The 42,327-nt window shown below is 45.2% G+C and carries 33 protein-coding genes and 1 pseudogene; 13 read left to right on the top strand and 21 right to left on the bottom strand.

The window, feature by feature from the left end; genetic code table 11:
- Window positions 1-785 precede the first annotated feature (785 nt).
- The 4 genes from QUB06_RS25475 to QUB06_RS25460 all read left to right on the top strand — a co-directional run bounded on the left by QUB06_RS25475 (window position 786) and on the right by QUB06_RS25460 (window position 2,888).
- Window positions 786-1,280, top strand: coding sequence for a hypothetical protein (locus tag QUB06_RS25475; protein WP_333437652.1), 495 nt, complete (start codon window positions 786-788; stop codon window positions 1,278-1,280).
- Window positions 1,238-1,939 (top strand): hypothetical protein, encoded by a 702-nt coding sequence (locus QUB06_RS25470; protein ID WP_333437651.1) that lies wholly within the window; start codon window positions 1,238-1,240, stop codon window positions 1,937-1,939. Before QUB06_RS25475 ends, QUB06_RS25470 begins: the two co-directional genes overlap by 43 nt.
- A gap of 256 nt (window positions 1,940-2,195) precedes the next feature.
- Window positions 2,196-2,492, top strand: a complete 297-nt coding sequence (locus QUB06_RS25465) for a hypothetical protein (RefSeq protein WP_333437650.1) — start codon at window positions 2,196-2,198, stop codon at window positions 2,490-2,492.
- Window positions 2,493-2,600: 108 nt separating this feature from the next.
- The gene (locus tag QUB06_RS25460; protein WP_333437649.1) at window positions 2,601-2,888 is read left to right on the top strand and encodes a hypothetical protein; all 288 of its coding nucleotides are present in this window, start codon (window positions 2,601-2,603) and stop codon (window positions 2,886-2,888) included.
- Window positions 2,889-3,380: 492 nt separating this feature from the next.
- On the opposite strand, the gene QUB06_RS25455 is transcribed toward QUB06_RS25460, so the two are convergent.
- The gene (locus QUB06_RS25455) at window positions 3,381-8,882 is read right to left on the bottom strand and encodes an SdrD B-like domain-containing protein (RefSeq protein ID WP_333437648.1); all 5,502 of its coding nucleotides are present in this window, start codon (window positions 8,880-8,882) and stop codon (window positions 3,381-3,383) included.
- 532 nt (window positions 8,883-9,414) lie between these two features.
- Here QUB06_RS25455 and mtnA point away from each other — a divergent pair.
- Genes mtnA through QUB06_RS25440 form a run of 3 tightly spaced genes read left to right on the top strand, consistent with a single transcriptional unit; the run spans window position 9,415 to window position 11,863 of the window.
- Entirely contained in the window at window positions 9,415-10,476 is a 1,062-nt protein-coding gene (gene mtnA, locus QUB06_RS25450; RefSeq protein ID WP_333325672.1) for an S-methyl-5-thioribose-1-phosphate isomerase, read from the top strand.
- A gap of 49 nt (window positions 10,477-10,525) precedes the next feature.
- Window positions 10,526-11,002 carry a type IV pilin-like G/H family protein gene (locus QUB06_RS25445; protein WP_333437647.1) on the top strand — a complete coding sequence of 159 codons (477 nt, stop codon included), beginning with the start codon at window positions 10,526-10,528 and terminating at the stop codon, window positions 11,000-11,002.
- Between the two features lie 3 nt (window positions 11,003-11,005).
- Entirely contained in the window at window positions 11,006-11,863 is an 858-nt protein-coding gene (locus QUB06_RS25440) for a rhodanese-like domain-containing protein (protein ID WP_333437646.1), read from the top strand.
- A gap of 128 nt (window positions 11,864-11,991) precedes the next feature.
- On the opposite strand, the gene QUB06_RS25435 is transcribed toward QUB06_RS25440, so the two are convergent.
- On the bottom strand, window positions 11,992-12,339 hold the full coding sequence (locus QUB06_RS25435) for a hypothetical protein (RefSeq protein WP_015174783.1): 348 nt from the start codon (window positions 12,337-12,339) through the stop codon (window positions 11,992-11,994).
- Between the two features lie 241 nt (window positions 12,340-12,580).
- Between QUB06_RS25435 and QUB06_RS25430 the strand changes: the two genes are divergently transcribed.
- Window positions 12,581-13,501: a cation diffusion facilitator family transporter gene (locus QUB06_RS25430; protein ID WP_333437645.1), complete on the top strand. Its 921-nt coding sequence runs from the start codon at window positions 12,581-12,583 to the stop codon at window positions 13,499-13,501.
- Between the two features lie 542 nt (window positions 13,502-14,043).
- Here the strand turns inward: QUB06_RS25430 and QUB06_RS25425 are convergent.
- Window positions 14,044-17,664 (bottom strand): NACHT C-terminal alpha/beta 1 domain-containing protein, encoded by a 3,621-nt coding sequence (locus QUB06_RS25425; protein ID WP_333437644.1) that lies wholly within the window; start codon window positions 17,662-17,664, stop codon window positions 14,044-14,046.
- A gap of 361 nt (window positions 17,665-18,025) precedes the next feature.
- Here QUB06_RS25425 and QUB06_RS25420 point away from each other — a divergent pair, with 361 nt between their 5' ends.
- Together QUB06_RS25420 and QUB06_RS25415 are read left to right on the top strand one after the other, a co-directional pair.
- Complete coding sequence (locus QUB06_RS25420) at window positions 18,026-18,304, top strand: hypothetical protein (protein WP_333437643.1); 279 nt, start codon at window positions 18,026-18,028, stop codon at window positions 18,302-18,304.
- Between the two features lie 15 nt (window positions 18,305-18,319).
- Entirely contained in the window at window positions 18,320-18,853 is a 534-nt protein-coding gene (locus QUB06_RS25415) for a DUF2726 domain-containing protein (RefSeq protein ID WP_333437642.1), read from the top strand.
- Window positions 18,854-18,949: 96 nt separating this feature from the next.
- Here the strand turns inward: QUB06_RS25415 and QUB06_RS25410 are convergent.
- A pseudogene (locus QUB06_RS25410) lies at window positions 18,950-19,081 on the bottom strand (GMP synthase (glutamine-hydrolyzing)); the annotation flags it as partial.
- A gap of 423 nt (window positions 19,082-19,504) precedes the next feature.
- Between QUB06_RS25410 and QUB06_RS25405 the strand changes: the two are divergent.
- Complete coding sequence (locus QUB06_RS25405; protein ID WP_333437641.1) at window positions 19,505-20,968, top strand: ABC transporter substrate-binding protein/permease; 1,464 nt, start codon at window positions 19,505-19,507, stop codon at window positions 20,966-20,968.
- The gene (locus QUB06_RS25400; RefSeq protein WP_333437640.1) at window positions 20,934-21,683 is read left to right on the top strand and encodes an amino acid ABC transporter ATP-binding protein; all 750 of its coding nucleotides are present in this window, start codon (window positions 20,934-20,936) and stop codon (window positions 21,681-21,683) included. Before QUB06_RS25405 ends, QUB06_RS25400 begins: the two co-directional genes overlap by 35 nt.
- Window positions 21,684-21,842: 159 nt before the next feature.
- Here QUB06_RS25400 and QUB06_RS25395 read toward each other — a convergent pair whose 3' ends face one another.
- The 4 genes from QUB06_RS25395 to QUB06_RS25380 form a co-directional block, all read right to left on the bottom strand.
- A complete protein-coding gene (locus QUB06_RS25395) occupies window positions 21,843-22,568 on the bottom strand; it encodes a hypothetical protein (RefSeq protein WP_333437639.1) in 726 nt (241 codons plus the stop codon).
- Window positions 22,569-22,586: 18 nt separating this feature from the next.
- Window positions 22,587-23,894, bottom strand: a complete 1,308-nt coding sequence (locus QUB06_RS25390; protein ID WP_333437638.1) for a glutathionylspermidine synthase family protein — start codon at window positions 23,892-23,894, stop codon at window positions 22,587-22,589.
- Window positions 23,895-23,956: 62 nt separating this feature from the next.
- Window positions 23,957-24,610, bottom strand: coding sequence for a DUF1190 domain-containing protein (locus QUB06_RS25385; RefSeq protein WP_333437637.1), 654 nt, complete (start codon window positions 24,608-24,610; stop codon window positions 23,957-23,959).
- Between the two features lie 214 nt (window positions 24,611-24,824).
- Complete coding sequence (locus QUB06_RS25380; RefSeq protein WP_333437636.1) at window positions 24,825-25,886, bottom strand: UPF0104 family protein; 1,062 nt, start codon at window positions 25,884-25,886, stop codon at window positions 24,825-24,827.
- Between the two features lie 254 nt (window positions 25,887-26,140).
- Between QUB06_RS25380 and QUB06_RS25375 the strand changes: the two genes are divergently transcribed.
- Window positions 26,141-28,186 (top strand): S8 family serine peptidase, encoded by a 2,046-nt coding sequence (locus tag QUB06_RS25375; RefSeq protein ID WP_333437635.1) that lies wholly within the window; start codon window positions 26,141-26,143, stop codon window positions 28,184-28,186.
- 138 nt (window positions 28,187-28,324) lie between these two features.
- Here QUB06_RS25375 and QUB06_RS25370 read toward each other — a convergent pair whose 3' ends face one another.
- From QUB06_RS25370 to QUB06_RS25310, 13 genes are all read right to left on the bottom strand, one after another.
- Window positions 28,325-28,804, bottom strand: a complete 480-nt coding sequence (locus QUB06_RS25370; RefSeq protein WP_333101727.1) for a hypothetical protein — start codon at window positions 28,802-28,804, stop codon at window positions 28,325-28,327.
- Window positions 28,805-28,981: 177 nt separating this feature from the next.
- A complete protein-coding gene (locus QUB06_RS25365) occupies window positions 28,982-30,652 on the bottom strand; it encodes a glycosyltransferase family 39 protein (RefSeq protein ID WP_333437634.1) in 1,671 nt (556 codons plus the stop codon).
- A 36-nt stretch (window positions 30,653-30,688) separates the two neighbouring features.
- A complete protein-coding gene (locus tag QUB06_RS25360) occupies window positions 30,689-32,305 on the bottom strand; it encodes a glycosyltransferase family 39 protein (RefSeq protein ID WP_333437633.1) in 1,617 nt (538 codons plus the stop codon).
- A 120-nt stretch (window positions 32,306-32,425) separates the two neighbouring features.
- Window positions 32,426-35,401: an L-glutamate gamma-semialdehyde dehydrogenase gene (gene pruA, locus QUB06_RS25355; RefSeq protein ID WP_333437632.1), complete on the bottom strand. Its 2,976-nt coding sequence runs from the start codon at window positions 35,399-35,401 to the stop codon at window positions 32,426-32,428.
- Between the two features lie 83 nt (window positions 35,402-35,484).
- Window positions 35,485-36,396: a hypothetical protein gene (locus tag QUB06_RS25350; RefSeq protein ID WP_333437631.1), complete on the bottom strand. Its 912-nt coding sequence runs from the start codon at window positions 36,394-36,396 to the stop codon at window positions 35,485-35,487.
- A 169-nt stretch (window positions 36,397-36,565) separates the two neighbouring features.
- Window positions 36,566-36,910, bottom strand: a complete 345-nt coding sequence (locus tag QUB06_RS25345; RefSeq protein WP_333437630.1) for a DUF5615 family PIN-like protein — start codon at window positions 36,908-36,910, stop codon at window positions 36,566-36,568.
- A 4-nt stretch (window positions 36,911-36,914) separates the two neighbouring features.
- A complete protein-coding gene (locus QUB06_RS25340; protein ID WP_333437629.1) occupies window positions 36,915-37,241 on the bottom strand; it encodes a DUF433 domain-containing protein in 327 nt (108 codons plus the stop codon).
- Between the two features lie 148 nt (window positions 37,242-37,389).
- The gene (locus tag QUB06_RS25335; protein WP_333437628.1) at window positions 37,390-37,659 is read right to left on the bottom strand and encodes a FitA-like ribbon-helix-helix domain-containing protein; all 270 of its coding nucleotides are present in this window, start codon (window positions 37,657-37,659) and stop codon (window positions 37,390-37,392) included.
- 194 nt (window positions 37,660-37,853) lie between these two features.
- A complete protein-coding gene (locus tag QUB06_RS25330; RefSeq protein ID WP_333437627.1) occupies window positions 37,854-40,556 on the bottom strand; it encodes a protein-arginine deiminase family protein in 2,703 nt (900 codons plus the stop codon).
- 101 nt (window positions 40,557-40,657) lie between these two features.
- Window positions 40,658-40,999 carry a DUF5615 family PIN-like protein gene (locus QUB06_RS25325; RefSeq protein WP_333172513.1) on the bottom strand — a complete coding sequence of 114 codons (342 nt, stop codon included), beginning with the start codon at window positions 40,997-40,999 and terminating at the stop codon, window positions 40,658-40,660.
- Window positions 41,000-41,002: 3 nt separating this feature from the next.
- Entirely contained in the window at window positions 41,003-41,329 is a 327-nt protein-coding gene (locus QUB06_RS25320) for a DUF433 domain-containing protein (protein WP_333136494.1), read from the bottom strand.
- 11 nt (window positions 41,330-41,340) lie between these two features.
- Window positions 41,341-41,661: a DUF433 domain-containing protein gene (locus QUB06_RS25315; protein ID WP_333437626.1), complete on the bottom strand. Its 321-nt coding sequence runs from the start codon at window positions 41,659-41,661 to the stop codon at window positions 41,341-41,343.
- A 56-nt stretch (window positions 41,662-41,717) separates the two neighbouring features.
- Window positions 41,718-42,044 carry a DUF433 domain-containing protein gene (locus tag QUB06_RS25310; RefSeq protein ID WP_333437625.1) on the bottom strand — a complete coding sequence of 109 codons (327 nt, stop codon included), beginning with the start codon at window positions 42,042-42,044 and terminating at the stop codon, window positions 41,718-41,720.
- Window positions 42,045-42,327: the final 283 nt, after the last annotated feature.

Here is a 42,327-nt window from a genome sequence, read left to right as displayed (position 1 = left end):
GTTTGGGTGAAAATTGTAATAAGCGCACTTTTTTCAGTATAACCGATAATTCATCAACTTATTTATTTTTCATTCCTTAGATTTTAGATTGAAGAATTGGGAATTGCATTACATTTTAGATTTTAGATTTTAGATTTTAGATTCAAGAAGTGGGGATTGCATTAGATTGAAGAATTGAAGAATTGAAGAATTGAAGAATTGAAGAATTGGGGATGGGGAATTGCATTAGATTGAAGAATTGAAGAATTGAAGAATTGAAGAATTGAAGAATTGAGGATTGGGAATTGCATTTGATGTTAGATTGAATAATTGGGGATTTGGGATTTGTAATTTGGGGTTTTTAGCTTTATTCTTTAATAAGACTCAGTAATTAATTATCTGAATTTCTTCAATTAAATTCAGAAGGATACAGAAGCCTAAAATATTATATCTAAATATATAAGCACAAACAAAACCATAGTATTTTGTCGGGGCTAGTTCCTGTAAATATCTACGGTTAGGTGTGGATCTCAGAGATTGGGGCTAATACTTTAGATGCAGAAAGTATATCTACTTACCAGCAATCGTTATAAATTACACCAAGTCTCCCGAACAAGGCTACAAGGCGCAGACATATTCAGTACAAGTATATCTATATTGCCACTGCCTTTACAAATAAAAATGGCTATAGTTATACTTACTGATTTTGGCAATTTTCGGGGTATTGAATCCGGCTCAATTGCCGCTCAATACCCTGTTGCTGCTAAATGCAAAGCGCGTTATAGCGAGTGGAGATCGGAGGAATTATGATGAACCTAAATTTAGATACTCTTTTCTCATCGCTGATGAACCCGGCCCTGAATGAGTTTCAGGCTTGGGCTTTGCAAAACCCGGAAGAAAGTCTCAGCAAAACGATGCTACCGGCGATCGCCCTGATTGAAGGTTTGATTGCCAACGAACCCACCTATTTGCAAGTAAAACGGCAGGCTTTCGGAGCCAATTTTTGCTGCGCGGGGCAAGTCGTGATGTCCGAGTTTGCAACGCTGGAAAAAGCACTCACATCGCCCCAGGCGCGCGGATGGCGGCTGGGTACTATTGTACTCGATCCCGATCGCGCGCCCAACCAAGATGTCGGCGGTAGGAACCTTTTCCTGCTGTCTTTGTCCGATACCTGCACTACGTCATCTTTGGGATCAACCCAGACGACGAGGAGTCGATCGAACTCCTCACCGATTTACATTACACCCGCCAAAGCCCGGTGTACTACTTCGCCGTCATCGGCAGCCTTTTGCAAAGCCTGAACCTGTTTGGACATGGAGATTTATCGGATCTAATCGAGCGCGCTGCGACTATCTATGAGAATTCCCCAGCTTTAGCCGACTTCCAAGAGGAGAGCTCGGAAAACAACGGCATGACTAAGCGGGAATTGGCGAAGCTGATGACATCGATTATGGGGATAGCGGGACTGCAAGGCCCCCTGCACCTAGGCTACACGGCAATGGGATATCAGCCTCTCCCCGCCTATAAAGGACAGCAGACGGCCGAAATTAACCCGACTGATTTTTGGGCTCAGCTCGATTTGGACGATCGCCAGTCGATCGAGCTGTTCCTCCTGGAATGCGCCCGCCTCTGGGCCCCCGTCAGCGCCACGCACCGAGTCGCGACAGAGCCTTTCACCGCAACGGTAGCGGGCAAAGAGCGCACTTTCCCTGCCGGAACCAAGGTACTGATACCGCTCAGTTTGGGGCTGCTAGACGAGGGTTTCTGGGGCTCGACGGTATACGAATTCAACGCTAAGCGGGAGAATCTGTGCCCTTTTCATATGGGTTTTCATTCGGTGGGCGATCGGAGTGCGGGACGGATTTGCCCCGGTAAAGACATCGCACTCAAGATGCTCGTGGATGTCGTCAGTACGGTAGGCAAAGTGCGGCGTGCCTCTGAGCCTAACTTGGGGCGGTAATCAATCCAAAAGCTCGCATCAGACAGCGGTTGAAACTGAGATATTACACAATTCTCAAGAACAGGCAAGATGCCTGTTCCACAAAGAATTAATTGCTTGTGGGGTGGGCATCCTGCCCGCACATAAAAGCCTTATTGAGAATGGTGCAAGATGTGAGTTGAAACCGCACGCCACACAAACTATTGAGCGATCGACTAAGAAATCAAGGGGGTATCTAATAGGAAACCCAAACACAAATACCAGGATAAATAATACCATGTTAATCGAACAAAAGCAACTAAAAGACATCGCAAATTGGATGAAAGTAGAACATCCAGCGGAGTTACCTGAAGTCCTGCAAGGTATCTTTTTTATGGACGGGAATGTTTTACCAGACGATTGTCTGACGATGTACAGTTCAGACTGGAATGCTGACCAACTGACGTTATTGCTGCGCGTTTTTGACCAGGAATTTCAAAGGTGGTACCCGCCACGTGATTTATCCGTGGAATCAATCCAAAATCGAAAATCAAAAATCCTCAAGCCCCCGCATTTATCCGTGGGCTCAATCTAAAATCTAAAATCTAAAATCTAAAATCTAAAATCGATTGACCCTGTTATCTGGACATTTCATTCATCAATGGCGGGACGGATGTTACTTTATTTAGTCAAATTTTCTCGGATGACTTACTTGTTCCGATTCTCGGATGCAACTTTGCAGCACGGACACATTACGCCGATAGTGTTTGGATGGTGTGTGCCGCAGTGGCTGGTAGATTTTTTGATCGATCGAGATCCGAACACTCCGAATGGAGATATCTGGCATCGCACAAACTCGTTTTTCGGCAGACCTGCTGAGAGCGGATATATACTCCGCAGGATTGTAGACAAAGATGGCAACTACACATCAGCTTTTCCCGATATGCTGTCTAAAGTTGAGAGTGATTGTTTAATCATGGCCAAAGAGTGAAACTATTTAGGAAAACTACAAAACCCGCTTAATTAGGCGGGTTTTGTCGATCGAAGTGGCGGGGTTTGAACCGACGACCTCTACGATGCTAAGTTTGATGTGATATCGTTTCCGGTTGCATCGGAATCATAAAATGGAGTCAACAATTAACACTCAACCATTCAGTTTTTCGACCCCGAGTCATATCAACTGCGGTAGCATGGGAATTAATATTACCCACAGGTTGGACACGGCGCCGTGCAACCGAAAACGATATTACTTCTGGCTCATCAGAGTTTATTTGCCATGATTATACAGCTTATTCCAGGTTCATAAAGTAGTAGGGAAAAGGCAATGCCTTTTCCCTACGGGGATTCATGGATCAGGGGTGTACTTCACAAACAACGTGGAATCTGCTGTAAGATGTTTGGTTTCACCCTTTTTTGGTTCGCCAACCGTCTCTTCATTCATCGTCCCTACAATATTCTTACCTAATTAATTAGCTCGAGCGCACTAGAGTAGTGCAAAATCTGTGGTAGTAATCACGCTTGCAGGCACATTGTTGAGAGTTGCCAAAAGTTGCCCGGAACCAGTAACTCGGATGAGAGTTGAACTATTCTCGGCAACAATGCTCAGTTGGGAGAAATCCAGACCACCCATTAAGCCGATCGAATCGAGACCGTATTGAAAGTCTAAAATAGTCTCGCTGCCGAGGTCAATACCCAACATAAATCGATCGTTCCCGGTACCTCCAATCAGAGTATCATTCCCCTGATCTCCAAACAGCCAATCATCCCCAGCACTGCCAAGCAAACTGTCCTCATCCTTACCGCCGTAAAGAGTATCGTTCCCAGTATCCCCGTTGACAGTATCCTGACCTTCATTGCCAAACAACAAATCGTTGCCCAAACCGCCGCATATTTGGTCTTTTCCGCCAGTAGAACCAATGGGGAGGGGGCTACCAATATCCCCGTACACTGTATCTTCCCCCTCGCCGCCACAGATAGTATCACTGCCTTCATCGCCAAACAGCAGGTTGCTGCCCAATTCGCCGACAACTAAGTCATCGCCCTTGCCGGCACGCACTGTATCATTACCATCACCACCTGCGATCGTATCTTGATTGTTCTGCCCGCTGAGGAAGTCATCGCCCGCCAAACCGAACACCAAATCATTGCCAGTCAAATCCGGCTCCAAGGGGTTAATAGTTCCCCCGTAGATAGTATCGTTACCCTGGTCGCCAATTAAAGTATCGCTTTCTTGGTCGCCGAAAATAATGTCGTCATCTTTGCCGCCGTAAACCACATCGTCGTTCTTGCCCGCAAAGATTAAATCCTCTCCAGCAACCCCATTTAGGTAATCATTACCCTCATTGCCAAACACCAAGTCCCTGTCTATATCTGGGCCAACCGGGAAAGCACTGTTAAGTCCGCCGTAAATATTATCATTGCCTCGCAACCCTGCCAACAAATCATCGCCGTCAAAACCATTTATTTCGTCACCGTTATTAGTGGCGAGAATAGTGTCGTTACCGTTAGTACCGTTGCGGGTATTAGTGACAGAATTTGGACCGCGAATACTGCTAAGGCTGGGTAAAACAATTTGCGAACAAATGCAGTCAACATCTTGTCCTTCTTGCGGTGGTGGTGGTGTTGGTGTTGGTTGGACTTGGGCGAAGAAATTGCCAAAGTTAATATTGCTAACATTAGTGCCGCTGACAGCAATAATATCAGCAGGATTGGCAGTAGTTTGCGTCCATCCAGGTTGATTGACTTCCCGAAGTCGATAAGTTCCTGGGCCTAAATTAGCGAAACTGTAGCCGCCCAAACTATCAGTTGAAGTGTTAACTTCTCCAGCATCTAAAGAGTCATTGCTGTTAGCGTCAAGGAAGATTTGCCAGTTGGGTAATAGCGGTTCTTGAGCATCCAAAACCCCATTATTATTGAGGTCATTAAACTTGCTGCCGGAGATGCTAATATTTTGGAAATTGCCGAAATTAATTCCACTACGACTTTCGCCACTGCCCAGATTAACCGGCGCCGGATTAGCTGTAGTTTGCGTCCAGCCAGTCTGCTGCACCTCCCGCACATTGTAGGTGCCGGGATTGAGGTTATTGAAGCTGTAATTACCAGAATTGTCAGTGGTAACAGTAGTTTCGCCCGAATCTAAAGAGTTGTTCCCGTTAGCATCGAGGAAAATTTGCCATCCCGAAAGACCAGTTTCCTCCGCATCCTGAGTACCGTTGCCGTTGCCGTCGTTGAATTTAAGACCGCTGATGCTGCCTTGCTGGACCGGAGTCGGAGGCAGAGGCGGAGGCGGTGTCGGAGTTGGTGTCGGAGTCGGAGTCGGCGTTGGTGTTGGCGGGACTGGTTGGTTGCCGAAATTGGCAGTGGAAGTTTGACCTGGATCTAAGGGAACGGTTCGGGGGTTAGGGGTGGTTGCCGTAAAACCTGTCGGCACCACTTCCCGGACGTTGTAGGTGCCTGTTTGCAGGTTGGGGAAGCTGTAGCTGCCATCGGTACCGGTAGTAACTTGGGTTTCTCCGGTGTCTGAAGTGCCGTTGTTGTTAGTGTCAAGGAAAATCGTGACACCAGGGATGCCAATGTCTCCGGTATCTTGAGTGCCGTTACCGTTGGTGTCGTTGAATTTAATGCCAGTTATGGTGCCCGTCTGGAGGCTATTGCCGAAATTCACCGGAGCAGGAGTAGTTTGACCTGCTGTCAGAGTCACTGAAACCGGATTGGGAGTAGTCGGTTCGCTGTTTGGCGGCACGACTTCCCGGACGTTGTAAGTGCCTGCGGGCAGGTTGCCGAAAGTGAAACTGCCGTCAGCGGCGGTAGTTGCGGAAGTTTCGCCGGCACCGAGGATGCCGTCACCGTTTGTGTCGAGGAAAACTGTAACTCCGGGAACGCCAAGTTCTCCGGCAGCTTGAGTGCCGTTGCCGTCAATGTCGTTAAATTTGATGCCAGTGATGCTGCCTAGTACGGTGGGTATGGTTTGGTTGCCGAAATTCACCGTAGCAGGAGTAGTTTGACCTGCTGTCAGAATCACTGGGGGCGGGTTTTGAGTAGTTTGCCGACTGCCAACTGGCACAACTTCCCGAACGTTGTAAGTGCCCGCAGGCAAGTTGCCGAAAGTGAAACTGCCGTCAGCGGCGGTAGTTGCGGAAGTTTCACCGGCACTGAGGATGTTGTCACCGTTAGTGTCGAGAAAAACACTCACTCCGGCGACGCCTAGTTCTCCGGCGGTTTGAGTGCCGTTGCCGTCAATGTCGTTAAATTTGATGCCGGTGATGGTACTCAGCGGTACGGGTATGGTTTGGTTGCCGAAATTCACCGTAGCAGGAGTAGTTTGACCTGCTGTCAGAATCACTGGGGGCGGGTTTTGAGTAGTTTGCCGACTGCCAACTGGCACAACTTCCCGAACGTTGTAAGTGCCCGCAGGCAAGTTGGCGAAAGTGAAACTGCCGTCAGCCCCGGTAGTTGCGGAAGTTTCACCGGCACTGAGGATATTGTCACCGTTAGTGTCGAGAAAAACACTCACTCCGGCGACGCCTAGTTCTCCGGCGGTTTGAGTGCCGTTGCCGTCAATGTCGTTAAATTTGATGCCGGTGATGGTACTCAGCGGTACGACAACGGGAACAGGCTGTGCCGAAAATTCAGAAGTGTTGCCGGCGGCGTCTGTTGCTGTCGCGGTGATTAATTGGCCTGCGGTGACTGCTGCTGGGAAAGTTTGATTGAAGGCAGCGTTGCCGGCGGCGTCAGTAGTTACCGGGATAGAAGCGATGAAGGTTTGACCTTGGGTGCCGGGGGGAGTGTTGGCGAAAAATTGGAGGGTGAACGTGGTATTGGGGGTGCTGTTGTAAGTTCCCGCGACGGTGACGCTGCCAGCGCTGGCGGTAGCGGTGGTGAGTACGGGGGTGTTTTGGAGGTTGTTTGCACCGGTGTCTGCGTCGCCGGGATCGTTGGGGGTGGGGCCGTTGTTGCCGAGGTCGATGCCTAAGCCGGCGTTGGCGAAGATCGAGTTGTTTTGGATGCTATTGCCGGTGCCGGAATTAACTGTGACCCCAGCTATAGCGTTATTGGCTATTGTATTCTCCAGGCCAGGTGCTGTGCCACCGATCGCATTATTGGAAGAGTCAACCAATACGCCCGGAGCGTTATTCGCCACTGCGGTAGTGCCGTCGGTTCCGACGCCGATGAAGTTTCCCCGTACAAAGTTACCTGTAGCCCCGGCATTAATGATGACACCGCTATTGCTATTGCCAGAAATGACGTTGCGCTCGCCTGCCGTCGAGTCCCCGCCAATTGTATTGTTGGTGGCATTCGCAGTGATGGCAACGCCAAAACCGCCGTTGGCGATGGCTGCCGTACCTGCGGTATTGGTGCCGATGAAATTGCCCCGCACACTGTTCCCTGTGGCACCGACCGAGATGCTGATGCCACTGCCAACATTGCCAGAAATAATGTTCCGAACCGCTGCTGTATTGCCGCCGATCGTATTGTTGATCCCATTGTCTATGACGACGCCAGCACCGTTGCTCAAGGCTGTTCCAGCGGCATTGAGGCCGATGAAATTGGCTTGGACAGCGTTGCTGCTGCTATTGCCAACAATGCTGATGCCGCTGTTAGCATTGCCGGAAATGACGTTGCCAGCACCTGTTACACTACCGCCAATCGTATTATTGTTTGCGCTTCCCTGGAGAGCTACGCCCACACTATTTGCAACTGCATTGTTACCGCTGACATCTGTACCGATGTAGTTGCCTAGGAGTTGGTTGTTGATGGCTGCCGTGCCAGAAATGACGGCCCCAGTACCGTTACCGGAAATAATATTGCGGGTAGCCTCCGTGCTGCCTCCAACTATATTGTTAGCTGCCTCTTGGATAACTACTCCGGCACCGATGTTGGCTACTGCAGCCGTGCCCGCTGCATTAGTGCCTATAAAGTTGCCCAGTACAGAGTTGCTCCCGCCAGCAATGATGACACCGAAAGTAGTATTGCCGGAAATGACATTGCGATCGCCCGGGTTAGGCCCGCCAATTATGTTACCGGTCGCACCGGACTGAATGACGAGGCCAAATACGCCGTTGGGCCTGGCCAGAGTGCCGGTGGCATCAAGACCGATGTAATTGCCAGATACTGTGTTCCCATTGCTTTCAACGGAGATGCCGGCGGTGGTGAAGCCATTGATTATTAGTCCCCGCACCGTGCTGCCACCGCTACCAGCAGATAGGTTCAGACCGTTTGCAAGTGTATTGTTGCCAGATAGCTCGATCAGCGGGGTGCCTGCAAATCCAGTCTGAGAAGTGCCGTTAATTGTTACAGAACGGATAATAGGTGGCAAGGCAGTGGCAAGCGCGATCGTCTGCACGCCTGTACCGGGAATGGCAAAGTTAATATTGTGCGGTGGTGTGGCAGTGGCGTTGGCTTGAGTAATTGCATCTCGGAGCGAACCCGGCCCAGCATCGTTGGTATTAAAAACAGTAAACGTCGCCAAGGTATGTCCATAGTTTGCCATTACCTCCGGCTCGATCGCCAATCCTGTTTTAATCGCTCCAGTAGCGTATTCAAGTACCCAATTCCCGCCTTTTTGGGCGCTCCCCGTAATATCTGAAGAAGCAGCAATATTAGCTTTTGTTAACTTGCTTAGCTTTTGTACAAAAGCCTCTCCTTTTTCACCTGCTGCTACGTTACATCCGTATAGCAGAATTTCAAATCGATTTTTAATTGAGTTTACAGATGACGAAAACCACTGTTTCAAACAGTCGCTATATGTTTCTAAATAGTCGGAATTCAGGATAGTTGGCCCTAGCTGCAAACTTCCAGATTCCCCGTGAGAAATAATGTGAACGCTTTCTATACCTTGGCGACTCTGCAGTGCTTCGGCAATTTGTTCGATGCCGTCCCGCGTGCGATCGACTAAAATTACCTCCATCCCCGCTTTAACACCGACCGCCAGACTTAGCCAATCTTCAACGGCTGAATCTACGAAGACTATGTGTAGGTTTTTCATAATTACCTTTCCCCCATGTACCTAAGTAGGTTTTCAAAATGTTGTTTCCGTGCGATGATAATCGCTACTTCAATCCACCACAAATACGGCTACCACAAAACCAGCCTTCAACTCAGTAAAAGTTGTACAGACAAAGCTTTACAATTATCTATTTTTGTGCTTCTTGTAAATCTGTTGAACCTGGAAAGTTGCTCGATCGCACTTTTTCATTCTCAACTTAAAAAAACCAGACCCCTGGTACAGCTAGCTTGTTCCCGATTACGGAAATTTTTCAGAAAACGTAAGTATAATTTACACAACTTAATGTTCGGTTTTTTACTAAGTACAGTTTTGTGAAAAAGAATCCAAATCTGTATAAGTTCCAAACCCAGAGAGTGGTAGGTATACAGCAATTATTCAATCTCAAATCTCCTGTCTCGAATCTCAAACCGCAGGACTGGGATTTTGGCAAATTCAGCGTATCGCTCATAACATAGAGGAATAGTCGCCTTCATGGCATCATAGAAACTTGTCCCTCACATAATTGAAATAGATGACCGCTCAAAACTCCCCTGTTTCCCCCGTCACTTGGATAGAAGACCGAGTTCTGCTAATTGACCAAAACCGACTGCCGAAAGAATACGCTGTAGTCGAAATTAGCCGCTGCGAAGATATGGCTGAGGCGATTAAAACTATGATAGTCCGAGGTGCTCCGGCGATCGGGGTTGCCGCAGCTTACGGGATGTATTTGGGGGCGCGAGAAATCGAAACGGGCGATCGTACCGAATTTCTCGCTAAACTAGAACAAGTTGGCGAGTTATTGCGATCGACTCGTCCCACTGCGGTTAATTTGTTTTGGGCAATATCGCGAATGCTCAAAACTGCCGAGAGAACTAGCGGTTCTGTCGAACAAGTGCAAAAAACATTGTTAGAAATGGCTAAAACCATTCAAGCAGAAGACTTGCAAACTTGTAAAGATATCGGCGACAAAGGTTTAGAAGTTCTGCCAGCTACACCGGAAAAATTGAACTTACTAACTCACTGCAATGCAGGTGCATTAGCAACAGCAGGCTACGGAACTGCTTTAGGTGTATTTCGTTCTGCTTGGCGAGAAGGAAGACTCGGAAGAGTTTTTGCAGACGAAACTCGGCCCCGTCTCCAAGGTGCAAAACTGACCACTTGGGAATGCGTGCAAGAAGGAATTCCTGTCACATTAATAGCCGACAATATGGCTGCTCACTGCATGAAACTCGGCATGATTCACGCAGTAGTTGTCGGTGCAGACAGAATTGCTGCTAACGGCGACGCCGCCAATAAAATTGGCACTTACAGTTTAGCAATTGTTGCCAAAGCTCACAACGTCCCGTTTTTTGTTGCCGCGCCTCTGTCAACAATTGATTTTGAACTTTCCGACGGCAGCAAAATCCCCATTGAAGAACGCGATCCCGTTGAAATGTATCAAGTTGGAACTACGCGAATTTGTCCTGTGGGAGTCGAATTTTACAATCCCGCTTTTGACGTAACTCCGGCGGAATTAATATCGGGAATAATCACTGAACACGGCACCGTTGCTCCTGGGGCGTTGAAACAGTTTCAGGCTAAACAATTAGTTTGATTGTATGTTGCTCAACCGCTCCTTCCACCTGTTATCTGTGAAATTAAGCATGATTCCTAGCAGCCGCAACTGGCAGATCAAAGTTGCGATCGCAGTTCTAACTCTGCCAGTTGTTTTCAGTCCAGTCTCGGAAGCTCAAGTCTCACCAACGCTTAAACCTAAAGAATCCCAAGCGAAAAATTTTGTGGGTTCGATGAATAAAGCCCAGCAAGTTTACTATGCTGAAAAAGCAGGCTTTACAAGTTCTGTTTCCAATCTATTGGTTTATCTCGGTCTCCAAGTTAAACCTAACTCAGCCAATTACAGCTACTCGATCGGCATGGTGAAAAAAGGTGCTGTATTTAACTACGGAGTATCGAAGCAAGCTAATCTCAAAAGTTTTGTGGGGGGAGTCTTTTTGGTGGCAAACAAGACCCAAACAATCTTGTGTATAAATGCTGCTCCTGGAAAGACTAAACCTGCTAATCCAACTAATACCAAAGGCGTTTTAGCCTGCGGTGCTAATACAGCAAAAGTTGCTCAATAAATTATGTCTAATTTAGTGGGTAATTTAGCAAATAACTGGATAGTAAATGCAGATTTAGCTAAGCAATGGCTGGAACAAGAAGCTACTCTTCTAGATGCTCGCGCACCCATTTTAAAGTGGTTTGGCCGTCTCCCACCAGCTATTCCCGTAACTTGGCAGGAATTTTCGCGTTCCGACTTTCCCCACAAGGGAAAAATTATCGAAAATAACACAATTTTAACTCAAAAACTGCAAGCAATTGGTATTTGTCAAGACAAACCTGTGATAGTGGTTGCCGATTCTGTGAAAGGGTGGGGCGAAGACGGGCGAATGGTTTGGATGTTGCGGACTTTGGGACATGAAAAAGCTGTTTTTGTGGGTGGAGGATATCGAGCTTTAATCAAAGCTGGAATTAATCGATTTAAATCTGCAAACAATCCACCGCAAACAGGAGATTTTGTAATATCTCGCCGCTCGCATTGGGAAATCCAGCGGGATGAGTTGAAAGCTATTTTAGGCAATGATAATGTAGTAGTTATTGATGCCAGAGAACCCCGAGAATATGCAGGTCAAACGCCTTACGGAGAAAAGCGGGGCGGCCACATTCCCGGTGCGGTTCACCTCTATTACAAACAGTTAATGGACAAACAGGGACAACTGCTGGCTCGCGGGGAAATTGTCGCTATTTTGCAGCAAAAAGGAGTTTCGCAGTCAACTCAAATTGTGAGTTATTGCTCCGGGGGAATTCGCTCTGCATGGTTGACTTGTGTCTTGACAAATTTGGGATTTAATGCTAAGAATTATGCAGGTTCAATGTGGGAATGGTCGGCGTCGCCTGCAGATAGTTATCCTCTTTCAATAAGCCTTTCAGGGGCGGGCTAGAAGCCCAACCCCTACTCCCCACAAGAAAATTTAATGTTTGTGGAACAGGCCGGAAAGCCGGTGCGAGCGAGAATGGTATCTGAACTCAGATTCAACCTATTAACTACACACGATCGAGGTTGAGATTCTCAACCGACTTGTTCGATATACTGAGCGAGATCGTCGCGCAGGCGGCTGAGTTCGGCTTCGGTGGTCACGCGCACGCGATCGTCCCTAACCGTAATCAGCACTTTGGCAGCAAAAGGAGTTGGCCAGATATTCGGGTTGCAGAAAACTTCCAAAAATACATCCCCTGCATACCGATATTCCATCGGTTTTTGGGGAGAAGCTTTAGCGCCAGCGGTTTTGGCTGCTACAGCTTTCAAGCTTTCCATCAAAGCTGCAATCTCGCTTTGCAAATCCCGCGCGGCTTGCGGGGAAAAGCTAAAGGAGACAGAACCTTCGACTAAATTCAGTGTCAGCGGAGAAAGAGACATGGGCAATGAAATTTAACATACTATTGTTAATGATAAAAAATATAGTAACCCAAAAGAAGTACATTCCAGCTCAATTGGACTGCGAAACTGCTATTAATTAAAAATTGTCTCAAGAAGCTAGGCTAAATTAATGAATATAAATCTAGTTAGAAGCTAGATTCAGCAATACTTTTAACCTGTTATGACTTGATAAGCTTTAAACTAGGAGCCAGAAAACTTGACGGCTGATCGAGGAGATTTTATGGTTGCCGATAACCGTTCCGAAGTCCGCAAGGTTTTAATAATTACTTTATTGCTAAATTTGCTGGTGATGGCAATTAAAGCAGCGGTGGGATGGCTGACGGGTTCCCTCAGTTTGCTGGCAGATGCTTTGCACAGCGTCACGGACAGCGCTAATAATATTTTAGGATTGGTAACTAATCATTATGCCAATCCGCAGCCCGATCGCGATCATCCCTACGGACACCAAAAATTTGATGCTCTCGGAGCTCTGGGAATTGCAGCTTTTCTGGGAATTGCCTGTTTTGAAATTCTCAGCGGTGCTGTCGAAAGGGTGATTAACGGCGGTAAAGTTGTCAAAATATCCCCAAATGAACTGTGGATTTTGCTGATTGTACTGGGGATTAATATTTTTGTCACCTTTTACGAGCGCAGAGTTGGCCAACGTCTCGGTAGTGCGATTTTAGTGGCTGACGCTCAGCACACGATGAGCGATGTTTGGGTGACAATTATGGTCATCGGCGGGTTGATTGGTGTTTGGCAAGGGCAGGTTTGGAATATACCTCAATTGCAATCCCTGGATGTGTTTTTGTCTTTTCCTGTGGCTGTTTTGGTATTTAGCAGCGGTTGGAAGGTTTTAACAGAAAATCTGCCTTGGTTGGTGGATGAAATGGCGATCGCACCGGAAGTTATTCATGCGATCGCGATCGATGTACCGGGGGTTGTTAACTGTCACTCGATCGCCTCCCGTGGCGTTGTAGGGCGTCAAGTATTTATTGATATGCACATGATTGTCGATGCTGTCGATGTAGAAACTGCTCACCGGATTACAGAAGAAGTAGAAGCCCGTTTGGAAGAACGTTTCAGCCCTGTACGCATCTTAATTCACGTTGAGCCGCCGGCTTACCAATCCGACGAAATTAGCTACGATTCTGAAAAATGAAGGCACAACCAGTGATTTTGACACGGATACACGGATTAATTGAAGAATCGGGAAAGTATTTTTACTTACCGCAATTCCTCCAATTTTTTAAATCCTATCAATCGGGTTAGAGCGATCGCACTTAATTTAGTAGCAGTTTTCCACAGGAAAAGGGGGGTTTTCCACAGAAAAGGGCAAGTTTTCCACAATAGATCGATCGGCTGTCGTCGATTTCTGTCTTTCTATTTGTATAAATTCCAAGTATTTTGAATTTCTGTAGCCATTTCCCCCCGCAAATGCCAAGGTAGCAAAATCTCCACTTTTGAACCGAGAGCTCGCAGCCATCTCAAGGGGTAGTGCGGATGGAATTTTTACTTTATTTTATCTGGTGCTAGCCTATCTACTCTCGATCGTAGCGGAAATTCTCCTACTCTGTTTTAGCGGACGATTCTCTTAATTCAGAGAAAGATGAAGAAATGTTTCCATCGAGTTGGATTTGGGGGAGTGAGTGCGATCGCGCCTGAGTTGGTGAAAAAGCGATCGCCTTCTGCCAAAATCAAAATTCAAGCCTCCAAAATCGATCGATTCAGCCATTTCAAAACTGCATCAATGAGATTCGGATGGTTAGGAGAAATGCGTTTTACATTGTCGCATGGTCGATCGGTGATGATGGCGATCATGCCTCCAAAAGCACTCAGTGCAGTTAGAAAAGGTTCGCTGAATTCGCGATCGATTTTAGAGTTGTAGAACACCAACGCTACTCGTTTTTCTAGGTTTCTCAAATTCAGTCGCCAATAGGCTTTGAGCAGTGGCATAGTTGTGGGTGTTCCTTCTTGTCGTTCTGGACAACCTTGCTCTACCATTTGGATATAGATATCAGTGGCAGGATTATCTGGAGGGTTAAATTCGCTACCATCAATACAAATCAGTTGTACTGCTTGATTTAATTCTTCATTATGGGAAACCGCAGACTGAAGAACTGAAGATTGCTCAACAATGTTGAGGTATTGAGCAGTAGAAGAGTTAGCAACTGAGATGTTTTCAAGTGCCTCTAAGTCAGTACAGGAGGGTTGAACACAACAAGCGTCATAAAATTCCGTATAACTCAAGTGATTAGCACAATGCCAAAGCAGTGAATGAGCAATTATATATAAATCCTTGTCCAACTTAGCAACTGCATCTTCTACATAATCCTTTAAACCCAAAACTAGCCTTTGCAGTTGTGCTTTGTGAGTAATTTGTTTTAATTCGGCGGCAACCAACCATTGAATTTGATTATATTTGATTAAATTTACTAATTTCTCAATAATCGATTTTTTTGATAATAATTCAATTTTAATCAAAATTTTAATACAAATAAGGCGCAATATATTATCTTTATTTGTTTGGATAATTTCAATTATTTTATCGATAACTTCAAAATTATTTTGTTGAATTTTGGCTAGCGCAGTTTCTTCGCAATTAAATAATTTTCCGGTAAAACTATTTTGCATCAAATTTGTAATATTTAATTTTTCTGAAACGCTAATTATTGATACAAACTCTCTATATTGTTGCTCTATAAAATCACTTTTTATATTTTTTCTGTCATTACTTATGGTTGGCTTTAACTCTTCGGGTATATTATAATCTTTTTCTACTTTATCAACAATTACTTGAAGAAATTTATTAATACATTCTACAATAAAGCCTTGGTTTTCCCAATAGTCAAATAAACATTCAATTAATAAATATATTATTCCTGATTTTTGTGAATTATCTAACAAGTCAATGATTGCTATGTTAACTTTTAAAATATCAATATCAAGTCTCTTGACTACACTAATAGCAGGAATAATATTTATGTGATTGTCTCGATTTTGACTTAGGAAATTAATCAAAGCATCCAATACTTCTTGATTGTTGACTAAAGCGTTATGATTTAGGCTGAGTTTGTCTAAATGTGAAATAGCTAGCGATTGAATCATAAGATTTTGACTATTTAAAAATGATATTAACTTACCAATAACCACTTTTTCCCAAATCTGAGAATCCATTAAAACATTAATAATCGCAACATTTTGTAATTCGTATTGCTCATCTTCGTTCAATAAAGCATTAACTAAAAAATCAACGGCAATTTGCTTAAACTTATCATTTTTTAAAGCTATTTTTGCTACTTCTATGGCACGTCCCTCATTATCATCTTTTAATAATTTAGGGATTAATACTTTTAAGCATTCATGCTCCGGGTTGATTTTAAATAAAACTTCCAAAAGCCTAGATAGTTTGTAGAGTTCTAAATCCGTATTATTATTGATGACTTCACTTATAATATCACAGGCTTCTTTGGGAGCGTAATATTTTAACGATTCTATGATGAATTCCTCATAACCAGGAAGCATTAATTTGTATACTTTTGTTTTTATATTATCATCCAAGCAAACGAAATACACCCCTTCAGTAATAAATTCTATTTCGCCCGATTGACACCAGTAAACTATATTTAATGGTAGCAGCTTAAGCCGATACATATTTTTCCATTTGTCTTCCTTAAGATTGGTTATTGTGTCGATCAATTCTTTCTTTAGGAGTGCTGAGATTTGGGAGCTTTCTAACCATAATATAGCTACTTCTAGCCATTGGATTTCAAAGAATCGATAGCGCTCCATGAAAAATTGATAATTCTCAATTACTAAAGATGCAAAATATTCCTGGAATGTAGGATGAAAGAATGCGTAAACAGGTTCATCTGTTGCAGCTTCTCGATCTACCAAATTCAGCCAACCGAGATCCCAGGCTAATTTAAAAAGCCTATCGCCCATTTCTTTTTCAATTAAACTCAGCGGCAACCGAAATCTAGCATCGCTATCCAATCCTGCTATAGACAAACGACCGAGGGCTTGATGTAATTCTTCTCGCAAACCTGGTTGAGTCGCCCAATCAATAACCGTTTGGGATGGTTTCCACTCATAGAAATAGCGGACAAAGTGTTGATATAGTTCGGCTTTGGTTTCTGGTAATTCGACTTGCTGGTTTTGGCTGAATATTTGACACATTAGAGATAAGCGAAGCGGATTTTTTACGAGTTGGCGGATGCGTTCTTTTTGCGGTTCTTGCAGCTTTTTCTGTAACTCCTGTCCCCGTTGAATATTTTTTGCTTCCGCAAACCACTGCTGAATAAAATCATCTACTTGCTCTTGTTTAAACTCCTGAGTTTTGTAAGTATCAAAGCCTGTGAGGGGATTGTTGAGACGGGCATCCCAAACATTGGTTCGACAGGTCAAAACAACCCGCACATTACCCAACCAATCAGTAAGCTGGTTTTTGATTTCCTCTAAGGATAAACAACTATTCGCCCCTACAGCCATTTCATCGACACCATCGAGTAACAGCCACACTCCACCTTGACGCAACCGTTTCTGTAGAGATGTTTTGTGAGACTTCTCTACATCAATATCAGGATAAACCAGAGCCATAGCTTCCAGTAACCATTCCTGAAGGATATAGTCTTTCAGTGTCTTTCCTTGCAAACTTGCCAGCGCAATGCAAATCGGCAAGTCTCGATTATTTTCCTGAATGTGAGTGGCGATTTTATCTAACAGCGTTGTCTTTCCTGCTCCTGGTTCGCCCACAATAGCAATATGCTGATTTTTTCCAGTAGGGTTTTGTCCAATAACGTCAGTCACGAATTCATTATGCTCGTAAATTCTGGTAACAACTTCCGGTTCTAATTGATGTAACAGTTCCATAGGCACATTGCCACTGCGCCGCTGCTGCTGTTTCCGTTCGATTAAACCTAGCGGTACAAAAACATTGATTTCAAATCCCATTTCTGTCGCTCTCCGCCTAAAGCGTTGCTCCTCTTGCTGTTCCTTTAACATTTCTTGGCAAACTCGCTGCCAATCAATGGCAATGTTTGGCTGTGGCTCTAGCTCGGAATTTTGCAAGTTTGAGTCATGTTCGGCAATAAATTTTATCGGTTCAAATCCTAATGCTTTAAGAATTAAGATGACTTTACTGCGATCGCGTGGCGTACCTTCAAGAAAGCGTTTTATGGTACTGACACTCACATGAGCTTGTTCTTCAAGATTTTCTTGAGACCAGCCCCGTTTATCGGGATTTAGTGGCTTTTCCAATTCAGCCATCCGTTGACGAACTTTATCCAAACCTGCGCCATCAATCCGAACACTGCGAGATGCCATAGTTTGGCTCATTCCTAACAACTAGAGTGGATGAAATTGAGAATTTTGCATCAGTTGCATAGCCCGCCAGGGGTTTAAACCCCTGGCTCATAGCGAAAGTCCTCTGCAAGAGGACTAAATGCTGACCCAAAAAAGCGCTCTTCAGTCCACTTAAGTGGACAGTAGCTCTTAGCCGTGGACTTGATTCCACGGCGGGACAACAGCACAGGCGCAAAATCTCAATCCAAACTATCCCTAGCATAGTCAGCATCAAGTTTCTTGACCAGTTCAGATCAGTTCACTTTTTTCTGAACCGTTTGGCTCTGGAGAAATTCAGTTAACCCCAATAGGCTTGAATCATTAGCACTCAAAGGTTCAGCTTATGACAGCCTTCCAACTCAGCCTTTTCCCAGACGAGCCACCCGCTCCCATCGACTCCCTTAACAAAAAGAGAAGGGTAAAACTGCCATCCCAACCAACTGTAATAGAGCAATCCTGCACAACCCATAGAGCCGCACAACTGTTGGAGGTATCCACCACAACTCTCTACCGCGCTCGGAAAGAAGGCAAACCTTACCAGAAGGGCGCTTGGACTGCTACTGCTCTTGGTGCAAACGCTTGGACAGTCATCTACAACCCCTTTAATTCCCACTCACCCTAATCTGAAATAAAACTCATGCTATACGCCTTTGACTATGACAATTCTTTGTCTTCATTTCCCCAATTCCAAAGCGGAGAAATTATCAACGAGTTAGAAACGATCGCTATCGATATTCTAGAGATGATTTTAGGCGATCGCTTCCGTTACTGTCCCCAAGTTCCCCTAGAAATTATCTGTTCTCGTCCAGAAACTTTCACCCGTCTTCCCATTGAACTTTGGAAATTTTGGGTGAGTTCCAGAGTCGATATCGCCTTGATGGAACGCGGTTATTGTGCTAGTCGCAAAGCCAAACTGGTGATAGAATGTCAATCTCATTGGCACGATCGCCCAGAGGTGCAGGAGCGCGATCGCAAAAAAGCCCGACTCCTTGCATCTGTTGGCGTTCCCTTAGTATACCTGCGACAAATCGATCTCGATCGACGCTTCTATCGTTTCTACACTCCCAATGGACAAACAGAAGTCTTCTACAACTCAATTACCCAACAAGGACGGACAGAACTGGAAGCATTTTTGCAACACTATTCAACACAGTTGACAGTTGACAGTTGACTCTTAGACTATAATTTTTCTGTGTAAGTCCTGTAATTAACACAGGACTTACAGACGGCATCTATCCCAATCGAAAATCAATAATCGACAATGGTATTACTCCCACTCGATCGTACCCGGCGGCTTAGAAGTAATATCGTAAACCACCCCGTTCACCCCCTTAACCTCATTCACAATCCGATTCGAGATCAGTTCCAACAAATCGTAAGGAACCCGCGCCCAATCAGCTTTTGCTCTGATCTACTGAATACCGTGTTCCACAAATGGAATATGCTGGATGATTACAAATACCGATCGCAACTTGGACAACGGTACAACATTGGTGGGAGTTGTGCCGACAAGCTTTACCTTCTAAAATGTTAGAGAAGAAGGCAGGGACGACACGGATTGACACGGATACACGGATTAAGTATTGAGCGTGATTTACTTTTAAGTAGCGTGCGTCAGTTAGCATGATTTTTCCTACAAACCAACAATCTCACAACTGACGCACCTTGCAAAAAATGGTGCGTCAGAATCATACTTTCTATGCTGACTAAGAATCTCAAACCTGACGCACCCTACCCATCTTATCTATCTTTAGAGTGGTGACATAATTATGAAGTTTCGCATAATTTGTTGGCGCGGGGATTTTTTAGGGCAATGTTCGATATGAAACGTTTAAAATTAAAATCAATGCTGGCGGCCGCGATCGCGATCGCCCTTTGTTTAATTGCGATCGCCAGCTACGCCCAAACCAACAAGACTTTAACACTGGCGACTTCCCCAGACTACCCGCCCTATGAATTTAAAGATACGGCTGTTAGCGGCAACGAAATCATCGGTTTTGACATCGATATTGCCAAATATATTACTAAAAAATTGGGCTACGAACTGAAGGTAATTGGCATGGATTTTAACGGCTTAATTCCCGCTTTACAGGCGGGCAGAGCCGATTTTGTGATGGCTGGAATGACTCCCACAGCAGAAAGGAAAAAAAATGTTGATTTTTCTGACCTTTACTACGAAGCTCAAAATACAATTGTCGCCAATAAAGGCAGCAATTTGACCAAAGCTGAAGATTTAGCCGGGAAAAAAGTAGGCGTTCAACTCGGAAGCATTCAGCAGGAAGCTGTGAAAAAAATGCCCGGTGTGCAACTGGCTGCTCTCAATAGGATTCCTGACATCATTCAAGAAATTAAATCGAACCGCATCGCCGCAGGAGTGATCGAGGATACTGTCGCTACGGGTTATGCAGCAGCAAACCCGGACTTGGAATTTAACACAATCCCGAATACTGAAGAAAGCGGTTCGGCGATCGCCTTTCCGAAAGGTTCGAGATTAGTTCCAGAATTCAATCGAGTCCTCCAACAAATGAAAGCCAGCGGTCAAATTAAGGAACTAGCTACTAAGTGGTTTTCTCGACCAATTCCGCAAGAACCTGCTCAAGCAAATCAGCCTGCGGTAGCCTCTAAGTTCGGGTTAGATTTTGGCAAAATCTTGCCGAGTTTGCCTTATATTTTGTCCGGGCTTTGGGTAACGCTAACTTTTACCTTGCTGTCGGCATTTCTCGGATTTATCTGGGGAATCGTGCTGTCTCTGTTTAAGATTTCTAGCATTAAACCGCTGGCTTGGTTCGGTACTGCTTATACTTCTATTTTTAGAGGAACGCCGCTAATTTTGCAGTTGACTTTAGTTTATTTTGCAACGCCGCAGCTTACGGGGTATAATATATCGGCGCTGCAAGCTGGCGTCATTACTTTTTTCCTGAATTCTGGGGCTTATATTTCCGAAACAATCCGCGCCGGAATTCAAGCCGTAGATAAAGGTCAAAAAGAAGCCGCAGAATCCCTTGGCGTTCCCTACAAACTGATGATGGGTGATATTATCTTGCCGCAAGCGTTGAAAAATATTTTGCCTGCATTGGTGAATGAAAGTATTGCTTTGCTGAAGGATTCAGCTTTAGTTTCAGTAATTGGCGTAGAAGACTTGCTGCGCCGCGCTACAATTGTGGGAGCAGAAAAGTATATTTACTTTGAACCTTTGATATTTGTCGGCGCAATTTATTATTTGATGGTGCTTAGTTTAACTTGGGGGGCAAATGTACTCGAACGTAGACTCCAAAGTAGCAGTTAAGGTCGATCGCCTGTATAAATCTTTTGGCAATCTTAAGGTTTTGCGCGAGATAACTACTGAGATTCATAAAGGAGAAGTGATTGCCATTATTGGCCCTTCGGGGTGCGGCAAGTCTACTTTTTTGCGGTGTTTGAATTTACTGGAAATTCCGACTTCGGGACACATATACATTGACGGGGTGGATATTACTTTGCCGAAGGCAGATATTATGAAAATCCGCCAGAAAGTAGGGATGGTTTTTCAGCATTTCCACTTGTTCCCGCACATGACTGTGCTGCAAAATGTGATCTATGCGCCTGTAAAGGTGAAGCAGGTGGCTAAGGATGAGGCGCGTTTGAAGGGGTTAGAATTGCTGGAAAAAGTGGGTTTGTCAGATAAGGCAGAGGTTTATCCTTCTAAGCTTTCGGGGGGGCAAAAACAGCGGGTGGCGATCGCCCGCTGTTTGGCTATGGAACCGGAGATTTTGTTGATGGACGAACCGACTTCTGCACTCGATCCAGAGATGGTTAAAGAAGTGTTAGATGTGATGAAAGCTTTGACGAAAACGGGAATTACGATGGCAATTGTAACTCACGAAATGGGTTTTGCGCGGGAAGTCGCCCACCGGATTTTGTTTTTGGATGGCGGAAAGGTGGCGGAAGATGTGCCGCCGCAGGAGTTTTTTAGCAACCCGAAGTGCGATCGCGCCAAGCAATTTCTGGAAAAAATGCTTTAATTCATATAAGAATTAGAGGTTTTAACCGCAGAGGACACAGAGGACACAGAGAGAGTTAGAGGAGAAAGAGAAAGTTGCGGTAGGGTGCGTCAGTTTGAGATGCTCGATCGCCAGGGAAAGTATAATAATGTTGATCCGATGATTAACTTGGCAATTCTGTTAGAAAAAAGAGAGAATTCTTTGAATCACCTGGGAATTAAAATTTTTCGGAAAGCGGTCTCTTTCCTGAGCGTGATCGAGAAAGAAAGTCTTGGGATAATAAGCAAGATTGGCTTCCATCTCGCTAATCTTTTCTAATAAGGGTTCGATCCGATCGATTTTGTCGGGATGGCGATGTTGGATGAGAGTCGCAGCATTCCTAAAATGCCGCCCCTCATCCTGCGTCACCAAATGTCCTACGCGAGCAAAGCCGTTCCCATAGTGTTGGTAGAATTCCTTAATATCCCGGTGATAAGACCACACGGAACCCATTTCGTCAAACATTAAACCAACTAGAATGGTGAATTCGTTCTCAATCAAAAACGCGATCGGTTCGAGTTCATGCACCCGATTCTGGTTTTTTTGGTCGATCGCCTCTGGGGACAAACCTGATACCATGTGATAGACCTTACGTAGAGCAACGTAGTGCCGTAATTCGTCTTGCAGCCAAAGTTCGATCGCACTCATGAATTCTAACGAGAACTCCGAACTGCGAGATAGCAGATGCTCGTAGAGTGGCTGACTGTCTCCCTCAGAAAACACATCTCGGCTCAGGAGATCCATAAATCCAGCCTGAATTGTAGGCGCGACTTCGGGAATTTTCAACTCATCGGCAATAAATTCATCTACACTCCACTCACTGCTAAGAATCGGAATTCCCCGGACATCATGAGTTTGTAATTTCATAGTTTTTCTGATTAGAAGTTAAGTATTCACCAGACGATCGCTCACGATATGCGGAACGATTAAGCAATGTCGTCCGGTGATCGGATTGGTATCTCCGCGCAATACGATGCCAGATGGAGTATCGCCGACAATCCAGGAACCTACGACGAAGTGGTAGCCAAAATATTCGGGCAAGGGTTGATAGGACTGAATAATGAATCCTTCGCGATCGTAGCCCATCGCCTCGCGGGCGTGAACGGCTCCGGCAACAAAATCGCCTGTTTCAATAGAAACCCCAACACCTTCTAGACCGACGAGGGGCTTTTTGACGTGCATTTGGGTCAGTAATGCTGTGGATTCGATCGAGATAGTATCCGTGAAGAAAGTGGGCAGTAAAAATTGACCGTACACTGGGTGGCGGCCAAATAATTCCCACATCCACACCATCGCTCCTTTATTGCTTAAAATCTGTTTCCACAGCGGTTCAATGATTTTCACGTCCCCTGCTATCAGGCGCGATGCTAGGGCTTCATCTGCGTTAAAGGATTGGCTGGCGAGTTGCAAATCCAGCCAATCGACGATTTTCCAGAGTCGCAATATCCGATTATTGAATTGATCGACAAAAAATCCTTCTTCATCCACGCCCAGATGGTTACGCAATCCTACAAGTTGGGTGAAAAAGCGATCGTTTCCCAATTCTTGATTAATAATTTCGACCAGTTGTCCTGCCATCTCGGTATCTTCTGACAGATGCTCGTCAATTAACAAGCTCAGACCGAACTTCTTTAAATCATAATGACGACTTAGAGTGCGGAATCGACCCGCAACTTCGTCCCAAAAGTTGTTGAACTGATCGGCATCGTTGGGGAGCGATCGCAAATCTCGGCTGGATTTTTTCATGTCATCTAACCACAGCCATTGATAGACTGTTTCTGCACCCAAGAGAGGAGTTTCGCCGTTGATTTCTAGAAGGCTAATTTTTCCATCTTCTGTGACGGCAAGATCGAAACGGGTATAAAGAGACATATCTTCTGCTTCGTCAACCCGATCCCACGAAACCTGAATTGCTTCCCAGAAAGCAGGGGGAATAGCGAGTTTTTTCATCCGATTTTCTAGGCCATCAGCGGTGAAAAACCAGTCCAAAAACTCCCGACACATATCCCAAAGAGCCTCAGTAGCATCCCAGATCCTCGCCTCTTCCTGGCGCGAAAACATCACCCCAAAGGGACGGTTTAAAGCTTCTGCCCAGTAGCGTTGGTTGATGTCTGCAAGAGGCTGACATTGGTAGGCGTTCTCTAATACGTGCTGCTGCCAGTTGCGCCGTCGCTGGAACAAAAAGGGATACATGGATGAAGCACCTTGCTAGTGACACTGGAGAATATGGAAAAATAGAGAAAAATCGGTCTTGGTTACTTTCCTCCGGCTCCTTTGGGAGCCGTGGAACGGACTGTGCTACCAAACCTCCCTCGTCCTTTGATGGTTCCCTGAGCTGCGTGGCCTGGGGGGCGATTTGGGGTGTCGCCACTGGAGGAAAAGTAGGGAGAATCTAGCGGTATGCCCGGTAGGGGACGAGTAATCTGGGTTCTATCTGGAGTTACAATTCCGATGTTGGAGCGGTAAACGGGTTGCACTGGATAAACCGTGTAGGAGCCGCCGTTGACGCCGTTAACCACTGTTGGAGGGGCATCATCATCGACATCATCGGTGAAATAGAAGCCGCCGAACTCTGGTCGCCATCCGGGGGTAGCAGCGCTGGAATTCGATACCTGCGAGCAAATGCTTGCTGTGTCTTCTTGGCATTCTGGCTGCGTGCGATACACGGGCGTAATGCGTTCGTATTCCTGCATTGCGTACCGGAACTGAGCCTGACACTGCTCTTTGGTGAACCCGTTGCTTTGGTTCATCGCATCTACGATACATTGCTGTTCGGATTCGTAGTAGCGTACTTCGTTGCGTTGGTGCAACATGGTATAAGCAAGATAGCCTAATCCACCGATCGCCAGTACACCTGATGTAATTAGAAGGTAACGAATTGTTGTCGTTCGATTGTTGTTATGAGTCATGGCTAACCGGAGGTTAGAGTCATTATTTCAAAGAACCTGTAATGTGATGAATTTGCTGCCACTGAGATGATTGGATTTACACGGTCAGCCAAAGTTCAAGTATTTTACCTAAGTCTGTGAGTTAGCACTCACGACTTTGATTATAGCTTTTATGACCTTGCCCGATTCAGGGTTTCCTCGATCGCAGCAAATTATCTTCCTCAAATATTTGATTTCAAATTCGCCTTTTTTGACTGCGCTGATTTCGCTGGCGATCGAGCTTTGCCAAAGCAGCCCCCGAAACATCCGCCAGAATGCTAATTATCCGATACAAAGCCACGGCACCCAGAATTATACCCGTAGAAAAGCGATCGGACAGCAGGGCGATCGCCGTTGCTTCAAATACTCCCATTCCCCCCGGTGCACCCGGTACGACTAAACCGACAACAAACGCAAAACAAAAAGCACCGAACAAGTTGGGAATATTGCTAAAGTTCACCGGAGTTAAAGCAGTTACAGTTAGCAAAAAACCGCAGCCCCGCAATCCGATAAAACACATTTGTCCGATTAACGGCACTAAAGGATAGCGTTTAATTGGCAAATTAATTTTGCGGTGCGACTTGACATTCGATGTTCTTTTAGCTATATTGGAGGTAGACTCTACACGAAAATTCAGTTTCTCGCCCGCAGCCTCCTCCGCCTGGGAATTTTCCCCATTATTCTTGGATAACTTCAACCGCTCTACAAAGAGAACGATCGGATTTAAAATTCGGGGATGAATCGCCGTTAAAATAGCAGCCCAACCGAGAATCCGCACAAACCAATTGAATTTGTCAAAACAAATCAACCCAATCAAAACGCCCGCAGAAGCCATCAGCAGCGGTTCCAGCAACACGCTGAGAGTAGCAGCTTTCGGGAAAATCCCTGCATTTTTGGCGTCCAATATTCGACCCCAAAAATGCCAAATATTCCCCGGCAAATACTTGGCAATATTAGTTTTGAGAAAAACTTGAATCGCCCACGCGGCAGTTACAGGTTGGCGGAATTCTCGCAAAATCAACATCCACACCCACCCGACAAAAATTAGAGAAAGTAAAGTGACGCCAAGGGCGATCGCCAGCAACGGAAAACTTTCGGCTCGAATTTGGATATTCGCGACTTCTCGCCAATGAGTTAAAAAAGCTTTGGCAATAAATAAAAACGTCCCGCCCAAAATCAAATAGCGCAAATAAGGCTGGAGACGCGATTTCGCGAGATTTAAAAAATTCTGAATTCGATGCAAGTGTTGTTTTCCCATTTTCTGACCCCGATTGTGAATTTGGGATTAAGTTATGCTGTTTTAGATTTTATATTTGAGATGGGCAAAGGCGGAATTGTGGTTAATTTACACGACATGATATGACGGAATAAATCTATTTAACCTAACCTATGCAGACCTCTACAGACTGTGCGTAATGCACCCCTTACAGACTATTTAGGGCTTTCTTAACCACAAACTTAAATTTAAAATCTAAAATTTAGATCGATATACCTCGCTAGGAGTACATTTCTATGGCCGGCCCGAGCCCTGACGGTTTTTCCTATCTTTTAGATGATAGCCCCAACAGTTTCGCCTTGACTCAGGGCTTTTTGACTCCTTATCCTAACGGACTTTTTGCCCTCGGAGGCAACGATTTTATTGTCGGTTCGTCGGATGCCGATCGCATCAGCGGTGATAATGGTAACGATCGCATTCTCGGCGGCAGCAATTCCGATACCCTGTTGGGGGGTGCAGACAACGATTTGCTTAACGGTGGTGCCGGCGCAGACTTCCTGTTTGGCGATGCCGGCAGCGATACCTTGCAGGGAGGTAAGGGAGATGACGTGCTCAACGGTGACTCTGGCAGCGACGTTTTAGTGGGCGATGGCGGCAAAGATACGCTGACAGGGGGTTTAAGTCCAGATACCTTTGTCCTCCGCAGCGACTCCGCAGTCTCCGATCCGGCTACTGCTGACGTTATTACTGACTTTAACAGTTTTGTGGATTCGATCGGCCTGACTGACAATCTTACCGAAGCTGACTTGATTCTCGAAGAAATATCGATCGCCCCCGGTATTTCCAATACATTAATTAAAATTCGCCAATCCAATGCTATTTTAGGCTTGGTAGCCAACGCATCTCCACAAGACCTCGCCGATACATTCATCTCTGCAACTACCGTATTGGGCAACCAACTGGATCAAGCTCGCGATTTAGGCGTTTTGGGTGGCACTCAAACGATCGCAGACTCGGTTAGCAATGCTCGGCCAGACGGCCTTTACCGCTTTATTTTGCCTGCAACTAGCGACTTTAAATTAACTGTCAGCGGTTTGACGGCGGATGTTGACGTTGCTCTAATTAAAGATATTAACGGCGACAATTCTATTGACTTCACCGATATTATTGCTTCTTCTCAACAACCGGATTTATCGCCGGAGTCGCTCGACATCAACGGTTTAGCCGCAGGAACTTACTTTGTCCGAGTTTATCAATACCAAGGCAGTACAAATTTCTCCCTCAATCTGTCTGCAACCCCGGCAACTGTTTTTACTAACAATGCGAGCAACTTGCAGAGTTTTGACTCTCGTTTTGGGTTCGGTTTGGTGAATGCAGCGGCGGCAGTTGCTAAAGCTCAAGGTACTGCAACTTTTCCTGATGTTCCCGACTTGGGCGGCGAGGATTGGGGCAGAGATTTAATTAAAGCTCCAGAGGTTTGGGCCCAGGGATTGACTGGAGACGGAATTGTGGTGGCAGTTATTGATAGCGGAGTGGACTACAATCACCCGGATTTGACGGGGAATATTTGGAGCAATGTGGGGGAAACTGGTGTTGATGCGATCGGTCGCAATAAAGCTAGCAACGGGGTTGATGATGATGGCAATGGCTTTGTTGACGATTTCCGAGGATGGGATTTTGTCAACAACGATAATGACCCGATGGATGATAACAATCACGGCACTCATATCTCGGGTTTAGTTGCTGCGAAAAAAGATGGGGTTGGGATTACGGGAACGGCTCCAACTGCGAAGATTATGCCTTTGAAAATACTCGATAGGGCCGGGGTGGGTAAAATTCGGGATGAAATTAATGCTATTAATTATGCGGTGGCAAATGGAGCGAAGATCATTAATGTGAGTTTGGGCGGCCTACAGTTGAACGATCAAGAATTGGATGCGATTCGAGCGGCTGAAGCTCAAGGCGCGATCGTGATTTCGGCGGCGGGAAATGATGCTCGTCCACAAGTAGATTATCCGGCTCGGTTTGCCAATGAGGTAGGAATTGCTGTCGGTGGTGTTACCCGAAATGGCTTGTTTGGGGAGTATTCTAACCGGGCTGGTACGGAGACTATTAATTATTTTGTTGCTCCGGGCGGCGACGGTGGTAGGGCGGATTCTAGTGATGTTTATTCAACTGTGCCGCTTTCTCAACCGGGGATTCCCTATCGATATTTTGCCGGTACTTCAATGGGAGTGCCACAAGTATCCGGCGTGATAGCTTTGATGTTGCAAGCTAATCCGAGTCTGACTCCTGCTGATATTAAGAGGATTCTTGCGGAAACTGCGAATCGAGCGGTTTGAATTGGATTTGGTGCGATCGATCTACAATCCTCAATCTTCTACCAATTATTAAAAGCGAACCGTAGGGACATCGCAATGCCGTGTCATACTCCCCCCGCCGGACACGCAATGCCGTGTCCCTACTTTTGGGAATTCGTATTAAAAATTGGCGGCGTAAGTTAAGTCAAATTGGCGGCACAGGGTGATGCAGCAGTAGGTTGGTCGATCGAATACTAACTCGTAATTCATCTGGCCGTCTATTTTGGTGATCGGCTGCTTTAAGGGGATGCCCTGAATGTCGTATTGGCGGCGTTCTAAGGCACTCCAGTCGATAATTTTAACGTCGATTTGGTTCTGCAACTCAGTTGCGATCAGATATAGGTGCATCTTGTCTTGAACTTTCCCAGTCAGGGGAACTTTTATTAACACTGACTGGGTGACGAGGGGTTTTTGGTCGTTGGGATGCTTCTGGGTGTGGCAGCTTTTGAGTTCTATATCGTAAGGTTCTACCTTGAATTTCTCTCCACTGGCGATCGCAGATGAGTGCAAATCTTTCAGGCACTTTTCTAGGTGAGGAATCAGACCTAAGTCTGGATCACACAGCAGCTTACGAATGTTGGAGGTTTCAGTGACAGTCATTGGAGATTTTTGATGTTATTTTTTGACTATTAATTTCTAGCTTACCATGAAAAGCCAACCTATCGAACTATACTTGCGACATACTTCCAAAAAAGCCGTTTATTGCCAGTATGTCGCAGTGAATAATACATTTATTTTTTGGCAGCCACCCCGTGTTTTTGGCCTTAATGTTTGAGATTATTTCTTGGTAATTTTCCACAGATTAAGATCGACTTTAGTGTCAGCCGGAGCTATTTGATAGTTTTGTTGCTGAATTGCCGATCGCAAAGTAGAGGACGGTCTGTATAAAAACAACTCACTGAAACCGCCGGGAATTTGCGGGGGTTGCGGTTTTTTCTTTGCCAATTCTCGATTTTTGTAGCAAGAAGTGTAACAGCGGGGTTCTATTAGCAGTTTGACTTTTGGTTCTAGGTAATAACTTAAAGGCATGATATGTGCGATATTGGCATCGCTGATAATTAGGGGATTGCTGGCTTGATTGACAGTCTCAGCTACTTCCAAGGCGCGCAACCAACCGCTGCCTTTATTCCACCAAATATCTGCTTGAGAACTAACTCCACCGGATATAATACCTGCGGAAAAAACGGCAACTATAACTATTTTCCACAGTTTTTGCTGTTTAAACTTTTCCAAATTGTTACTAATTTTCGCAGACAGCAGGTAAGCCAATGCTAGCTGAATTCCCACATAACAAGGAACTAAATATCGCGGATTTGCCGATCGCCTTCCACCCTTGATTAGATCAGGTACTGCTAAAAACAAAGCAGTTGTTGCAATTAATAACAATACAATCAACCACACTCGCTTTGGTGTTTGTCGGCATAGATAATAAAGGGCATAGCCGACTAAAGCTAGAATCATGATCCCAACTGGAATTACCAAGGCTAGTTGTGTGGAGTTGGCAGTTCCATCAATGCCAATATCAAAAAATGCTATGGTGATGGAACCAACCCACCTGCTGACTAATCTTAAGAAATTTGTCTGTTCAGCCCATGCTGTTGTGCTTCTAACTTGATTGAAGTTTTCTACAGTATTTATGAGGGGAGACATGAAGCCCATCAAGGCGATGAAAGCTGCTATATAATAGGCAATGAATGTTTTAATATCGCGCCAGTTGGCAATAACTGCGACGTAGATTGCGTGGGCGGCAGCGACGCAGACAAATAACAAGTGGGTGTACAATCCCAGTGTTGCTGTGGCTGCATAAAGCGCCCAGGAAAAAACGAGGGCGAGAGGATTTTGATTTTCGTCAGAGCGCATTGCTCGCAGCAAGGCTGCACTGGATAAAATAGTAGTTAACGTCCACAAACTGTACTGTCTCGCTTCTTGGGCAAATAGGATGTGGTAGGGAGAAATTGCGAAAATTGCGATCGCCATCCACGCTACTGCTGAAGATTCAAATAACTCCCAAGCCAGCCAATAAATTGCCGGAAATACTAGCAGGCTAATCACGGCGGCCAAACTTCTCATTGCTGCAACGGAACTGCCGAACCACTGCGCCCAATATCGCGCTAGTACATAATACAGAGGAGGGTGTTGGGGGTCTTCTGTTGCTAAAGAATGTAGCGTGTCAGTTAAATTGTGTTCTGAATTTATCTGCTGATATTTTTGTAAATCCGAGGGCGAGGTTATTTTCTGGTACGAAATTTGTTTGATTATTTCGGCTTCGGTGTAGCCCGAAACTCTCAAAGAAGTATATGTTTCGTCGATCCAGTAAAATTTGCGATCGAGATTGGCGAACCGAAAGAAAATGCCGATGACTAATACAGCGATAATTAAAAATCGCAGCCACTTGTCAAGTGAAGGCTTGTGAGAATTTAGTCGATCGCAATTTTTCGGAAATTCCATTTTAAACAAACTCACCTGCTGTTACTATATAAAATATCATTTATTGACTATTTTGCCTAGGATCATTTCGTCATTTTCCGCATATATAGTTTGTATTTTATATTGATAACTTTTGGCAATTTTGGTCTTTAATTCGGGAGAAATACTGTACAAAAATATCTCGTTAAAATTTCCCGGAATTTCAACATTCTTTTGAGGTGACATTAGTAATAATTTAGCTTTGGGATCTAGTTGGTGACTCATACCGAGTAAATTGCCGATATCCCATACAATATACTCTGAAAAGTCTGTTATGATTAATGGCTTAGAAGCTGAGTTGACTGTACGGGCGATCGAAACGTTAAGAAGAGAGCCAGATTTATTCCACCAATTATCTGCAGACACATAGAGGCAGCAAGACGCAATTCCAATTGAGAGCAGAACAACTAGAGCTACTCTCCACAGCTTTTGTAATTGGGTTGTAACTTGAAGTTGAGTAAAAAGATAAGCAACAGATATCTGGATTCCTAAATAACAGGGAATCATGTAACGAGTGTTGACAGAGCGAATCCCTCCCCTAATTAAGTCCGCTGGTAATAAAATCCCTACTATCACGAACGTTAAGGTCACAACAAACAACCAAACTCGCATTTCAGTTTTACTTACAAGTAAATAAAAAGAATACCCGACCATTATTAAAATCATTAAAATAACTGGTAGAGTAGAGATCAAATATGGTCGTGGCAAATTCCAGTAAAATCCCACATCAAAAAATTGATTGCTAATGTTCAAAACCCAATTTTTCATCAATTCTGAAACAGGTCTTCTCAGAGACAGCCAGGATGTTTTATCAGTGGCATTGCCAGAATTTTTTATAAAAGCTATAATCCAAGGAGACAGAGCAATCAATCCTGCTATTGATGCTAGCAAATAGCCAATTACCGTCTTGTTAAACCGGAATTTTTCGATAATTAATACATAGATTCCATGTCCTATGGCAACTATTCCAAATAAGAGGTGAGAATAAAATCCCACTACTAATGTTACAGCATAAATTGCCCAACTACTATTAGTTTTTAGGCGCATTCCTCGTAGCAAGACCGCGCTTGACAGTAAAATTAACATGACAAACAAACTGTAAGGTCGAGCTTCCTGAGCATAAACTACCTGAAAAGGCGATACAGCTATTATGACAACTGCTAACCAAGCTGTCACCGATGACTCAAATAATTCTAAGCATAGCCAATACATACAAGGTAATGCCAGCACGCTAAAAACCGCCGACAAACTTCTAGTTACTGCGATTGAATCTCCAAACAGTTGCACCCAAAATCTCACTGCTACAAAGTACAGGGGAGTAAGTTGAGATTCTTCTATTGCCAATCCTTTTACGGTGTCAAAAACGCTTTTATCTGCATTTATCCGCTGATACTTTTGTAGACTTTTTATTTCCTTGATTTGACCGTCACCAAACTCTTGAACAAATTCCGATTCTGTATAACCCGAAATCCGCAGAGAAGTGTAACCTTCGTCTAGCCAGTAAACTTTTTTGTCGAGATTGGCGAAACGAAAAAATATACCCAGGACTAATATAACTATCATTAAAACTCTCACCCACTTGTCAAGTGAAGGATGGTGAGAATTTAGGCGACTACCATTTTTTGTAGATTCCATTTTAAGTAAATTCAATTAGAACAACAGAATAGCCGAACCCCGATTTCTTGAAACCAAGATAGCATATACCCGACTTCTTTAAGAAGTCGGGTATCAAATCTTAATCAAACGAGTTTGAGATTAATCATCCACTCCTTCAATCGGTGCAAAACCCTGCCGCTGAATATTTTCGGTTATGGTGCGGGGTTCGAGGAATTGCAGCAAATAATCCGGGCCGCCAGCTTTAGAACCAACTCCCGAAAGTTTGAAGCCTCCGAAAGGTTGTCGCGATACCACAGCGCCGGTGATTCCGCGATTGATGTACAGGTTTCCGACTTCAAAATCGGATGCGGCTCGATCGATATGCGAAGGCGTGCGAGAATACAATCCGCCGGTTAAAGCAAAATTCGTACCGTTAGCAATCGCAATCGCTTCGCTGAAATTTTTTGCCCGAATCACCGACAAAACCGGGCCGAAAATTTCTTCTTGGGCGATAGTTGCTGTGGGCGATACTTCCGTAACAATGACTGGGCCGACAAAATAACCGGTTTCCGGTGCCGGCATTTCTAAAGCTATTTTAGCTTCGGCGCGGCCTGTTTCGATGTATTCGCGGATGCGCGAATGGGCATTTGCATCGATCACAGGGCCGACTTGAGTGCCGGGATTTTCTGCGGGGCCGACATTGAGCGATCGCGTCGCTTCTACCAATCTTGCCACAAAATTATCGTACACCGATTCGACCACAATTACTCGCGAACAAGCGGAACATTTTTGGCCGCTGTATCCAAATGCCGAATAAACTACGCCTGCAACTGCTTGGTCTAAATCCGCACTTTCATCGACAATAATTGCATTCTTGCCGCCCATTTCAGCAATTACTCTTTTCAGGTGTTTTTGCCCCGGCTGCAAAATTGCAGCATCGGCATAAATCTGACAGCCTACTTCCTGAGAACCGGTGAAAGTAATCATGTGAACGTCAGGATGTTTCACCATGTAAGCGCCGACGGTTGAACCTTTGCAAGGCACGTATTGAAATACGCCTTTGGGGATTCCGGCTTCCAGCAAAATTTCTGTGATTTTTGCTGCAATTACTGAGGAAACTTCCGCAGGTTTGAGTAAAGTACAATTACCAGCAACCAGCGATGCAACTGTCATGCCGACGGGAATGGCGAGGGGAAAATTCCAAGGCGAAATGATTAAAGAAATGCCGCGCGGCTGATAGCTATAGCGGTTAGTTTCTCCGGGGATGTCGTAATTTTTTCCTTGTTCTAACCGTTCCATTTCGTCGGCGTAGTAGCGGCAAAAATCAATAGCTTCGGAGACTTCGGCATCGCATTCTCTGACGGGTTTGCCGACTTCAAACACCATCCAAGCTGACAGTTCGTGCCGCCGCTGTTCCATCAATTCTGCGGCTTTGCGGAGGACGCCTGCACGCTGGCGTACAGGGGTTTTCCGCCAACTGGTGGAGGCTGATTTTGCTGCTTCAAGGGCTTGTTTCGCCTGTGCTTCGGAAAGCAATCCGATGGTGCCGACTACTTCTGTGGGATTGGAAGGGTTGAGTGAGTTAACTGTTGCTTCAGTATTTTGGTACTCGCCATTGATTAGCGGTAAATAAGTTTTACCTAAGTTGGCGCGCACTGATTTGATGGCTGTTTCTGCTTGTTGCCGCAATTTGGTATTGGCGTAGTCGGTATCGGCAACGTTGGGAAATACTTTGCTGTAAACTAGCTGGTCATTTCCGTTAGCAACGGGCGCGGCTAATAATTGTTCGATCGGCATTTCTTCGGAACTTTGCCGGATGAAAGAACTGTTGGCGGTATTTTCCAGCAAACGGCGGATCAAATAAGCCATTCCCGGCAGCAAATCGCCGTAGGGGCAGTAGACTCGAACGCGATAACCTCGATCGACCAAAAGCTTAGCCAATTTGTCGCCCATGCCATACAGCACTTGCATTTCAAAGCGGCGGCGCGGTATATTGAGAGTTTCGGCAATGGCGATCGCCCTCGCTTGCGATCGTACATTATGACTGCCAATAGCTGCATACAAATATTCGTGATTTTCTAACAGCAACTGCGTCATCTGCTCGAAATTGGCATCGGTAGCAACTTTGTCATTGTAGACCGGCTGCGGCCAATCTTTCTGCATCGCTTTGATAGTTTCCTGATCCCAGTAAGCACCTTTTACCAGCCGCACAGTTACCGGATTTCCGCGTTTTTTTGCCCAGGAAATCAGGTTTCGCAAATCTTGGGCACTGTCGCGCAAATATGCTTGCAATGTAATTCCAATATCCGTGCGACTGCGAAACTCTTCCTCTAACAATAAGTCTTTGAGAATTGTCAGAGTTAAACTTTTGTAAGCATACTGTTCCATATCAAAATGAACAGCAGCGCCCAACTCCTTCGCGCGACGCAGTAAAATGCGAATTCTCTCGCTTACTTTCTCCTCACTACCTTTAGCATCCAAAGGGTCAAACTGAGAATAAAAAGCCGTTAACTTTACGGATACTTGCACTCGCGGCAGAGTTTCGCCGTCCGCTTTGTCAATTGCATCTACCTGCGGCCAATTCTTCGCTGCCTTCGCCAGTTCCTCCATCAATTCCAAATAGCGGTTAAGATAAATTTGCGCTTCAGTTTCAGTGATAACAGCTTCCCCCAAAAGGTCAACTGTAAAACCCATTTTATCTTTGCGAAGCCGCTCTAAAGTTTTAACTACCTGCTTGATATTTTCCCCAGAAATATACTTGTGCGCCAAAGTTTCCACCGCAGGCGCAACCGTCGTCGCAGCCAATTGTCCAGGAATCGACTCAGCGTTAGTAAAATTGAGCAATTTTTTCAATGCTTCGGGCAATTCTACCTCTTGGGCCGTCAGGTATTCTTGCAGGTGGCGGGCAATTTCCGGCTTGCTGCGGAGTGCCGGCAAACAGTCGATGAATCGAAACAACTGCACCCGCAGTCCGGGGCTAGCCATCGCCCAATCCATTAATTTGTCGTCCCAGCGCATTTGGTCTTGCAGTTGACCGAAAAAAGATCGCTTTTTGTCTTGAGTTGCCTTCAGGATTTCTTTGGCAATTTCCTGGGTTTTTGCTTCGTAGATGTTTTCAGATACTTGTGCGATCATTGGTAATAAGTAATTGGTAATTTGTAATTAGCAACAGGGGGGCTGATGTATTTTGTAACTACCCCCTGATACAATTATAGTTGCTATTTGACTTCAATTTTAACTTGGTAGTTTGCTTGGCGATCGCCTGAAATTTCAATAGTATAATCGCCGCTACTAGCTAGTTGACCTTGCCACTGACCTGTGCTATCAGCAGTACCTAACTTTTCACCGTTAGGAGCAATAATTGCGGCGCTGACTTGACCTTCTTGAACATTTATTGTCATGCTTTGGCCGCTATTGCACTCCAGTAAGTAGCGCCTGGATATGTTGGCTCGCAAACTATTGCTCAGAGTAGTTCCCGTAGCACCGGCTTGAAAGTAAACTCGCTCGGTTACAGGGGTTTCAACCACAGCGGGAGAAGGAGAAGGAGAAGGCAACGGCGAGGGCGAAGCTTGTTGCGGAACACCAGACAGGGAGGGTATTTGAGTGGGACGAGGCGACGGATAGATTGTGGCTGGCCCTGCCACTCCGGGTGCTGGGGGAAGTCCGGGCCGGCGGTTGGCGGGCGGTGTGGCGACAGGCGGAGGGCTTTCGGGGAGGGGTACGTCAGCGGGTAGTTTGATTTGAAGGTTCGCTCTTTCCTGATACATTCTCCACGCTAGCAAACTGCCGAGACTAAGGACGGAACCGACTAACATTCCGCTGAGAAAAACTGCTAAGATTTGCCAAGTTCGGGCTGGTTTTGGTTCTGGGTTGGTAGTTGGAATTGTTGGAGGCGGATAACTTGTAATTTGAGTTGTTTCCGGCGTACTATCGGCGGCAATTGGAATTGTTTCGGCTTCGTGGATGGGGGTTGAAATATCTTCTGGCGCGGCAATTTCTGCGGAAGTTTCTGCTGGTGCGGAAGTTGCATCGGCACTGGCAATTGCAGTGCGATCGAACTCATCGCTGGTAGGGGAAATTGTTTCCGGTTGCTGAGTCAAAATTTGTTTTTTTTCCTGTTCGTCGCTCATGGGGCTAAATTTATTTTACAAATACCGCTTTTAGACATTTTACGTTACTGGTGCGATCGCCTGCACAGCACCCATAGGGCACGGCTATTGACAAAATGCCGTCCGTGTCGATCGAGAAATCTATCTGCTGGGGCGATCGCAATTTACCAACTTTTTAAATCTCTGTTACTTATTGAGATGGACGATTGACTCTAACCAGCATTCCTCTCAATGTTTCCACATTAGAAATAGCCTCCGAAATACGTGTAGCCATCCTCTGTCTGTCCTGCTGATCGTCTTTGCAGACAATGATACCAGCATGATTAGGTTGTGAAGCGTGCAGTCGAATAAAATCGATTCGATTGAGTGTTAAAACTGCCCGTTCCTTTGTGACAGCAAAAGCCAGGACATCTTCATCAGGAATGCCCAGATTTGCATTACTCGCTTCTTGTACAGTAAGCACATCATGACGTAAAGCGCGAAGTAATTCAACTACTACCCGCGGGAATTGTTCATCTGCATACAAACCTGCCATGATATTAGTCTATATCGTTCAACTTAATCGCTGCTTCAATCTCGTCAGGAAATGCTTCAGCATAAGCCCAGGCATTTTTCAAGTCGCTAGCACTAAGATGCGGATAATCTTCTAAAAGTTGAGCATCAGTTGCACCTAATCGACGAGACTCTATCAATCCCCAAACAGAAATTCTAGTCCCTGCAATCCTGGCATTACCGCCGACAACACCGGGAGTTTTTTCAATTCCCTGCCAGGTGTTAGCTAAACTTTGAGCTAATATCTGTATTGCTTGAGCTTTCTCAGGCGGCGTCAGGGAAAGCAGTTGCGGTTCTAATTCTTTTAGTGTCATAGTTAATCAGCGGTTTGGCTGCTGGGAATGTCGTATCTATATTATAGCGATCGATCTTTTTACTGGTAACAAGAAACCACCAAACATAAAAATGGTACTTTTGTGGAACAGGCATCTTGCCTGTTCATAAAAATGGTGCAAGATATTATTATTTGTAGCGTTCCTCTCTAATTAAAGCGGTACTATCTAGTATCATCCCCATATTGGCCGGACGAGACTCGCGACGGTGGCTGATTTCTGCCAATATTTCTGTTACAGACTTTTTACGTTTTCCTGAGAGGGGTTTTGTCTCTGTTGACAACTCGGCTTCTAAAATGGCGATCGCAAACGCGCTAATCGAGCGGTTTTGAGCCGCGGCTAACTCTTGCAGTCTCGCGTACAATTCCTCTGGTATATTTTCTATTTGCAGGGTAGCCATCTGTTAAACTCCTAGCATAGTTTGGCTAAATATTAGCATAGGGAGGCGGGTTTATGAGGTATATTGAGGTTTACTGTTGGGTGGGGGCGGGTTTATGAGATTGTTCGTTACAGGCGAGTATTGTTGGTGAACCCGCCCCTACAAATTCCTAATTCACGATTCCTAATTCACGATTCCCCATTCCCGATTCCCAATTAGTAATTATTAGGCAAAGACTGCCAAAAAGGCCGCTCTTCTGGCTTCCTCACAGTATTCGTCGCCGACTGCACGTTTCCTTTCAATTCTTGATAATACCTGTCATCCAGAAAACTAACGCTGACGCCAGCAGGAAGCAGCAGTTGGCGCAATCTTTCTTGAGTGTAATCTACACCGTCAATCATTGGCCCGCGCGGATTTGAAACTAACAACTTGCCGTTAACTGGCACCGAATTGACCATATTTGGCCACCAAGCATAACCGCTGTAGCCAAACATCACCGGAACTTGAATAATTTGGTCGTCTCGGAGTAAAAACTCTCTTTTCAACTTCTCTATAATCGGATTAAGTTTCTGATTTTGCAAATAGAGATTGTGTTGAATTAAAGCGCGATTTTGCAAGGCGGCGCTGACAGTTGTTTGAGTGCTCAAACCACGATTCATCGTCACATCGCCGTAACCTCTTCCCTCCAATTCTTCCAACAGCTTAACTCCGGCTTCGGGACTGGCGATCGCCATTACATATTGTCCGGGAGTTTGAGTGGGAATAAAATTGATAATTTCATCGACTTGGCGAGTCAAAAGCCAAGAAGTATCAATATCCACCGGCGGCCCTTGAATTCGCTGAGCTTGAATAAAATCAAGTACCTCTGGATTAAAAGAAGCATTTCCCGAATTCCCGTAATAAACTCGACCCATTGGGTGTCCGGGGATCGGCGGTGTTACCTGCAAATTGCCGTATCCGTCAGACCACTGACTTACAGGGTCTAAAGAACGAGGATTGCCAATTTTAACTACTTTCAAATCCCGGTCTTGAGTTAATTTAACAGGCGGGTTTTTCTCTGGTTCGCTATTGCTTTTTAGGGCGACATTAAACAGGCGTAGATCCGATTTTTCGGGCAATTGAACGTAGCCGTTTTTCTGGGTATCTTGCATCCAAGTGCGATCGCCCTGGAGAACTTTTACTTTAGCGCCCGTCGGTTCTACTGCTTGTTTTAGTTGCGAGATAAATTCGCTGTTTACCGCGCCTCTGTCGCTGACCTGAACTTCGGTTACTGGTGCTGTATTGGGCGCTATCATCCAAGGACTAACGCCCATTTGGATTGTGGTGGAGGCGATTTCTTGACCGTTGCTTTGGGCAGTTGCTTTGAGATTAACAGTGCCGTTCCAATTGCGATCGGCAAATTGTTTGGCTTCCACACCTAAAACAATATTCGTGCTGAAAACTAGAGGTTTAGCACCGGATATATCTACAGGTTGCCAGCCGTCGCCCGTCTTCTGAAAAACGCTGATGTGAGGGCTAGCAATGCTGTCAGCCGTGATAAATAGTTGAGAGGTTTTGAAGTTTTCCGACAGTGTTAAGTTAACTTGAGAAAGCATTGCTGCACGGCGGGGAGCGCTAACTTTGGTTTGTTTCCAAGTCGGTATCTTGCCGCGATCATTATTGCGATCGTTAAATGAAATTAGCGCGCCCTTGGACAAAGACCATTGTTCTTTTCCGGCTTCGTCTTGCTCGTTAATTTGGCCATCTCTGTTGGTATCTCCCGCAAAGAAAAAGTTCGGCGGGGACGCAGCAGGCGTAGCTGGGGCGGGAGTTGGTGTTGCAGTTGATTCAGGAGTTGGTTGAGGAGTTGCTTGCTGATTTCTCTCTAACTCTTGTCTTTCAAGTTCTTGTCTGGCTAATTCTTGTCTGGCTAACTCTTGCCTTTCAAGTTCTTGTCTGGCTAATTCTTGCCTTTCAAGTTCTTGTCTTTCAAGTTCTTTCCTGGCTAACTCTTGCTTTTCAAGTTCTTGCCTTTCAAGTTCTTTTCTGGCTGCTTCTTGCCTTTCAAGTTCTTTCCTGGCTAACTCTTGCTTTTCAAGTTCTTGCCTTTCAAGTTCTTTCCTGGCTAATTCTTGCTTTTCAAGTTCTTGCCTTTCAAGTTCTTTCCTGGCTAATTCTTGCCTTTCTAGCTCTTTCCTGGCTAATTCTTGCCTTTGGAATTCTTGTCTTTCTAGTTCTTTTCTAGCGCGTTCTTTTTTCTCTTGTTCTTTTCTCTCTATTTCTCGACGAGCAAATTCTTTTTTCTCTTGCTCTTTGCGGGCTCGCTCTCTTATCTCTTCTTCCTCGGCTCTAACTTTCTCAACAGAACGTGCAACTTGCATTTCATAGGTAGCGACACTGAGGTTTCCTTGATATTCGATGGTTTTGTCGATCGCCCGATCGGCCAAAAAAGAATCGTGAGGAATGAGTCGCAGCGTATTGATAGCAATTTGCCACAGGCGTTGCGACTGTTCCCAAGTAGCAGAAGAAGGATTAGAAGTGCGTCCAATTAAGACTGCTTGGGCGGCAAATTTAGCAGCCTCGTCCCAATTATATTTGGCTGTTTCTTCTATTTGAATCTGAATCTGAACGTTTTGGAGTTGCTGCGTCAGAGTTTGAGATTGCTGACGGTGGATTGCTGATTTCCAAAGTTCTGCAGGAAACGGGGCGCTGTCGGGAGTTTTGGCAAGGTTATCTAATTGTACTTTGAGCCGATCGCGCAATTTGTAAAGTTCGGGGAGGGATTGCGGAGTTTCGGCCTCTGGCTGTCGCCCAGAGAGTGCTAGTTGGTAGTTTAGGGAAGGTTGAGCCACTGTGGCGGGAACTGCAACCCAAATAATACCGATGACGACACCGAAACCATTGATAATGGCGATCGCAATATATTTAACCAAGCGCATATAGTTTATCCTCAGACACGCCAATAATTCTACCTAATATTGGGAGCAATGGGGGATTTAATTATAAGGTTGTGAGGTGGGGAAGGGCGAGGGGCTTTTTTTCAGCTTTGGGGACGTATTACCCGAATCAATTTGCCAGTCAATGTTTCTTCAGCAAAAATAGCTTCATCAATACGTGATGCCAACCTTCCCCAGTTGCGATCGTTAGTGCAGGTAATAATACCAGAATGATTAGGTTGGATGCGATGCAGTCGGATGAAATCTTGCCGATTGAGTGTTAACACCGATCGAGCATCACTCGTTGCAAATTCTAACACTCGATCGTCAGGAATTTTAAGTCCAGCATTTCCTGCTTCTTGAACAGTTAAAACATCGTGACCGAGAGTTCGCAGAATTCTGACAACAGCTATTGGGTATTGCTCATCTGAATATAAACGCGCCATGTTTTAGGCTTCCTCATTTTCTCGGATTGCCAGTTCAATTTCATCAGGATAGGCATCAGCATAAGCCCAGGTATTTGCCAGATCCGCCGCACTAATAGTGGGATAATTTTCTAGCAAATCGGCTTCACTATATCCTATACGACGAGCTTCAACCATTACCCAAACAGGAATACGAGTCCCCGCAATACAAGCCCTACCACCACACACGCCGGGAGTTTTTTCGATTCCTTGCCAAGTATTGCTTAAACTTTGGACTAATAGCTGTATTGCCTGAGTTTTTTCAGCGGGAGTTAATGCAAGGAGTTGTTTTTCTAATTCTTTCAGTGTCATAGTTTGCTATCTCAATCATTTTCTCTAATTGCTTGTTCAATTTCGTCTGGGTAAGCATCAGCATAAGCCCAAGCATTGACTAAATCAGCCGCAGTCAAATGGGGATAGCACTTAAAAAGTTCCGCATCGCTGCATCCGAGACGGCGATAACCCACCAGTACCCAAACTGGTATGCGAGTATTGCCGACACAGGCATCCCCTCCACAGACACCGGGAGTCTTTTTAATGCCTAAAGAACCGTTGGTTAAATTTTGAGTTAGGATGCTGATGAGTTTAGCTTTATCAGCGGGATTTAAGGTTAAAACTTGAGTTTCTAATTCTTGTATAGTCATAAGTGCGATCGCTCGGATTTGATATTAGTTAGATTATAGCAAATTCCCGCCATGTTTTAGGCTTCCTCATTTCTAGCGATCGCTGCTTCAATTTCCTCTGGGTGTGCCTCAGCATAAGCCCAAGCATTCGCCAAATCTGCTGCACTCAAATGAGGAAAATCTTGCAAAATCCGCACATCATTTGCACCCAGAAGGCGATAATTTACCAGCGACCAAATAGGTATGCGAGTCGTGGCAATTCTAGCATCGCCGCCGCACACGCCCGGAGTTTTTTCTATTCCTTGCCAAGTATTGCTTAAACTTTGAACTAATAGCTGTATGGCCTGAGTTTTTTCACCTGGAGTTAAGGCAAGGAGTTTTTTTTCTAATTCTTTTAGTGTCATTTTTTCCGATCTCAATCATTTTCTCTAATTGTTTGTTCAATTTCCTCTGGGTAAGCATCGGCATCAACCCACGGATTTACCAAACCAACGACGGTGCGATCGGGAAATGATTCTAGAATCATAGCGTCGGAAGCACCTAAACGGCGAGCTAGACTTAGCTAAAAGCGAGTCCACCATCCTCTCGATCCCCCCTAGCCCCCCTTAAGAAGCTATGCCTTACTCACATCTTTCTTAACAAAACTCAGATGGGTGTAGCAGCAAGGGTTAGAGCGTCGATGGTGAA

This window comes from Microcoleus sp. D2_18a_D3, assembly GCF_036702455.1.
GTDB lineage: Bacteria > Cyanobacteriota > Cyanobacteriia > Cyanobacteriales > Microcoleaceae > Microcoleus.
The sequence above is the reverse complement of the archived record's forward strand: the minus strand, read 5'-3'. Positions and strand labels throughout refer to the sequence as shown.

What these genes read in the sequence shown, in the direction of transcription:
- QUB06_RS25390 (WP_333437638.1), bottom strand. Translation starts at nt 23,894, where the DNA reads ATGTATCCCTTTTTGTTCCAGCGACGGCGCAACTGGCAGCAGCACGTA.
- QUB06_RS25435 (WP_015174783.1), bottom strand. Translation starts at nt 12,339, where the DNA reads ATGTCTCTTTCTCCGCTGACACTGAATTTAGTCGAAGGTTCTGTCTCC.
- QUB06_RS25375 (WP_333437635.1), top strand. Translation starts at nt 26,141, where the DNA reads ATGGCCGGCCCGAGCCCTGACGGTTTTTCCTATCTTTTAGATGATAGC.
- QUB06_RS25325 (WP_333172513.1), bottom strand. Translation starts at nt 40,999, where the DNA reads ATGGCGCGTTTATATTCAGATGAGCAATACCCAATAGCTGTTGTCAGA.
- QUB06_RS25335 (WP_333437628.1), bottom strand. Translation starts at nt 37,659, where the DNA reads ATGGCTACCCTGCAAATAGAAAATATACCAGAGGAATTGTACGCGAGA.
- QUB06_RS25350 (WP_333437631.1), bottom strand. Translation starts at nt 36,396, where the DNA reads ATGAGCGACGAACAGGAAAAAAAACAAATTTTGACTCAGCAACCGGAA.
- QUB06_RS25315 (WP_333437626.1), bottom strand. Translation starts at nt 41,661, where the DNA reads ATGACTATACAAGAATTAGAAACTCAAGTTTTAACCTTAAATCCCGCT.
- QUB06_RS25465 (WP_333437650.1), top strand. Translation starts at nt 2,196, where the DNA reads ATGTTAATCGAACAAAAGCAACTAAAAGACATCGCAAATTGGATGAAA.
- QUB06_RS25460 (WP_333437649.1), top strand. Translation starts at nt 2,601, where the DNA reads ATGACTTACTTGTTCCGATTCTCGGATGCAACTTTGCAGCACGGACAC.
- QUB06_RS25340 (WP_333437629.1), bottom strand. Translation starts at nt 37,241, where the DNA reads ATGACACTAAAAGAATTAGAACCGCAACTGCTTTCCCTGACGCCGCCT.
- QUB06_RS25385 (WP_333437637.1), bottom strand. Translation starts at nt 24,610, where the DNA reads ATGACTCATAACAACAATCGAACGACAACAATTCGTTACCTTCTAATT.
- pruA (WP_333437632.1), bottom strand. Translation starts at nt 35,401, where the DNA reads ATGATCGCACAAGTATCTGAAAACATCTACGAAGCAAAAACCCAGGAA.
- QUB06_RS25405 (WP_333437641.1), top strand. Translation starts at nt 19,505, where the DNA reads ATGAAACGTTTAAAATTAAAATCAATGCTGGCGGCCGCGATCGCGATC.
- QUB06_RS25425 (WP_333437644.1), bottom strand. Translation starts at nt 17,664, where the DNA reads ATGGCATCTCGCAGTGTTCGGATTGATGGCGCAGGTTTGGATAAAGTT.
- QUB06_RS25370 (WP_333101727.1), bottom strand. Translation starts at nt 28,804, where the DNA reads ATGACTGTCACTGAAACCTCCAACATTCGTAAGCTGCTGTGTGATCCA.
- QUB06_RS25320 (WP_333136494.1), bottom strand. Translation starts at nt 41,329, where the DNA reads ATGACACTGAAAGAATTAGAAAAACAACTCCTTGCATTAACTCCCGCT.
- QUB06_RS25310 (WP_333437625.1), bottom strand. Translation starts at nt 42,044, where the DNA reads ATGACACTAAAAGAATTAGAAAAAAAACTCCTTGCCTTAACTCCAGGT.
- QUB06_RS25365 (WP_333437634.1), bottom strand. Translation starts at nt 30,652, where the DNA reads ATGGAATTTCCGAAAAATTGCGATCGACTAAATTCTCACAAGCCTTCA.
- QUB06_RS25455 (WP_333437648.1), bottom strand. Translation starts at nt 8,882, where the DNA reads ATGAAAAACCTACACATAGTCTTCGTAGATTCAGCCGTTGAAGATTGG.
- QUB06_RS25445 (WP_333437647.1), top strand. Translation starts at nt 10,526, where the DNA reads ATGATTCCTAGCAGCCGCAACTGGCAGATCAAAGTTGCGATCGCAGTT.
- QUB06_RS25380 (WP_333437636.1), bottom strand. Translation starts at nt 25,886, where the DNA reads ATGGGAAAACAACACTTGCATCGAATTCAGAATTTTTTAAATCTCGCG.
- QUB06_RS25420 (WP_333437643.1), top strand. Translation starts at nt 18,026, where the DNA reads ATGACAGCCTTCCAACTCAGCCTTTTCCCAGACGAGCCACCCGCTCCC.
- QUB06_RS25440 (WP_333437646.1), top strand. Translation starts at nt 11,006, where the DNA reads ATGTCTAATTTAGTGGGTAATTTAGCAAATAACTGGATAGTAAATGCA.
- QUB06_RS25360 (WP_333437633.1), bottom strand. Translation starts at nt 32,305, where the DNA reads ATGGAATCTACAAAAAATGGTAGTCGCCTAAATTCTCACCATCCTTCA.
- QUB06_RS25415 (WP_333437642.1), top strand. Translation starts at nt 18,320, where the DNA reads ATGCTATACGCCTTTGACTATGACAATTCTTTGTCTTCATTTCCCCAA.
- QUB06_RS25345 (WP_333437630.1), bottom strand. Translation starts at nt 36,910, where the DNA reads ATGGCAGGTTTGTATGCAGATGAACAATTCCCGCGGGTAGTAGTTGAA.
- QUB06_RS25430 (WP_333437645.1), top strand. Translation starts at nt 12,581, where the DNA reads ATGGTTGCCGATAACCGTTCCGAAGTCCGCAAGGTTTTAATAATTACT.
- QUB06_RS25400 (WP_333437640.1), top strand. Translation starts at nt 20,934, where the DNA reads ATGTACTCGAACGTAGACTCCAAAGTAGCAGTTAAGGTCGATCGCCTG.
- QUB06_RS25330 (WP_333437627.1), bottom strand. Translation starts at nt 40,556, where the DNA reads ATGCGCTTGGTTAAATATATTGCGATCGCCATTATCAATGGTTTCGGT.
- QUB06_RS25395 (WP_333437639.1), bottom strand. Translation starts at nt 22,568, where the DNA reads ATGAAATTACAAACTCATGATGTCCGGGGAATTCCGATTCTTAGCAGT.
- mtnA (WP_333325672.1), top strand. Translation starts at nt 9,415, where the DNA reads ATGACCGCTCAAAACTCCCCTGTTTCCCCCGTCACTTGGATAGAAGAC.
- QUB06_RS25475 (WP_333437652.1), top strand. Translation starts at nt 786, where the DNA reads ATGATGAACCTAAATTTAGATACTCTTTTCTCATCGCTGATGAACCCG.